40 protein-coding genes are annotated in these 54,488 nt (G+C 38.0%); 16 read left to right on the top strand and 24 right to left on the bottom strand.

Annotation, left to right across the window (positions count from 1 at the left end; translation table 11 throughout):
• Nucleotides 1-42: 42 nt before the first annotated feature.
• From ACMGDK_RS19445 to ACMGDK_RS19425, 5 genes are all read right to left on the bottom strand, one after another.
• Complete coding sequence (locus ACMGDK_RS19445) at nucleotides 43-1,629, bottom strand: DNA/RNA helicase domain-containing protein (protein ID WP_436809465.1); 1,587 nt, start codon at nucleotides 1,627-1,629, stop codon at nucleotides 43-45.
• Between the two features lie 8 nt (nucleotides 1,630-1,637).
• A complete protein-coding gene (locus ACMGDK_RS19440; RefSeq protein ID WP_436809464.1) occupies nucleotides 1,638-1,964 on the bottom strand; it encodes a nucleotide pyrophosphohydrolase in 327 nt (108 codons plus the stop codon).
• Nucleotides 1,965-2,157: 193 nt separating this feature from the next.
• On the bottom strand, nucleotides 2,158-2,880 hold the full coding sequence (locus ACMGDK_RS19435) for a siderophore-interacting protein (RefSeq protein ID WP_436809463.1): 723 nt from the start codon (nucleotides 2,878-2,880) through the stop codon (nucleotides 2,158-2,160).
• 81 nt (nucleotides 2,881-2,961) lie between these two features.
• Complete coding sequence (locus tag ACMGDK_RS19430) at nucleotides 2,962-3,834, bottom strand: helix-turn-helix domain-containing protein (protein WP_436809462.1); 873 nt, start codon at nucleotides 3,832-3,834, stop codon at nucleotides 2,962-2,964.
• Nucleotides 3,835-3,991: 157 nt separating this feature from the next.
• Nucleotides 3,992-4,627: a LysE family translocator gene (locus tag ACMGDK_RS19425; protein WP_436809461.1), complete on the bottom strand. Its 636-nt coding sequence runs from the start codon at nucleotides 4,625-4,627 to the stop codon at nucleotides 3,992-3,994.
• A 719-nt stretch (nucleotides 4,628-5,346) separates the two neighbouring features.
• On the opposite strand from ACMGDK_RS19425, the gene ACMGDK_RS19420 reads away from it, so the two are divergent.
• From ACMGDK_RS19420 to ACMGDK_RS19405, 4 genes are all read left to right on the top strand, one after another.
• The gene (locus ACMGDK_RS19420) at nucleotides 5,347-7,686 is read left to right on the top strand and encodes a TonB-dependent receptor (RefSeq protein WP_436809460.1); all 2,340 of its coding nucleotides are present in this window, start codon (nucleotides 5,347-5,349) and stop codon (nucleotides 7,684-7,686) included.
• Nucleotides 7,687-7,689: 3 nt separating this feature from the next.
• The gene (locus ACMGDK_RS19415; protein ID WP_436809459.1) at nucleotides 7,690-8,505 is read left to right on the top strand and encodes a DUF4249 domain-containing protein; all 816 of its coding nucleotides are present in this window, start codon (nucleotides 7,690-7,692) and stop codon (nucleotides 8,503-8,505) included.
• A gap of 409 nt (nucleotides 8,506-8,914) precedes the next feature.
• The gene (locus tag ACMGDK_RS19410; RefSeq protein WP_436809458.1) at nucleotides 8,915-9,574 is read left to right on the top strand and encodes a hypothetical protein; all 660 of its coding nucleotides are present in this window, start codon (nucleotides 8,915-8,917) and stop codon (nucleotides 9,572-9,574) included.
• Between the two features lie 359 nt (nucleotides 9,575-9,933).
• Nucleotides 9,934-10,950 carry a chymotrypsin family serine protease gene (locus ACMGDK_RS19405; protein WP_436809457.1) on the top strand — a complete coding sequence of 339 codons (1,017 nt, stop codon included), beginning with the start codon at nucleotides 9,934-9,936 and terminating at the stop codon, nucleotides 10,948-10,950.
• 114 nt (nucleotides 10,951-11,064) lie between these two features.
• Here the strand turns inward: ACMGDK_RS19405 and tssD are convergent, their stop codons facing one another.
• The 16 genes from tssD to glsA form a co-directional block, all read right to left on the bottom strand.
• A complete protein-coding gene (gene tssD, locus ACMGDK_RS19400) occupies nucleotides 11,065-11,472 on the bottom strand; it encodes a type VI secretion system tube protein TssD (protein ID WP_436809456.1) in 408 nt (135 codons plus the stop codon).
• A 365-nt stretch (nucleotides 11,473-11,837) separates the two neighbouring features.
• Nucleotides 11,838-12,980 carry a 1-acyl-sn-glycerol-3-phosphate acyltransferase gene (locus ACMGDK_RS19395; protein ID WP_436809455.1) on the bottom strand — a complete coding sequence of 381 codons (1,143 nt, stop codon included), beginning with the start codon at nucleotides 12,978-12,980 and terminating at the stop codon, nucleotides 11,838-11,840.
• 359 nt (nucleotides 12,981-13,339) lie between these two features.
• The gene (locus ACMGDK_RS19390) at nucleotides 13,340-13,885 is read right to left on the bottom strand and encodes a hypothetical protein (RefSeq protein ID WP_436809454.1); all 546 of its coding nucleotides are present in this window, start codon (nucleotides 13,883-13,885) and stop codon (nucleotides 13,340-13,342) included.
• Nucleotides 13,886-14,147: 262 nt separating this feature from the next.
• Nucleotides 14,148-15,173, bottom strand: coding sequence for a terpene synthase family protein (locus ACMGDK_RS19385; RefSeq protein WP_436809453.1), 1,026 nt, complete (start codon nucleotides 15,171-15,173; stop codon nucleotides 14,148-14,150).
• Between the two features lie 234 nt (nucleotides 15,174-15,407).
• Nucleotides 15,408-16,409 (bottom strand): terpene synthase family protein, encoded by a 1,002-nt coding sequence (locus tag ACMGDK_RS19380; RefSeq protein WP_436809452.1) that lies wholly within the window; start codon nucleotides 16,407-16,409, stop codon nucleotides 15,408-15,410.
• Between the two features lie 59 nt (nucleotides 16,410-16,468).
• Entirely contained in the window at nucleotides 16,469-17,467 is a 999-nt protein-coding gene (locus ACMGDK_RS19375) for a terpene synthase family protein (RefSeq protein ID WP_436809451.1), read from the bottom strand.
• Between the two features lie 696 nt (nucleotides 17,468-18,163).
• Nucleotides 18,164-18,502, bottom strand: a complete 339-nt coding sequence (locus ACMGDK_RS19370; RefSeq protein ID WP_436809450.1) for a hypothetical protein — start codon at nucleotides 18,500-18,502, stop codon at nucleotides 18,164-18,166.
• A 42-nt stretch (nucleotides 18,503-18,544) separates the two neighbouring features.
• A complete protein-coding gene (locus ACMGDK_RS19365) occupies nucleotides 18,545-19,078 on the bottom strand; it encodes a hypothetical protein (RefSeq protein WP_436809449.1) in 534 nt (177 codons plus the stop codon).
• Complete coding sequence (locus ACMGDK_RS19360) at nucleotides 19,075-20,328, bottom strand: condensation domain-containing protein (protein ID WP_436809448.1); 1,254 nt, start codon at nucleotides 20,326-20,328, stop codon at nucleotides 19,075-19,077. Before ACMGDK_RS19360 ends, ACMGDK_RS19365 begins: the two co-directional genes overlap by 4 nt.
• On the bottom strand, nucleotides 20,325-21,596 hold the full coding sequence (locus ACMGDK_RS19355; RefSeq protein WP_436809447.1) for a condensation domain-containing protein: 1,272 nt from the start codon (nucleotides 21,594-21,596) through the stop codon (nucleotides 20,325-20,327). The genes ACMGDK_RS19360 and ACMGDK_RS19355 overlap by 4 nt, the downstream gene beginning before the upstream one ends.
• 3 nt (nucleotides 21,597-21,599) lie before the next feature.
• Nucleotides 21,600-24,005 (bottom strand): glycosyltransferase, encoded by a 2,406-nt coding sequence (locus ACMGDK_RS19350; protein ID WP_436809446.1) that lies wholly within the window; start codon nucleotides 24,003-24,005, stop codon nucleotides 21,600-21,602.
• The gene (locus tag ACMGDK_RS19345; protein ID WP_436809445.1) at nucleotides 23,998-24,792 is read right to left on the bottom strand and encodes an alpha/beta fold hydrolase; all 795 of its coding nucleotides are present in this window, start codon (nucleotides 24,790-24,792) and stop codon (nucleotides 23,998-24,000) included. The genes ACMGDK_RS19350 and ACMGDK_RS19345 overlap by 8 nt, the downstream gene beginning before the upstream one ends.
• Nucleotides 24,783-25,082, bottom strand: coding sequence for an acyl carrier protein (locus tag ACMGDK_RS19340; protein ID WP_034728171.1), 300 nt, complete (start codon nucleotides 25,080-25,082; stop codon nucleotides 24,783-24,785). The genes ACMGDK_RS19345 and ACMGDK_RS19340 overlap by 10 nt, the downstream gene beginning before the upstream one ends.
• The gene (locus tag ACMGDK_RS19335) at nucleotides 25,070-29,302 is read right to left on the bottom strand and encodes a beta-ketoacyl synthase N-terminal-like domain-containing protein (RefSeq protein WP_436809444.1); all 4,233 of its coding nucleotides are present in this window, start codon (nucleotides 29,300-29,302) and stop codon (nucleotides 25,070-25,072) included. The genes ACMGDK_RS19340 and ACMGDK_RS19335 overlap by 13 nt, the downstream gene beginning before the upstream one ends.
• A gap of 19 nt (nucleotides 29,303-29,321) precedes the next feature.
• Nucleotides 29,322-36,320, bottom strand: coding sequence for an SDR family NAD(P)-dependent oxidoreductase (locus tag ACMGDK_RS19330; RefSeq protein WP_436809443.1), 6,999 nt, complete (start codon nucleotides 36,318-36,320; stop codon nucleotides 29,322-29,324).
• An 803-nt stretch (nucleotides 36,321-37,123) separates the two neighbouring features.
• A complete protein-coding gene (gene glsA / locus ACMGDK_RS19325; protein ID WP_436809442.1) occupies nucleotides 37,124-38,134 on the bottom strand; it encodes a glutaminase A in 1,011 nt (336 codons plus the stop codon).
• A gap of 234 nt (nucleotides 38,135-38,368) precedes the next feature.
• Here glsA and ACMGDK_RS19320 point away from each other — a divergent pair, with 234 nt between their 5' ends.
• The 5 genes from ACMGDK_RS19320 to ACMGDK_RS19300 all read left to right on the top strand — a co-directional run bounded on the left by ACMGDK_RS19320 (nucleotide 38,369) and on the right by ACMGDK_RS19300 (nucleotide 42,051).
• A complete protein-coding gene (locus tag ACMGDK_RS19320; RefSeq protein ID WP_436809441.1) occupies nucleotides 38,369-38,785 on the top strand; it encodes a hypothetical protein in 417 nt (138 codons plus the stop codon).
• A gap of 186 nt (nucleotides 38,786-38,971) precedes the next feature.
• Complete coding sequence (locus ACMGDK_RS19315) at nucleotides 38,972-39,985, top strand: NAD-dependent epimerase/dehydratase family protein (RefSeq protein ID WP_436809440.1); 1,014 nt, start codon at nucleotides 38,972-38,974, stop codon at nucleotides 39,983-39,985.
• A 35-nt stretch (nucleotides 39,986-40,020) separates the two neighbouring features.
• Nucleotides 40,021-40,596 (top strand): Crp/Fnr family transcriptional regulator, encoded by a 576-nt coding sequence (locus tag ACMGDK_RS19310; protein WP_436809439.1) that lies wholly within the window; start codon nucleotides 40,021-40,023, stop codon nucleotides 40,594-40,596.
• Nucleotides 40,597-40,694: 98 nt separating this feature from the next.
• On the top strand, nucleotides 40,695-41,393 hold the full coding sequence (locus ACMGDK_RS19305; protein ID WP_436809438.1) for a DUF1826 domain-containing protein: 699 nt from the start codon (nucleotides 40,695-40,697) through the stop codon (nucleotides 41,391-41,393).
• Between the two features lie 289 nt (nucleotides 41,394-41,682).
• Nucleotides 41,683-42,051, top strand: a complete 369-nt coding sequence (locus tag ACMGDK_RS19300; RefSeq protein WP_436809437.1) for a DoxX family protein — start codon at nucleotides 41,683-41,685, stop codon at nucleotides 42,049-42,051.
• Nucleotides 42,052-42,218: 167 nt separating this feature from the next.
• Here the strand turns inward: ACMGDK_RS19300 and ACMGDK_RS19295 are convergent, their stop codons facing one another.
• On the bottom strand, nucleotides 42,219-42,386 hold the full coding sequence (locus tag ACMGDK_RS19295) for a hypothetical protein (protein ID WP_436809436.1): 168 nt from the start codon (nucleotides 42,384-42,386) through the stop codon (nucleotides 42,219-42,221).
• 394 nt (nucleotides 42,387-42,780) lie between these two features.
• Between ACMGDK_RS19295 and ACMGDK_RS19290 the strand changes: the two genes are divergently transcribed.
• From ACMGDK_RS19290 to ACMGDK_RS19265, 6 genes are all read left to right on the top strand, one after another.
• Entirely contained in the window at nucleotides 42,781-45,654 is a 2,874-nt protein-coding gene (locus ACMGDK_RS19290; protein ID WP_436809435.1) for a ligand-binding sensor domain-containing protein, read from the top strand.
• Between the two features lie 112 nt (nucleotides 45,655-45,766).
• Entirely contained in the window at nucleotides 45,767-46,381 is a 615-nt protein-coding gene (locus ACMGDK_RS19285) for a response regulator (protein ID WP_436809434.1), read from the top strand.
• 1,326 nt (nucleotides 46,382-47,707) lie between these two features.
• Nucleotides 47,708-48,541 (top strand): phage tail-like protein, encoded by an 834-nt coding sequence (locus ACMGDK_RS19280; RefSeq protein WP_436809433.1) that lies wholly within the window; start codon nucleotides 47,708-47,710, stop codon nucleotides 48,539-48,541.
• Nucleotides 48,542-48,714: 173 nt separating this feature from the next.
• Complete coding sequence (locus ACMGDK_RS19275; protein WP_436809432.1) at nucleotides 48,715-49,110, top strand: phage tail-like protein; 396 nt, start codon at nucleotides 48,715-48,717, stop codon at nucleotides 49,108-49,110.
• A gap of 418 nt (nucleotides 49,111-49,528) precedes the next feature.
• Nucleotides 49,529-49,969 (top strand): transposase, encoded by a 441-nt coding sequence (locus ACMGDK_RS19270; RefSeq protein WP_436809431.1) that lies wholly within the window; start codon nucleotides 49,529-49,531, stop codon nucleotides 49,967-49,969.
• Between the two features lie 5 nt (nucleotides 49,970-49,974).
• Nucleotides 49,975-50,289, top strand: a complete 315-nt coding sequence (locus ACMGDK_RS19265) for a helix-turn-helix domain-containing protein (protein WP_436809430.1) — start codon at nucleotides 49,975-49,977, stop codon at nucleotides 50,287-50,289.
• Nucleotides 50,290-50,342: 53 nt separating this feature from the next.
• On the opposite strand, the gene ACMGDK_RS19260 is transcribed toward ACMGDK_RS19265, so the two are convergent.
• Nucleotides 50,343-50,954: a response regulator gene (locus tag ACMGDK_RS19260; RefSeq protein ID WP_436809429.1), complete on the bottom strand. Its 612-nt coding sequence runs from the start codon at nucleotides 50,952-50,954 to the stop codon at nucleotides 50,343-50,345.
• A 404-nt stretch (nucleotides 50,955-51,358) separates the two neighbouring features.
• Nucleotides 51,359-52,426 (bottom strand): hypothetical protein, encoded by a 1,068-nt coding sequence (locus ACMGDK_RS19255; RefSeq protein WP_436809428.1) that lies wholly within the window; start codon nucleotides 52,424-52,426, stop codon nucleotides 51,359-51,361.
• Nucleotides 52,427-53,586: 1,160 nt separating this feature from the next.
• Between ACMGDK_RS19255 and ACMGDK_RS19250 the strand changes: the two genes are divergently transcribed.
• Nucleotides 53,587-54,327: a hypothetical protein gene (locus tag ACMGDK_RS19250; RefSeq protein WP_436809427.1), complete on the top strand. Its 741-nt coding sequence runs from the start codon at nucleotides 53,587-53,589 to the stop codon at nucleotides 54,325-54,327.
• The last annotated feature ends 161 nt before the right edge of the window (nucleotides 54,328-54,488 follow it).

The raw sequence follows: 54,488 nt of genomic DNA, 5'->3' as shown, positions 1-54,488 counted from the left end.
TTTAAAAATTAATCTCTTATGAAACACTCCTTAAGTGAGAGCCTAAATCAGTACACTTTTTGCTGACGATTTACACTTAATAGAATTTTTACCATTTTTATCCTTATACCTATCTTTATATACTATAAACTTATTGTGTTCGAAATCATAATCTAATTCGGAACCGATGATTACCCCAGTATAATTCAAATCATAACCTTGTATTGTATGGATACATCCAACTTCATTGATTGCATTTTTTGAATTTACCCATTCCTTATCTTTACTATTCCATTTTAATTTATTTTCACCAATAATAATATCATATTGATCAGAATTATTTTTCGACACCCAACTCCAGGCAAATCCAGCAACTATTCTAGCTAAACCATGCTCATTATTTTTCTTTTTTATTCTGCTTATCATCTCCTCCAAGTTATCAAATATATAAAACTCGTAAGAGCTAATTTTATATTTCTCTGCAAGAAAAGTTGATGGTTCATCGAAAAGTTTATGAATAAATTTTATATATTTATTCCCGCCACGAACTCTAAGTTGACTTTTTAATCTTTCTGTTCGTGTAAAAGGAGCTTCTTCTAATTTTTTAAAACTTTCCCTCGGAATATCTGAGGGCTTTACAGATTGGTATTGGTCATAAAATATAATTGATTTCTTACTTTGCTTCTTTACCCAATCCAACTCTGATGAAGTATTTTTATCTAATCCGAGTCTCAAACAATTATCATCAAATCCACGATAATAAGAACCTAAATTAACTCTTCTTCTTAACCGGTGTCCTTCGTCTACAATTATAAGATCATATTCATTTTTTGACAATTCCGAAGGTCCTATCACCATTTTAGTAGACAGTCCATCTACACTTTTAAAAACATTTGAAATTGTCTTCCTAAATGAAGCCATTGGAATTACTAATGCTATTTTTAAATTCTTATAATTTTCTTTAACCTTTTCTAGTAGTGAGAATAGTTCTTTATCTTCTCCATCAAAGTCAGTATAATTAAAATCCTTAAGATCTGTTTTCAATAATTTAAAAAGAAAAATTGCCAATATAGATTTACCAGTTCCAGCGCCACCATGAATGAGACTAACTTCAGCATTCTCATCCAATAAACAATTTAAGATCATCTTCAGACCTTTTATTTGCTCTTTTGAAAGAGATTTATATGGTGAATATTTAAAAAGGTCAGAATTATTAATAACATTCAACTGTTGACGTGCTATTCCTCTATTAATAAGTTCACTCCAAATACTTTTAAATAATTCCCAATACACTTTTTTTTCATGATATTGATGATCTGTGATCCCCAGATTGCCATTCTTCAAAATATACTTTCCGTCTGCAGATATATACTTAATAAGATTAGCCTCAAGATCTAGTGTAGCAGATTTATGAAATAACTCGCTTAAAATAAGATTTATTGATGACAGATTTTTTTTATCCTCAGATTTTAGATGGGTATTTATCCTGGTCAGCACATCGGTTGTTTCACCTATATATACAGATTTTTCATGTTCATTTTTCAAAAGATAAACTATAGGCCAGGATAAATAATCTCTGTGATTATTATTTATTTTATCTCCTGCGAAATAATCAAAGTTATACTCTTCAGTAATTATAAAATTATTCATTTCCAAAATTACAGTTCATCATATTTATCAGCTCTTCCTTTTGCTTTATTTACAGGATATTTCTCATCATTCTTGTGAAGTTTTTTTAAAATAACAGAGTTTATATCAATATTATTTTTATGCGCAAGGAGAAGGCCATACATAAATACATCTGCTAGTTCCTCTTCCAGCTTATCTTTACTAAAATCTTCATCTTTTTTCCATAAAAATATTTCCAAAAGCTCAGAAGCCTCAATTGATAAGGCCAATGCCAAATCTTTTGAATTATGAAATTGCTCCCAATCGCGATCATCTCGAAATTTTAAAAGTTTTTGCAAAGTTTCAGTATCTATCATACATGTTGATTTAAGCCTGAGTTTCATTTTTACTATAAAAGTAATAAATCTACCAATAAAATCCTCTAAGAAAAATGGTTTCAATAAAAAATAATATATAATTACTCTAGAGATCAATGACACAGTAATTTTATCTCTGCTTAGTGTTTCTATCTTATAGAATGAACCCTAATTGAATGGCAAAATCATTCCATTACAACCCCCTCTTCCCCTCCATCCAATACGCCTGCGACCTGATACACTTCCCATCCACTCCTTTCGCCTTAAGAAACTTCCGGATGACAGACATGGTATTTCCGTTTCCTGTCAGATAAAAAACCGCTTCGTTATTGTAAACGGCTTGTTTTTCTTCTTTTAAAAAATCGTTTAAAGCTTCCATCATGTTCTGGATGTCGTTTTTAGGAGCATGATAGCCGTACAGTTCCAGTTTTTTCAACACCGAAGAATTTTCCAGTTCATGAAGGCATACAAATGCACCGCCGATCTCTTCCGATGCTTCCTTGATGGACAGAGAGCTTCCCAGCGAAGTTGCATCCCCTATGGAAAAATGGATTTCTGCATTGGGTTCAAAAAAACGTTTCCCTCTTGGCATCAGGATTTTTGTAGTTTCGCCTACTGAAAGACGGCTTGCAAAACGGCTTCCTACAGAATCCGTATCGTGAAGATGAAAGATCACATCGAAAGTTCCTTCGTTCTTATTAAAACTGAAGGGTGAATAATTTCGGTAATCCCTTTCGTTGACTCTTATTCCTATAGCATAAGCCGGTTCAAAAGGGACATCTTCCAGACCGGAAGCAAAACGGATGAGACGAAGATCTTTTGAAACAGCTTCTGTATGGATAACGGTGCATTCTTTAAATTTTGAGGACATGACATTTTCTAATGTATCATTCATCCATTTTGGTAGGCTTGGCATAAATAATTTTAATGCAAAGGAAGCTTCAAAATGAATGCAGACCGATAGCCGTATCAGGGTATTAGTTGGACAATTCGTGGGTTACTTCCTGTTCCGGTATTTGTCCCGGAATTCTGTCGGCGGGCAGCCTTCAACTTTAGAAAATAAGCGGGAAAAGTAGGCATGATCGCTGTAGCCCAGCTCATACGCAATTTCTTTTACACTAAGTTGAGTGAAGGATAAAAGTCTTTTGGCTTCTATCAAAACTTCCTGATGGATCCAGTGCTGGGCAGATTTACCCGTTACCTCACGAATAACCTCAGTCAGATAGCCGGGTGAAATATTCAAAAGCCCGGCATAGACTGATGGACTTTTCAGGGTTTTAAATTCTTTTCTTACCAGAATCCTGAACTTTCTGGTCAATTGAACGGCACGGCTTTCACTGGATGTTCCCGCATGATTTCCCCCTAAAAATATAAGGACATACAAGCCTGTAAAAGCACTGATTAATGACTGAACCACAAGAAATCCTTCTTTAGTAGCCAGCATTTCTTCCGTACAGGACATCTGAAGCATCCCGGCACAGGCATTGAGCTTTTCAACCCAGCTATCATCAGCAGGTACCGGCTGTACATCTACTAAAGTTTCTTCAAAAACCGATCTTGCAGCATCGGGTAACAGATCTGCTTTCACGGCAATAAACCATCCGGTGACCTTTTCCATTAAAATTCCCTGATGAACCTGTCCCGGCAGCAAAAAGAAAACAGCAGAATCCCGGGCTTCTATCATCTTAAAATCGACCATCATCCTGGCTCTTCCACTTTCCAGAAACGTAAAAATATAATGGCTGTCCCGGTGAATACCTTTATCGAAAAGATTGTCTTCCGTACTCATGGTCCTCTTTTCAATCCTTTCGATCAGAATACCATGCTGCGTAATGCTGTTTAAATCGTAGGTGGGAATGGACTGCTTCATTGAAAAATAGCTAATGATGAGAAATTATTCTGATTTATTTAAGCTTAAAGCATTATTTATCGCAAAGATAAACAAAGAAACATTTCTCTCTGTCTGTTTTAGGATAACAAAGGTATTTCATTCAGCAAAGTAAGACCATTCTATTTTATAATTCAGTTTATCTGGCTTTTGACAAGGCCATTTTTATAGCTAAATAAGTAAGTACACCCGCCATAAACCATTTCTGAATCTTCACCCAAAATGGATTATCGGAGAAAAATGCAGCCACCCTCGCAGCTGTAAGTACAATGATAAAATTAACGCTGAAGCTTACAAAAACCTGGACAATTCCCAGTTCAAAGCTTTGCAATAAAACAGAACCGTATTCAGGTTTAATAAATTGCGGGAAAAAAGACAGGTAAAATACGGCAACTTTCGGATTAAGTGCACTTGTGAGAAAGCCAACGGTAAAAAGCTTTTTGGAACCATCATGCGGGCTGTTTTTATCTACTTCAAATATATTTTTACTCTTTGGTTTTATTGCCTGGTACGCTAAATACAGAAGATAAACGGTTCCAAGTGTTTTCAGAACGGTATAAGCAACAGGAACTGCCAGTAATACCGCTGTAAGCCCGAATGATACCATGACAATATGAAACATAAAACCACATACTACTCCTGCCAGAGAAATCAGTCCGGATTTTTTTCCCTGTGTAATTGATTTTGAAATGAGGTAAATCATATTCGGGCCTGGACTTATCACTAAAACAAGGGCAGCCAGAACAAAGAATAAAAGTTCGTGAAGTGGAATCATTTTTTATGCAGTTTTATTTAACCTGAATTCGGGATAAGGATTAAATTTTAAACACAAAGATAAACAAAGCCGTTTCACTTATTGTAAGTAATACAGGGAAATGTATGGCCTTACTTTGCTGAATGAAATGCTTTTGTTTGCCTTTGCAATAAAAATACAATTGTTCAGGTATTTTCTTACTTCGAACGGATACGGAGAATAACCGAACAGATATATTGATTTCATTCACAGTCTGTTTAAGTGATACTCATTTTTTATCCTGCAATGATCATTTAACATTAAGATGACAATAAAATATAAGCCTGGTCGTGGTATTTTGCTATTTTTGTATTCCCGGAAGAGGGATTTTCTACCTTTTTCAGGATAACCACAACAAAAACTATGAACCGAAATCAAATGCTGCCTGTTGACTATGCAGGAAAAAAGACAATAAAGAGATCAATTCAGTCTCAAAAATGCCCCTCACATCTCTTCAAAATATTCAGGAAACAATCTACTGTAAAGATTGAGAAATTTTTATTCAGAATTTAGAAATGGTAGAATATTTTTTTTCAATTTCAGTAATATAGATTAAATTTTTACGTTTGACAGTAAACTATGAACCATTTTACCTAACATTAAAAGTTTCATCCATCTAATTCCTTTTCTGCAATAATTTAAAATCAATTACTTAAACGTACTATTTGACAGGATTTCTACTACATTAAAATTTAAACTCAATGCAAAAATTGTTTTTTAAAACTGCCGTCACCGCTGCTGTAGTCTGTTTCAGCTCCATGGCGCTGGCACAGCAGAAATACTCAGTAAGCGGTACTGTGAAAGATCACAAGAACGGAGAGCTGCTGATCGGGGTTATTGTAAAAGTAAGTGAAGATCCGTCTGTTTCTGTGGTTGCCAATGAATATGGCTTTTATTCACTGTCTCTTCCTGAAGGAAGTTATACGCTGATCGTTTCCTATCCGGGTTACCGTGATTTTGAACTGCCTGTAAAGGTTGAGCAGAACACAAAACTGGATCTGCCACTCGACCAGGAAGAAAAAGGAGATGAAAAAGTGGGAAAAATTGATGAAGTCGTTATTTCAGGGATTAAAAAGGATAAGAATCTTACTTCTGCCCAGATGGGAACTGAAACTTTAAGCATTAAAAATATAGAAAAGCTGCCGGTTTTATTTGGAGAGAAAGATGTCATGAAAACAATACAGCTTTTACCGGGAATTAAAAGCAACGGTGAAGGAAGCAGCGGATTCAGCGTAAGAGGTGGTGCTACGGATCAGAACCTGATCTTACTGGATGAAGCGCCTGTTTATAATGCGTCGCACTTATTAGGTTTCTTCAGCACCTTCAACAGTGATGCCCTGAAAGATGCCAGCATTATCAAAGGAAACAGCCCGGCTCAATACGGAGGCCGTCTTTCTTCCGTAATGGATGTTAAGATGAAGGACGGAAATAATAAAGACTATAATGTAAATGGAGGAATCGGGCTGATCAGCAGCAGATTGAGTGTAGAAGGCCCTATTCAGAAGGAAAAATCTTCATTCATCGTTTCCGGAAGAAGAACCTATGCCGACCTGTTTCTTAAGACGAGTGACGATTATAAGGACAGTAAGCTTTATTTCTACGATTTGAATTTGAAAGCCAATTATCAGATTAATGAGAACAACCGTCTTTATTTATCCGGATATTTCGGAAGAGATGTCCTGGGATTGGGCGATACATTCTCAACAGACTGGGGAAATACAACGGCAACGCTCCGTTGGAACAGCATCATCAGCAGTAAGCTGTTTTCCAATACTTCATTAATTTACAGCAATTACAATTATAAAATCAGCCTGAAAAGCAATGATAATACGTTTGGCCTGGATTCCCAGATCGAAGATTGGAACCTTAAGCAGGATTTCACGTGGTTTGCCGGTAATAAGCATTCGGTACGTTTCGGACTTCAGTCTATTCACCATACCATCACACCAAGCAGTGCTTCCGGTACGAGTGTAAGCAGCTTTCCGAGAAATCCTAGAAAATCATGGGAAAATGCAGTGTATATCAATGATGATTTTAAAGCCTCAGATAAATTGACTGTGAATTATGGTCTAAGACTCTCTACCTTCAGTATTTTGGGTGGTGACACCTATAATACTTATGATAATGGAGTGATTACAGACACCAGATTTCTGGAAAAGGGTAAATTCGGAAAGACCTACTTTAATCTTGAGCCGAGAATTACCGCCAATTATCGGATCAATGAGGTAAGCAGCATTAAGGCAGGATATTCCCGTAACACACAGAACCTGCATCTTCTGAGCAACAGCAGCAGCGGAAATCCTACAGACCAGTGGATCGGGAGCAGCTACAGCGTAAAGCCGGAAATAGCCGATCAGATCAGCGCAGGGTACAGCAGAAATTTCAATAACAACAATTATGAACTGAATGCTGAGATCTATTATAAATCCATGCAAAACCAGATCGACTTTAAAAACGGTGCGCAGATCACCTTTGATACGGCAGCTGATGTAGAAAGCGAATTGCTGTATGGTAAAGGAAGAGCCTATGGACTGGAACTGATCGCCAAGAAGAAAAGCGGAAGATTGACAGGATGGATTTCTTACACGTTGTCTAAAACAGAAAGAAAAATAAACGGAATCAATGATAATGACTGGTATAATGCCAGAATGGACAAAACCCATGATCTATCAATTGTAGCCACTTATGAACTGAATAAAAAATGGTCTCTATCCGGATTATTCCTTTACAGTACAGGGAATGCCGTTACCTTTCCTACTGCCAAATATGAGCTGAACGGGCAGACTATTTTTCAGTACAGCAGCAGAAATGCAGACCGTATGCCTGCTTACCACAGAATGGATTTGAGCGCTACCTATGAACCGGAATCTACCAAGCGTTTCAAAGGATCATGGTCATTCGGTATTTATAATCTCTACGGCCGTGAAAATGCATACACGATTACGTTTGAGGACAATCCGAACAACCCGGGAACAACCCGCGCTATGCAGACTTCCCTTTTCCGTTGGGTACCCAATATCACTTATAATTTTAAATTTTAGATCATGAAGAATATCATTTTTATCATATTATCGCTGTTTTTATTAACTTCCTGCGAGAAGGAGATCGATCTTGATCTGGATGACAAGAGCGGAAACATCGTCATAGAAGGCAATATAACAAATCAGCCGGGACCATATATTGTAAGAATCACAAAATCTGTAGCTTTTACACAAAACAATCAATATCCTGCGGTTACCGATGCACAGGTTGTTGTAACTGATAATACAGGCCAGACAGAAACTTTACAGTATGTAGGGGACGGGAAATATATGACCACAGCTTTTACCGGAGTGACCGGGAGAACTTATACCCTGAAAATACAGGCTGAAGGGAAACAGTATACAGCTCAAAGTACAATGCCCGAAGTTGTCAGCTTTGATGGTCTGACGCAGGATTCGTTTACGTTCGGAAGTGAAACCACCTATACGCTTTTACCTGTTTTTACTGATCCTGCGGTATTGGGAAACCGTTACCTTTTCAATTTTACGATCAATAACATGACGAAAAAGACGTTTGAGGTATTTTCAGATAATGTGAATAACGGAATGGTCAACCAAAGACCTTTATTTCTCCCGAATGAGGACAAAGATGATGATCCCAGCGACCACCAGGTAGTACCCGGAGATACCGTTTATGTAGAAATGCAGTCCATTGATCACAATATATTCACCTATTATTCTGCTCTTCTGCAGATTTCAGGGGACGGCGGGCCTGGCGGAGGCGTTACCCCTTCAAATCCCCCAAGTAATATTAACAATGGGGCTTTGGGCTATTTCTCAGCACATACGGTACAGAAAAAAAGTATTGTCATTCAATAAATTATAATCATCAAGCTATATAAAGGCTACTCCTAATGATTGGAGTAGCCTTTTTGTGACTACACCTACAAAATTTGATAAACGCAAGGATAGACAATGATTTTGTAAGCATCCTGTTGATTTTTAGTAAACAAAGCCGTTTCACTTATAAAAGCAATACAGTGAAATATATTGTCTTACTATATTTCCATTGGGTACCATAAAATTGGTTTCATATACTTTATCAGAATTCATGTTTACAGAATTAGTAAAAAATTCACAAATAACTAATAAACAAATCATTACTCTCAATAAGTATTTCTACTGAAGATAATATTTGGTTATTTACACTCTAAAATCCGTTTCTTTTTCTTCGTTCCTTTGAGTTGTTCAATAAGTAATACAAACACCAACCAAAAAAACAAAATCAATGGAAACAATTCAAATTACACAGACCGAAGTGGGTTTCAAAGATCCGTTCGAACGCGTTATTTCAACTTCAAAAGCAGGAGGAGAATCCAAAGAGTCTTATTCTATCGAAGTAGCAGGGGAAGGACAGCTTACAGGGCTTTCTTATACTGTACCGCCATTCACTCAGGGAAGAATCACAGCTTCTCTTCAGGTATCTGCCATGTCCAGCCAGGATGTGAAAAACCTGAATGACCTGGCCATGAGCATGCTGAGTGCCAGCTACAAAGAAGAAGTTAAAGAGTACGAAAAAACATCGGCAAGTGCCAATTTATCCGTCTGGACTTGGTTCTTCGGTGGCGGTGGCGCTTCTGCTTCTTATGAAAAAACAAAAGAATCTATGAAATCCAAAGGGCTTACGGAAGCTCAAATCACTACATTAATGGATGCTTTTCTTGAAAAGGCAAAGCAGATGTCTACTGTAAATATTGACTTTTATGTGAATAATTCGGCCAATGACTTTGCTGTTTCTGGTGACCTGTATCTGTATACGGTTTCAGGAACAATTAAGACTGAAAAAGGAACAGCACAATACCGTATGTTGGCTGATCAGGCTTCTGCAGGCGGACCTCCTCCTTCTGGTGGTGGTGCTCCTTCTTCGGGAACCATTAAACTGAACTAACACTACATTTTAGTGAAGATGATTAAAATTCGGAACGGTGATGCCGTTCCGAATTTTATACAATGACTATTTAACTGAATTCGGATAAGAAAATACTGAAAACAATTATATTCTTATTTCAAAGGCAAGCAAAGTAGATTTTTTGGCATGTTAATAAGGAAAACAAGAGTATTTCATTCAGCAGAGTAAGACTATATATTTCCCTGTATTGTTACCAATAAGTGAAACGGCTTTGTTTAACTTAAAAATCAACAGAATGCTTTTTAAAGCTTTGCTTATCCTTGCGTTTAATTTAATCCCTATCCCGAATTCAGGTTATTTATCTCTTTTATTTATCAATCCAATAAAACCATCAGATCATGAAACTAAGTAAAGAAGAACTGGCCCTGCACGATGAAATGGCCAAAAGACTGCCTGAACTCGTTGAAGAGTATTTTAAAAGACCCGAGATCACTTCTTTAGGTGTCTCTCTGAAAACAGTAAATGATAAACTGATCCCAAGCCTTAGTTATACTTTTGGGGTGAGAAAGAAACTGCCCTTAGCCCAGGTGAGCAATCCAATTCCGGCTGTCCTTTTTGGCTATCCTACAGATGTTGTGGAATTTGAAATTCAGCCTAACAATTTAGCGGCTCCGGATTCAGTTTTGACAGCAAGAAACGAAAAAACAGATCCGCTGATCGGCGGGGTAAGCATTTCAGCTAACGGGGAACTGATGCAGAACGGAAGGGAAGTCGCCGGAAACGGAACGTTAGGCGTCATGGTAAATAAAGCAGGAGACGACAACCCTTATTTGATAACGTGTGCCCATGTACTGGCAGGAACGACTACAGAACTGGATTCGGATGTGTGTCAGCAGTCTAAATGGGAAACAACCCTGAATTACTGTCACGACTGTGCATCCCTGAAGAGTTATTACCATGAAAATGTTACATTTAAACGTAATTCAGCAACTATCAGTGCATGGCTGGACTGTGCTATTGCAAGAAAGGGATGGTTCAGATACGCCACAATAGGAAAAGTATACGGTGTAGGAAATATCATCGGGGGATTTTATGATATCAACCCTAAACTTATTGGTGAGGAAGTGATGAAAAGCGGTATCGCAACTGAAGTAACCGCGGGGGAAGTAACAAGTATTACCACTTCGCTGAAAGCCAGAAACTTTAACGGTACAGAAGTGACAGCCAACAATATGATTATGGTAAAGGGTAACTCGGGATCTTTTTCTGCTTCAGGAGATTCAGGGTCTGCCGTTTTTACAACTAATGGTTCCCTGATGATTGGTGTGCTTACGGGCGCTGGGCTTACCAGCGGCTTAACTTCCGTTTCTGCGGCTGATGCTATTTTAAGCCAGTGGTCGGATTTGAGTTTTTAAATTCAAAAAAAAATCAGCCACAAACTTTTATTACAAACAAAAAAGACAGAATGGTATCCTAATTTTGTAGGTAACCATTCTGTCTGATTTTTTAAGTTCAAAGAAATTATATTCTTAAGAAGTAGGCCATTCTGCTTTGTAAGAAGAATTACCTAAGTCAATCTGCTCTGCACTTACGATGAAGCTGATGTACATACTGTTTTCATCTACTGCATTGAAATCTACTTCGTGCTGAATTACATATCCGTTCTCCCATTTCAGAGTAGTTAGTGTTCCTTCTTCATGAGATTTGTTGAACGTTACTTCTCCGCTTGTAGGCTTGTATTTTCCGTTCAGAAGACTTTCCAGAATATCAGATTTTTCTGTAGCTTCCACTGTGATTTTGATAAGCGCATTAGACGGGTCTGATGCCACTCTTCCTGATACGTCCGTAGAACGTGATACACTGTAGTGAAGTTTTAGCAGTTTCTGCCCTTCTCCACCATTAAATTTTAAGATTCCTCTTGAATTTCTTTCTGCCATGATTTGTAAATTAATGGTTAATATTTTGTGATCTGATGTTATTCTAATTCACCAAATATAGAAGTAGTTACGCTATAAAAAGGACATTTTATGATTTATCTGAAAAAGTGTAGTAGTAGTACGACTAACAATTGTTAGGTTTTTTATTGGTTATAACTCAAATATTTACGGTTTTAAAGGAATAGTTTCCTAATGATAGAAGTTATTAATTTTGGCGGTTCGCATCACAATTAATAGATCTACAATGTATTGCAGCCGATTATGATTGGCTAAAAGTACTACTAATTTTACTATAAGCAGTAAAAATCCATCCGGTCTTCTGGCTGAAAATCAGAGAATCTGGTTTTATAACGTTATTATAAAAATTATTCTGAAAGTTTCTGCTCGGACCTGATTTTATTCACCAAAGGATTCGCATACATGGTAAGAAAAAACTCTTTGGAAATGGCATCAGAAGGGTCTATACGCATTTCAAGTCTGCGCACAAACAGCTGTTTTTCCTGTTCTGTATATTGATCAGCATACGTATCGGTATTGTGAAGCAGGTCGTAAGCTATAAATTTGGTTGGCCAAAGCTTATAGTTCTGAATGATTGAATCATCAATGATCTGCGCAATTGCCTGCAGCTGCTTATTTTTATTTTCAGAACTGGCTGCAATATCATCCAGCTCCGTATCAAGAACGTTGCCTGCGTGCAGATGAATCCGTTTTTTCTGCCCTAAAACTCCACTGAGCATGGTCATAAAATCCTCATCTTTACCTTTAACGTACTCCTCATCTCTGTGCTTGGCCAAAAGCTGCGGCATTTTTAAGGAATCTGTAGGATCATATTCGTAGGAAATAGATACGGGAACGATTTTCAGTGTTTTAAAATAATCTGCCAACGGCATATTTTCTGCAGCCATGGCAAGCATTTTCAAAACGCCCTGCTGGGTAACATCGTTTCCGTCTTTTGTACGTCCTTCGCGCTGGGCAATCCAGACAGAACGGTTTTCTTTATGTAAAAGTTCCTTAATATATTCAGACATGATTTGGGAACTCTTCAGCTGCTCACGAAGCGGCAGCCCTCTCTGAACTAAAAAATTACGGTTCAGCCTTGCCAGGTCATGTAAAAAAGTTTTCTGCACAAGATTGTCGCCAATCGCTGAAGCTGTCATGATAAGGCCTTTTTCCAAAAGAACCAGGTTGATCAGTGAGGTATCTAAAACAATATCCCTGTGGTTCGAAATGAAAAGATACGGCGTCTGCTTATCCAGCTTATCGAATCCCGAAGTGGTAAGACCCTCAGAACTTTTCGCAAGAATCTGGCGAATGGTATGGGCAATAAAATTGTGCTGAAAATCACTTACAGAGTGGATATTTTTAAACTCTTCCCTCCAGATTTTTTTATCTGTATCAGGAAAAGTAAAACCCATCAGCGCGTTCATCATCGGATCACGGGCTATTCCAAGTAATGCTTCATTCACTTCACTGTCATCAAAAAACCGGATCTCATCGAACTTCGACATGCAATTATGTTAAAATTAAACTTTTTGCAAAAGAACAAAAATTTATCGAGGGTACGTTACAATGTTTGTTAAAGTATTATGATTTACGTTTAAGTTTAAAGAAATGCCCCATTCTGATCGTGATAGTCCGTTTTATCGGCCTAGGAAGCTGTAGCGTTAAAAAAAATAAAAATTGATCCGTTAAAAAATTCCCACTGTTTGAGTGCGGACAGAACATTGAACCGAAGAAGAAACATTCAATCCGCACGAGTTTTGGGAATTTTAGGAGCAAATTTTATTTTTTAGCGAAAGATTCCAAGCCTTGAATTTTTGGTTCATTTTGTTTCAAGACAAAAGAACAATTGATAAAAAATAATCAATTATTTTACTTTTTCTAGCAAATACAGCTTAGCTCCGGAAAAAGCCAGTTTAGGCATTAGATTTCCTTCCAGCACCATGGTTTTGTTGTTGACGTCAATTACTGAAATATAGTTATTGGAATTGTATTCTATATAATTTTCCTTTTCTTTGGTTAAAGGATTTTTTCCGAATTCCATAGAATATTTCACCCAATCTTCTTCTCCGGAGCTGCAGTGTACCGGTTTGAATTTGGATTTTTTAGCCTTAAAAATAATCTGATCAAAACTATCCGTACAATCTGATGTAAATGAGCTTTCCGGATTCTGATCTTTTGAAAAGTCTTCAAAAGAGCCTTTATAAACGCCTACTATTTTCCAGGTCCCGTCCAGACGGTCTCCATCTATTTTTCCTTTGGCTTTGCTTACCGCCCAGCTGATGCCGTTTACGGTTCCTTTTACAGCTTTGTAGCCTATGGTCACAGCTCCTGTCACTACTTTTGCAGCGGTTCTTACAACGCAGGAGTTTAGCACAAATACGGCTGAGACCATGAATATTATTTTTTTCATATCATCAAGTTGATTAAGAGTACGAAGATAAGATTTTAAAAATATGTTTATTTCGTAATGTAGATTTTAGCTTTAATGATCTACTGCTTGAAAAAAGTATATTTTTTCAAAATAAAAAAACAGCAAAAAATTTCATCTTTGCTGTTTTGTATTCTAAATTTTTAAAGCTTAATATTTAATGAATACCATCCTTATCCTGATGTACTGCGGCACGATAAATCCTTTAGGTTCATAGCTGAATTATAGGATAATACGTCCTAAACTAATCCTGGCGAATGTATTTTACGTCAAAATCTAACGGTTTCTCACCTTGTACACCGTATTTGGGAGTAATAAAACCTTCGGGCTCATAACGTTTTGTACCGGATATGTAATACCATTCATTAAGACAGGTTACCATCAGCTTGGTATGATATACATAATTCTCGGCTTCTTTTTGATAAGCGCCGAAATCGGGCAGACATTGGGAAATCTCCTGCAGCTCAGCTACAAAGTCGTCATGAAGCCTCATGGCCTTAGCCAAAGCTTCTTTGAAAGAAAGGTGCTCGGCATGATGAAATAAAAGTATAACGTTAAAATTGTCACTTTCACTTGCCATTTCTTTTCTTATAGAAGCAAAGTCGTTTTGTATCGCTATAATAATGGCATGGAGGAACAGTACCCTCTGAATTGCCGGATGTTGATAAATGTGTTCCGGAAGTGCAAATCCCACTGCGGGATCAATCATATTACCGTAGGCTATCTGACCTATTGAACGGCTCCTGATTAATAAGAAACGAGCCAGTGTGGGATAGGTTTTACTGATTTTAAAACGGGATTCTTCCATAATTCCATACGTTATAAATTCCCAGAAGCTTTTTGCCATTCTTTCTATCCAAAATTGAGGCATACCATTAGCAATCCATTCTTTTCTGGCCTGTTCCATCTGTCTGAATATACCGATTTCATCAGGACGGGCACTTTCTCCTGTCATTACTTCAAAAGCACGGTCTCTAAGCACTTCAATTTCTTCCAGCGGCATAATTTCTACGTAATCATCAAAGCACGTTTCATACAACAGAAACCGGCATATAGGCTTAAGCATATCTGCATTACTAGTGGTGGGTGACATGTAAGCGGATACCTTTACTAAATTTTGGTTAATATATCTTCTCATGCTCTCTGGTCCCAAATAAGCATAATCTTCTTCTATCCATTGTTTTTCTATCTCATCAAAAGCAAACATCAGAGGACTTGGGATATATGCCCAGGGATATTTAGGAATTGGGATTTGAAGTTCTTCTTTCATAAATTTAATTTTTATTTGTAGATTTTTTGATGTTACATCTGTTTGAATTTTTCTTTCAGATCTCTTACTTATAAAAAGTTCACTGCATTGTAGCGGTAGGAAATTCGATATATGATACTTATGCTATCCTAGCAAATGTGCATTTTTATTAAGTTTAAAAACATTTCCTCTTCCTTTCCATATCGGTTGCACCGGAATTATAATACCAATTCGGACCGCTTGCTATCAATTTAATTAAATGGCTTTCACATCATTACTAATTTCCGGCCAGGCAAAACCTACTCCTCCATGCTGGTATCTTTCAGTTTCCAGATAAAAAGAATTCACTCCCTGAAGTCCAACTCCTGCATAATAAACAAACTTGTCTATGTGCTCCTGATATTCACCGAACTCTCGATACTCAGCGTGTAAGGCAAGTACTTGGGCCAATTCCTCATTATGGATACGAAATGCCTCTGAGCAGGCATCCTCCAGTGAAAGATTATATTCCTGCTGCAATACAAAAACCAGGTTAAAAACTTCTGTACCCTTCGCCATTTCTTTTGGCAGCGAGTGAATGTCATTTTGCCATGCAACCACCAGGGTCATATGAGATATCATTTTCTGAACAACAATGTGCTCAAAAATATGTTCGGGAAGAACAAGACCTGATTCAATCTCGCCTAAGATGAGATAGGGGCGCATAAGAACGGAGTATTCGCGAATGGTTTTGAAAAGCGTGAGCGACGGTGGACGCTGTGCTATTTTATAAGGATATTCCAGTTCAATCCCATATCTGAAGGACTGATAAAAATAGTAAATAAAACGCTCAACCCATATATCAGGCATCAAAGCGCGGAATTCATCCCTTATTAACGCCATATGTTGATAGAGAGCATTTTCTTCCTCCTTTGGTTGGGCACCTTTGAGAATTTCTACACAACGAATCCGTAACTGTTGGATTTCCTCCAGGGACGAATGTTCTACCTGATCATCAAGAGCCACGTACTGAAGCATAAACCTGTTGCAAGGAATACTCTGTTCATAGGTTAAGTCCGGCCACATACGCGCGGTGCACATGTACAGTCTCATTTTTTTGTATGTTGTGCGTTGCTTTTCGGTCAGGAAAGTGTAGTCATTGTCAATCCATCCGTCCATATCTTTACCCATCTGTTCTGCATTTGGATTGATAAGGTCGGGCCAGGGATAATGGCCGCGTGGCAGATAATCTTTTGAATTATATTCTTCCGGTTTCATTTTGTTTTAAGTTTGTAGATTATAGAATAGTTATAAGTATATTCCTCTTTAAAGTCATTTTATATTTGGTTCAGTCTTTCTTTCAGCTCTCTGGCTTCCGGAAATTCCATGGCATTGTAACGGCCCAGTTTTGTGGATATATTCTTCCAGCCGCTCAGAACCATGCTCATATAGTGTACCCAATTCACTACAGCATCATGCCAGATACCGAAGTCAGGCAGAGAAGACTGTAAAGCCACAAATTCTTTCAGGTCTTCATTATGGAGACGCAGATCTTCCAGGCAAGCCTCTTCAAGCGAGATTTGACGTTCGTGCTGAATGACTTTCACAATATTGTAATAGATACTGTCCGTAGCTTCATCTTTCACGACTGACTGTACTTCGTTGAAATAAGTAACCAGATGACAGGCCAGAGTCTGCAGGCGGCGGATGACCGGATGCTCGTGTATCTCCTGTGGCAGAATAATTCCTGTTTCTACCTCTGTAAGCTGTAAAAAAGGAGACAGGCAGATAGAATCTTCCCTTAAAGCAATACATTCTTCTATGGTCGGAAACATTTTTTTCTCCTTGTATTGAAGTTCGGTTTCCAATCCGGTAAAATACCTGCTGATCATCTTTGTAAACCTGACGATTGATTCCTGAGGGATAAACTGCAACAGTTCCTGCCTTAATGAAGCCAGCATAGATCCCAATGGTATGGTAGATTCTGCAGCACTTATTTCACCCTTCAGAACTGCCACCGACTGGGCGTGTATATTCTTAATATTACCGGAGGCGCTTTCCTCATACAGATCGTCATTGTACAATGTCCACAGCATCAGTCTGCAAATCGGTTTGAATCGCTCAGGTGTTGCTGTAGGAAACCATTGAGCGGCAATATGGGCCGTTTTGGTTTTCTTATACTTTTTACGAAGATCGGGATTCTGCTCATACAGCCACAGATATTCCCCGTCGATCCACTGGTTCTCGGTAATCTCCTGCAACTGTTCCGCATTGGGATTTTTTAATGTAGGGAACGGGTAATTAAATTGTTTGTTTAGTAATTCAAGTGTGTTCATGGTTTATTGTTTTTTTAATTTCACATAGGGTCGCGTTATTTAATATGATGGGTTAAAATTGATAGATGCTCAACGGTACAGAAAAACGGAACAGCGGAAAATACAAAAGATATTCCGGGAAATTTTAATCCCAACCTATTCATAAAGAAGAGAAAAAATGGCACAGGATTGATATGAAGCAGTTCATTCGTTTCAAATTTCCACTTCTATTTTATATGTCTACAGAAATGAATATCAAGGTTAGCTGATTATCCAATTTTTAAGAAAAATTTTCATAGATTTTGGTTTTATGGTTAAAGTTTTTAGAGTATTAGTTTTGAGTAATGAAAATAAAAAAAAATATAATACGATTCAATTTTATTTCACACAAGTTTGATATTAAAAACCATATCATCCTGATAAGCAGTATTAAATAGCCTTTTTAAACAACAAAAATATTTAATTGGAGTACGAAAGACCAATATTTTTATTTTTTTTGGTCGTTTTTTCTCCCATTTATGAGCACGGGGCCGTCAGAATAATAAAAAATCTGTAATCTGATCATAAAATCTACTGATGATCAGTTTCCATTTGTTATCATTCAGACAATATCCTGTATTATGGTTTCAAATAAAGCATTAAATCATCATCTTATAAAAATGTAGATATAAACTGAAAATCAAATAATTTTTAACCTGATCTGGATGAGAGAAGTTTCTAAAAAATATCTATTTCAATCGCAATGTCTATTTCGTCAATCTTTATATTGCTGGTTAGGTCGGACTGAAATATTCCTTTTGCTGTAAAAGCTTTATTATAAGATGCTTCCGGTTGATCATTGTCTGAAGCTAATGTTACTTCACACGAAAAGAAACCTTCATCCACTGAAAAGGTTCTGTTGGGAACATCTACCCGGATATCTTCCGGATTGATCTCTACTTTCCAACGGTTGCAGGCATAGTCTTCCGGCTGTGTATTGTTTAATACAGCATTCCAGACATTATAATCCTTACTTAATTTTTCTACAATGTAATCTCTGATTTTATCAATTTCCATAGGTATAGTTTTTTAGGTTAAGTAAAAAATTAAAAGAATCTGTTACGAAGCCACCGCAGACCGGCATAAATACCTTCTCAACGTCCTCACCGGCAGATACACAAAAATGACAGAGAGAATCCCCGCCAGCACACCCACAAGCACCGCCATTGCCGTAGCATCCAGCTTATAATATTTTGAAAAACCATACTGTGCAAAAAGCAGTACAGACAATACCAGTAATCCGGTAATGAGTCCGTGCAAAATGCTCAGTTTCGCCATCAGTTTCTTTTTATTGAGCTGCTCATCTACGGTAAATTCGATTGCACCCTGCTCGGAAGCTATGATTACCCTGTTGATAATATCGATTGTAAGGACTACCGGTAGAAATATGGCCATGGGCAGGGTGAGCCGGGCCAGATTTTGGGTTCCGGAAAAGAAGTACGTGTAGCCTAATTCCTGAAAGCTGGCATAAGCAATAATGAAATTGAAGAATACATTCGGAAGGACATAATAAATCGTCCGCCTGATTAAAAAGCGTTTCAGGGTAGTTTTTTTGAGTTTTTTATGTGGCGGCGGCTTCAGTTTAAATTTCATAACGACGAGGTCAAAAGTTCAATGGCTTTATTTTTAATTTTCACAGCTTCTTCTTTGGGCAGAAAATGCTCATTGGACATAAACGTAAAATCCATTTGCTGGTTATACGTTGTTGCGACCAAAGTATTCGAATTCAGCCATGGAAAAGCAACAGTCGGACTGATGATGGTTTCCACTTTAAAATTTTTATAATCGCTTGGGATATTGATCCTTCCCATATTGGAAAGCGTTACATCATGTCCACCTTTACTGGATTTCATCATGGAAATCATACGTTCAGCGACCGGATGCATCTGCTCACCCATCCACAGAAGCTCTCTAGCCTCCATTTTTTCTATTTTTTCTACAAGATCTTTTTTGATCTGTCTGGCATTGTCCAGTAGATCTGTATTTCCTTTTTTTAATGACAATTCAACGGTCGGCGCAAAAGCAAATACATGATCCTGCCTGATCTCCGGAATAAAATGACGGACATCTACAGGACTGATCACCTTACCTTTTGCCTGCTTTCCCTGAATCTCCTGAAAAGCCTGCATAAATGAGGAACAAAGCAAAGCATGTACAGAAACACCATGAGCTTTGGACTTTTCCGTGATTTGTGCGGTTGTATCTGAATTCAGCTTCCAATGGACCACGTAATTTTTTCCAAGGTTCCTAATCTTACTTCTTCGTTGCATAAGAAAAAAGAGTCGGGCCATCATCAGGTAAAAACGGGCTTTGCGCTTCTTTTTTTTCATATTAAAATCCAAAGGCAGGAAATCATCTACGGAACTGAATACCTCATAAGGCTGCAGCTCCACAGCAGGATCATCCAGTAAAGCAAGAAGTTCCGTCATCATGGTGACAAGGGAAGTTCCGTCGCAGATACAGTGAGGCAGTACCCAGAGAATTTCCGATACATCCCGTCCTTTGATCCAAACCAATTGGGCCAGTGGCTTTTTTTCATCTTTAAACAACCGGAACCACTCAGTTTCCGATTCCTGCAGCCAGTCTTCATCAGTTTTCCGTTCAACAATACGGAGCGGAATCAGCTCCATTTCTTTTTCTTCTATAAAAAACGGATACTTTTCACTGCTGTTATCAATCCTCGTTCTGAGCAAAGGATGTTTCTGCTGAATTTTTTCCAAAGCAGCCTTAAAGTTTTCCTCAGGGATACTCCCTTTGATTTTTGCCGTAAATACACAATTGACAGGGGTTTCCGGATCAACGTACATAATCCGTTCCACCATCATTAAATTTCGCCTGATCATAATACTGCTATATGGTCTAATTGTAATTTCACCGTCTGAATTACCTCATCACGAATGGCTAAGGCTTCAGCATACGGTAAATATCCTTCGCTTCCTACAAATGAAAAATCCATTTCCCCTCTGAATGTTGATGTGACCATCGTCGTGGTATTGCCCAAAGGCCCAATCACAGAAGGACTGAAAATGGTATCCAGTGTAAATTCTTTGTATTGATGGGGAATCTGAATGCGTCCTAAATTGGAAAACATGCAGTCGTTGGAAGACTTGCCATGCTTCAACAGCTTCGTGAAATTTTTCAAAGCATCATGGGCAGACTCCATTACCATCATCGTAATGTAGGGGTTCAGTTTGGAGGTTTTCCGTTCTACAGACTCCTGCATCAGCCTTAAATTTTCTGAAAAGTTTATTTTCTGATTCGCTGAAACTACGATCATCAGCCCAAAAGCAAAAATATGATCCTCTTTGATCTGCTTTGCAAATCGTCTGATATCTACCGGACACGACACCTTATTGAAAGCCGCTGCCCCTCTCACTTTTTTAAATGCCTGAAGCACTGCTGCACTCAGAAAAGTATTAACTGTAACTTCCTGTGATTTACAGTAAGCAATTAGTTCCTGGCTCATTTCTTTGTCAAATTTCCAGTGAATCAGATAATCATTTTGCCGGTCAATGGCCTTTTTGTTGACAGGAATACATTTGATCGCTGTGGCTGCCAGTCTTCCGATCACTTTCGCTTTCAGTTTTTGTTTGCGGTTGGTTAAAATCTCAGAGGGAACCACATCATGAATGCCGAGTATGGGATTTTCCACCCCAATTTCTGCAGAAGGACGATCCAATAGCTGTAAAAATTCATACAGGAAAGCCATCGCAGAACCACCATCACACAAACAGTGATGAAAAGAAAAAAGCATATCTGAAACCTCTTCCCCTTTGATCCATACAAAACGGATCAGCGGTAATTCTCCGTAATTAAATAAGGTTTTCCACTCTCTTGCCGATTCTTCTTTCCAGTCGTCCTCTCCTTTTCGGGCTACCATCCGTATCGGGATGGGCAGACGTCTTTCCGGAACTTCAAACCAAGGGATATTGTTTTCATCATGGCTGATGACTGCTCTCAACCACGGATGCTTGCGCTGAATCTGGTTCAGCGCATGTTGAATATTTTCTTCTTGAAAGGTTCCGCGCAACCGGAACGGAATCACCGCATTGAAAGGTTCTGTTCCGTCACCCAGCAGCATGCGCTCACCAAATAACAATTTTCTTTTCATAAACTATACTGTAACTAATGTTGAACGATGTTGCTGTACAAAATCTTCAAGAAGCTCTACTGCACGGTCATTGCCGCCAGCATTCAGTAAGTTCGTCCGGACCTCCTTCGCTGCGTTTCTGTAGGCAGGATTTTCCAGCAGTTCAAAAACAGTTTCACGAAGGGCCTCAACACGTAATCGCTTGTATCGGATGCTGATTCCGCAACCGGCTTTTTCGATTAATTTAGCAATATGAAAATGATCGTAAGCAATAGGTGTAATCAACATCGGTAATCCATTAGTGAAGGTATCATTTACGGTATTAAAACCTCCGTGGCAGATCACCACATCCATATGAGGCATCAATGTGGATTGCGGGACAAAGCCGTTCACAATAAAATTAGAAGGCCATTCATCAAATATGTCCGGCGGTGTGGCTGCGATAACCGTAACAGGCTGATCTGCAAAAGCGGCAATCACTTTTTCAAAAAAAGCTTTCCGGATGTCTACCAACAAAGTCCCGAGTGATACAAATATTTTTGGGGTCGTAGATGCTTCCAGTTTTTTCCAGTCAAATGGAGCGGGATTCGGACGTCCTTTTACCGGACCTACAAATCTCATATGGGAAGGTACCGTTTCAAAATCTGCAAAAGCCTGTGACGTGAAGACCAGATTTAACTTATTGGAATGGATAAAAATCCCTTCATCATCAATTCCCACTTCTTTTTGAAGATCTTTGATCAGGTTTTGCTGCCATTCGAATATTTTTGGGGCATTATTCGCGGTATCACCCATTACATCGGGAGGAACAGGCGTAGTCGTTACACACGGAATATGATGCTTGTGGGCAAAAAGAGCTCCTCCGAAAGTGATACAGTCATTCACCAGAACATCAGGTTTCCAGCTTTCCATCAGGCGCTCCAATCCGGGCATCATCATTTTGGCAAACGGAACATAGGTTTCTTCCAGTGCGAGTTTCATGACTTCAGGTCCTGAACACGCTGGCCCGTCATCCTGCCTCTTTAAAATACGCTGTATATCCTCCTGAAACGGACTCAAATCTTCCTCAGGATAAAAATAACTTCCTCCTTCCGGAATATGTTTGTCGTCTAACGGTGTAATTCCAAACCATTTTACTTCGTGTCCACGGGCGATCAGGCTGGCTCCTACACTTAAGGTCGGGCTGATATGGCCAAAAAACGGCGGGATCACAAATAAAAATTTAGACCCTGGCTTTATGGTTTCCTCAGCAGGGATTAATGCTTTTTCAAGCAAACTGGCTGCAGTGGCTGTACCTCCGGCTTCGGTGAAAGACTCACGAACGGTTTCAGCAGCTTCTTTATACTCTGAATGATGCAAGATATTTTTCACAGCTTCGTTTAAATGATGGGATTTAAATCTGTTAAAATTAAGACGTTCTCCTGCTCCGGTTCGCACAACGCGTCCTGCTACATGAGACTGATCATACGCAATCGGGATCACAACCAATGGAAGACCGTTGGAAAGGGCTTCAGAGACGGTATTGTGACCACCGTGACAAACAACTCCATCCAGATAAGGCAAGAGATCCAGTTGCGGAACCTGATGATAGACCATAAAGTTCTCCGGCCATCTGTCAAAAAGTTGCGGATCAGAGACCAGTACAACCGTCAGGTCTTCATCTTTAAAGGCATCCACCACTTTTTGGAAGAACGCTTTTTTATGATCATGATCGAAAGTGGTTCCGATGCTTACCAGGATCTTTTTGTGGGTGCTGCTTTTCAGTCTGTCCCAATCAAATTCACAGGAGATGCGGCGTTCCGTAAGAACAGGTCCCGTGAACTGATAGTTTTCCGGCAGATCCATTTCACCAAAGAAATATTTTGAAGTTAAAACAAGCGTCAACAGATCAGAAGAAGCTAATGAACGGTTTTCCGTTACTCCCAGTTCTTTCTGCAGCTCAATGATTTTGTTGACTTCCCATTCGTGTACTTTAGGCAACTCGTCCATCATTTTAATGGCGGCCGGAGCCGTAACGGATGTGCTGTAAGGAAGATTCAGTTTTTTAGCAGCAATAGCGGCAGCAAATAACTGATGATCTCCAATCACCAAATCGGGTTGATACTGTTTCAGCAGGGTAACTATTCCATTGTAGCAATGTCTGTTTAAAGGAATCAATACGTCATCGTAAAGAAACTTAATACTGTCGATACCGTACACTACTTTTTTAGAAATAATATCGAGATAGCTTTCACTTTCTCTTTTCTCCTCGTCGGTCTGGTCATATTGAATGAGTAAAAGTTCTCCCCCGACAGGAAGTTTTGTACTTAAATTTTTGTCAAGACTGATCCAGGCCACTTCATGTCCTCTTTGCAGTAATTCTGCGCCGATGCTTAAGGTTGGATTGACATGGCCTGTCAATGGTGGAACAACAAATACAAATTTAGCCATGATTTTGTGTTAATGCGTTAGATAATGATTGAGATAAAAAATGAACCATCGATTCTGCGATCTGAACAGGTTCCTGTATCGGGACATTGTGATCACCGGGAATCAGTTGCAGCTCAGATGAAATGATCTGCGTTTTCAGCCATTCTCCTGTAGGTTTACAGTTCGATTCGGATCCGTAAAGCAAAAGTGTGGGCGTATCCAGTTCTGAGAAATTAGCTTCCCCAAGAAAATGTTTTTCCCTGATCATATCTGCTTTGATACTGGTTTTTTCAAACAGGAATTCATACATACGGTGGTTTTTCTCCATCTGCCTTTTGCCCATCTGCCCTTTTGTAGTGTCCGTAAAATTGGCCACATAATGTTCGAGGAATTCTTTGCTGTATTCATCGATGATGTTACGGGCCTTTTCGTCCTGCGGATCCGGTGCTTCTATAACGACCAGCTGACTGACACGTTCCGGCGCTTTCAATGCCGTTTTCAAAGCGATAAGACCTCCGAAACTGTATCCGGCCAGGTGTACTTTTTTAAGGTTTAAAACATCCATCAAAGCCAGTACATCAGATGACATACTTTCCAGATCGTAGCCGTCTGTAAAACGCTCGCTCATGCCGTGGCTTTTCAAATCATACATCACCACGTGGAAATGCTTGGCCAGAATCGGGGCAATATTAAAATAATAAATGGAGAGATTGCTGAACATCCCGTGGATAAGCACAACCGTCTGTTCAGCCCCTTTGTTGAGTTCCTGAATATGAACCTGTTTATGGTTTACATTGATTATTGGCATTCGTAGATATAATTGATGATCATACGGAGGTCAAGGTTGATCAGTTCGTCTAAGTCCATAGAAGACAGCCATCCCGTGAAATCAATCTGGTCCCCGAAATGCGCTTTGATCTTCTCGGAAAAAGAAACGATTTCTATACTGTCCATTTCCAGGTCTTTCGTGAATGAACTGTCCGGAGTGATATCCATTTCCTCTACAAATTCGGCACCTATCACTTCTGTAATAAAACCTTTTAAAAGTGTGAACAATTCTTCGTGATTCAATTTTAATGTGTTGTTTATAGTGTCCATCCGATAATATATTTTTTATGTTTAATAGTTTTTATTTCAGTTTGGTTGATCCATAAATGGTCCCCTTCGATATGTGTGATTTCAAAGGCTTTTGGGTTTCCTTTCAGTCCGGTTCCCAGAAACTTTCCGTACGCTTCTTTAGCTACCCAGAATTTGGTGGTCCATTCCGCCTGATCTCTGTCTTTTAACAAGGTTAATTCATGATTGGTAAATACCATGTCGTAAAATCCGGAGCTTCTTTCCTCTACGATCTCCATATCAATACCCACCGGGACGCCCTGACGGGCAATACCAACGGCATGCTTTTCTTTATGAGCTAAAGAAATATGGATATCTTCTGTGACATCACCGATCAGATAAGGTTTTCCCACTTCATCCTTTCCTATTTCAAAAGTGATGGGGAAACAAGGGTGGTTTTTCTTTTCACGAAGAAGGCTTCGTACCGCATCTTTCACGGCTACACGGCTTACCATCCATTCTTTCCGCTTGTTGGGAAACAATTGCTGATGATATTGTTTTTCCGTCTGGTTGAAATATCTTTTAAGAATAAAATCCCACGAAGCCACTCTCGTGTACGCCTGATGAAAGAAAAATACTTCAGGAGCTATTTCCTCCGAAAGACGGTTATGCAAAGGCGACATGGAGACATTCCACAGCGGTTCATCGATTTCCAGTCGGCGGTTTTGCCAGCCTGTAATCGCGCACCATACTTTTCCGTCTCTTTTCAGGATGATATCGGCAATGGCAAATTCTTCATTGAGTTCGGTAAGGATGCAGATACATTCAAAAAGGCCGTCCTGATCCTCCATATCTCCGAAGAATTCAATATCTCTTATTTTCACAGGGAAAGCAATACGGTCTTTGGTCAGGGTAAGCTGCAGCCACAATCCGAATAACTGTCCGGCATTATCAAGCAAAGAACCTTTTCCACCGTTTCCTTTGATTTTTCCTACAATTCCCTTCGTTCCTACTGCTGAAATCTCAGTAATTCCCTGGTAAAGTTCTCCGTGGAACATATGTTTGTCATAGATCTCTTCAGGTGTTCTTTCAATAGGCAGAAGGTCCCCGATTGCCAGGTTAAAGGAAGGAACAGCAGGTGCAGATGAAGCCAGTAGGACTTCGGCATTCGCAAAGTTCTCGATATCAAGGTAAGCATGGTTATTGGCACGCCATTCTCCGTTGACTGTTTTTTCAAAAGGTTTGGCAACATTCATCCATTGAAATACACTTACATTCATGATTTTATGAACGCGGGTTCCGGGTATTTCGGCCTGTGCTATTTCTGCTAACTGCTCAAAGATCATGGTCATCGGGATCACAGGCTCCATATCAGAAACGTTCGTCCAACCTTTCGGCTGTCTCAATAAACTGTGATCGATGAGGTAAGGGTGCGTATCTAGAGTGACATACAGAAGTTTCGAAAAATTCTTGCTGACGGGTGCTCTAGAAACCACAGGTCTTGGAACTGTAATTTCCGGACGGTTTTGAAACAGCGTCAGTACTTCTTCCTGCATCCGGATCATATCGGTGATATTTTCCTGGAAAGCCTGAACCAGAGGATGACCGGTCTTAGCTACCGCTGCTGAAACCGTATTTTGTTTTGACATCTCAAAAGACTGCGCCAGATTTTGAATTTCTTTAAAATCACGGATGATCGGCGATCCCAGCTGTAACTTGATTCCCTTTCCTGATGATTTTTTAGATTGATTCTGTACTTCTAAAAAGTCCAATGCTACTGTTTTACCTTCCACAAATAATGCGGCTACCACACGCTGCAGCTGAGCCAGGGCAGATCTTGTAGCCACGCTGGAAGCAATCGTACTGAATGGTTTTCCTTTCAAAGTATCATCAATAAATCCAATAAGTCCTCCGGTACCAATCTGAATAAAGAATTTTGCGCCTTCTTCATACAGTTTATCCGTCAGTTCACGGAAACGGACCGGCTGCACCAAATGCTCAGCACTTAGTTTTCTGATCGCATCCTGATCGGCAGGATACGGCTCTAAAGTCGTTGCAGACCACAACGGGATTTTCGTCTGTTGAAACTGCGCTTTTTCCATTCCTGCTAAAATCACATCCAGTTTATCAGCGATAAACGGTGAGTGAAAACCGGACTGGAACGGCAGAATCTGATGAAAGATCTGTTTTGATTTTAATAATGGAACCAGCTCATCCAGAGCAGCATTACTGCCACAAAGGATCACCTGATTAGGACAATTGTCATTGGATATATAAAGATTGGGAATGGCGTCGATAAAAGGCTTGACTGCATCAATCCCTGCTCCGATCGCAATGAATCTGGAATCTTTTAATTCAAAGGTTTCCGGATTCAAAACATCAATCAAAGCTTTAACAGAATTCACTTCTGCCAATTCTGAGGAATATCCTGCCAGCCATTCTCCCAGGCTGTGTCCCGCATTCATATCCGGAACAATTCCCAGTTTTTTCAGGGCATTATCAAGGATGCTGCATTTGTTGAAAATCCCCAATGCATCGCTTAATAAACCTTCCCCTTCTGTTTCGATAGGCTCAGTTAATCCAAAATAACGGCTCACACTATCAACTTCTCCTTTCGCAAGGCCATCCAGCCCCGGAAATACGAAGGCGATTTTACCTCCATCTTTCAGTAAAGGTGTGTTGGTGTACCAGATATCCTGTTTATTGCGCCATGGATTATCTTTAGCAACAATTTTAGTCGCTTTTTCTATTCTTTCAGGCGTCGGGTCGAATAAAGCAATCCGGTAATCCCCTTCTCCTACTCTGTTTTCGTTGTTTTTTAAAGCTGAAAGCAATTCTTCATGGGTAGGTCTTGCCAATACTAAAACACGGTCTTTTTTCGGCATATCATAGCCTTCCAAAACAACGTGTGCATTGATCCCTCCAAATCCGAAGGCATTGACTGCCGCTACTTTCGGCAAGCCTGTTTTTGACCAGCTTTTCGGTTCCTGTACCGGAGCAAAACGGGTCTGCTCCATATCTGCAATTGGATTTTCGCAATATAATGTAGGCGGTAACGTATCATGATGAAGCGCCAGACAGGTCTTGATTAAACCTGCGATCCCTGCAGCCGGCATGGCATGTCCGATATTGGATTTAACGGATCCTATTCCTGCAGCCTGCGTTGTTTCTTCTTTAGTAAAAAACTGAGCCAGGGTCTGAAGTTCTGTTTTATCTCCAAGCGGTGTTCCTGTCCCGTGGGCTTCCAGATAACCGATTTGTTTTTCATCCAGATCCGCATTGATCCAGGCCTGTTGTAAAGCTTTAAGCTGACCTTTAACGGACGGGCTCATCACGCTGGTTCCATTCCCATCGCTGCTTACTCCAACGCCTTTAATCACGGCGTAGATTTTATCCTGATCGCGGACTGCATCTTCCAATCGTTTTAAAACGACGAAACCACAGCCCTCACCAATTAATAATCCGTCTGCATCCATACTGAACGGCTTGATCTGCTGTTGATGAGACAGAGCTCCCAACTGGGCAAAAATACTCCAGAAAGCAGCATTCTGTCCGGTATGCACACCGCCCGCGATGACCATATCACAACGGCCACGGTTGAGTTCCTGAACGGCGTGATCTACTGCAATCAAAGCACTGGCACAGGCAGCATCTACTGTGAATGCAGCGCCTCCCAGATTGAACCTGTTCGCCACTAAAGAGGCAACCAGATTGGGAATTAATCCCATGGCTGTATCTGCTGCGAAACGGCCTTTCCGCTCCTGGAAAGCATGCTTCACCTTTTCAATATCTGCTGAAGATACCTGAGGCAGCAATTCCTGCAACAGCGAAGAAATCTGCTCTCCGGTGCGCACGATTTCAATGGCACGCGTTGCTCCGGGACCCGTATAGTTTCCTTTACCGATGATGATTCCGGTTTTCTCAAGAGATATTCCCTTTTGAAATACGCCGGCATCTTCCAGAGCTTTCTGCACCAGATCAAGGGTTAATAAATGATCCGGCTCAGTGCCTTCTACTGCTAACGGAAGAATTCCAAAAGCCGTCGGATCAAATTCATAATCTGAAATAAACCCACCGCGTTGACAATAAAATCTGTCGACAGGACTGGTCTTATCACTGAAGTGTACAGGATCAATCCGATCAGCCGGAGCCGATTGGGTAGAATCTACCTTATTGACAATATTCTGCCAAAAAGTATGGGCATCCTGTGCCCCGGGAAAGACACAGGATAAGCCAATAACAGCAACATCTGTTTTTTTCATAGTTATCGTATACAGAGGTTTACCAGTTGTTTCCTGACATGATCAATACCTGACTTTCGGTTCCATATTTGATCTCGTTAAGAAAAATTTCTTTGCCCTGATCCAATGGAATTAAAGAGATTCCGCGACGTTCATATTCTGTTTCCAGCGTTGACGAAACCATTCCGGCTCCTTTCCATGGGCCCCAGTTGATGGAGATTACTTTTCCTTTTAATTTTTTGTTTAAAGCTTTCGCATAATCATCCAGTACAGAATTGGCCGCAGCATAATCTGTCTGCCCTTTGTTCCCGTATACTGAAGCGATGCTTGAGAAGAGCACCACAAACTGACAGTCAGCTCGAAGTTGTTCTGCCAATACACGAAGCGGTTTTACTTTGGTATCAAAGACACGTTCAAATGAGCTGGAGGTTTTCTGTCTGAACAGTTTGTCTTCCAAAAGACCTGCTCCATGAATAACACCGTCTAAACGGGCGTATTTATCGTAAATATTGTTGATCAAATCTGATAATCCTTCCTCGTCACAAAGATCTAAAGACTGATAGACCACTGTACTTCCCAGCTGTTCCATATCACGGATGGTACGCAGAATCTGATTATTTTTGAAAATTCTTACGGTCTCTTTTTCTATTTCAGCAGGAGAAGTAAAGTTCCCGGTTTTAATAAGATAGCCTCTTATTTCTTCCTTGGTTTTCATAGCTTCCACTTCTTTTAATCCTATCACATCTCTCGGATCTGCCGACCTTCCTACAAGAATATAAGTACACGGATACGCTCCCGACATATGCTTCACCAGTTCAGAAGTGATTCCCTGTCCGCCTCCAAGCACTAAGACTACAGATTCCTGATCCAGCTGGATATGCGCTTCTTCAAGGCTTGTTGATAATGGAGAAGGGATGATCTCTATTTTATGCCTTTGGTCGTGTTTGTAAACCACTTCGGAAGGTTTATCTGTGGTTAATATTTCTTTTAAAGCAATCTCTGTAATCTGATCAACTTCCTGTGGCGTACTCAAACTGATCAGCCTGCAAGAGGTTTGTTCAAATTCTCTCGCTAAACTTTTGAAAAGTCCCGGATAACCTTTGTAATGGCGTAAAAGACGGGTATCAGTCAGTTCCTGAATATGAGCAGGAATGTCTGAAATCAGATATACCCATTTGGCTTTATCAAGATCCAGTTTCTTAATCTGATCTACATGATCAATGATGCTGTGCTTTACGGTTGAGGAGAACAGATCCAGAATGATCAGTCCATCAAAATCTTTAAGATCTCTTTCGGTATCCACCAATTCTGCAATGGCGCCATATTTTTCAAGGGTATTTTTGATTGCCATCGTCTGCGGACTGTTGTCCTGAGTGATGGCAAAACGTTTTCCCTTTATGATTTCTGTATTCTGTTCCGTAGAAACATCGGTTGGAGTCAGGTCAAAACGAAGACGTGACAATAAATTCTGAACAGGTTCAGCATCAGCATCGGTGTTTCCACTCATTTCGCTGATCCATGAGGCCAGTCCTTTTAATGTTTTAATGGCCGCCAGTTTTTCCATCAGATCATCCGCCTGGTCCATATCCTGACCGAAACCGATTTTGGTTTTAAGGTCTCCGATAATTTCCATACGCTTAATAGAGTCGATGCTCAGGTCTGCTTCTAAGTCAAGATCCAATCCCAGCATTTCTTTCGGATAACCTGTTTTTTCACTAACGATATCCAGAATTATATTTTGAAGCTCTTCAAGAGAGAATGCAGATTTACTTTCTACTTCTGTTGCCGGTGTTACTGTAGTTCCGTTTTTTTCAGGAGCAGCTGCCGGAGTTCCTGTTAATTCCGTCAACCAGGAAACCAGACCGCTTAGCGTTTTGATGGATGCTAATTTTTCCATGACCGTATCTTCATCGGCATTACCTGATGTAAGCGTTCCCAGTTCACTTCGAAGCGTTCCAATGATTTCTACTCTTTTGATAGAGTCAATACTCAAATCAGCTTCCAGGTCCATTTCCATGCCCAACATTTCTTGAGGATACCCTGTTTTATCGCTTACAACCTGTAGTAACAGGGTTTTAATATCTTTTACCGGAGCCTGTTTTACCGCAACGGCAACAGGTTTTTCTACATGGACCGGCTGTGCAGGAATCGTCACCAGACGATCATTCACAGGTGCTTGTACCGGCGCAGCATAAACAGGTGCAGGGCTGACTTGTGGATTCTGTCCCAGGAAGGAAAGCATCACATCACGCTGTGCCTGGATCAGCTGTTTCATGGTATTTAAATATTCCTGAAGCATACGTTCAGCGGCAGGCTGAGATTCGGCTACAGGGGCTGGTTGGTTATTCGTAAAATTGTTCATGGGAATAGGATTTAATATCGGTAATGCACCATTAGCCGGCAGATTACCTGTGGTTGGATGTGCCGTCTGTCCGTTCACACGCCAGATGGCTGGATTTTTCTTATACAGTTCAGGCTGGTCTATCTGAATCAGTTTAGCATTACGGCCATCGAAAAGTTTTTCAATGCTGAAGCTTCGGCCTGTTCCCAGATATTGCGCCAGCATGGAAAGAAGATGGCTCAGTTTATTTCGGTTGCTGTCTTCTACATACAGGATCAGCTGATCTTTCTCCAGGCAGGATTTAGTCAGTCCGGAAAGGACTTTTCCAGGGCCTACTTCGATGAATATTCTGGCTCCGTCTGCATACATCGCCTGAATTTCTTCTACAAATCTTACCGGCTGTACCAAATGATCCGTCAGTCTTTCTTTGATTTCCGATGGCGCTACAGGATAGATTTCTGCAGTCGTATTCGACCAAACCGGGATCTGCATTTCATGGAAAGGAATGTCTTTTAAAACCTCATCATATAAGCCTTTGGATTTGGCCAATAACGGGCTGTGGAATGCACAGGCTACTTCTAATTTCTTTGCAGAAATGCGTTCCTGTTTTAAGGTTTCCATTAATTTATTGATGGCCGGCGTACTTCCTGCCACTACACATTGGGTCGGAGCATTATAATTAACCGGATAACAGCCTTCTGTTTTGTCTAATACCGGCTGTAACTGTTCTCTTGTCGCGCTTACCGCAATCATTGTACCCGGATCTCCGCCTTCTACCGAATCTAAAATAGCGTGAGCTCTTTGAATACTTAGATCAACCAGTTTTTCTTCTTCAAAGACTCCGGCAAAACATAAAGCAGGCAGTTCGCCATAACTGTGACCTGCCACCATATCCGGAACGATGTCCAGTGATTTCAGGAATTTAGCTAAAGCCAGGTCAACAATTCCTAATATAGGCTGCGCCAGGCGGGTATCTTTAATGGTTTCTTTCTGTTGTTTTAAAGCAGCTTCATCAAAGGTTGTTGAAGGGAAAACTACTTTCTCCAGTTCAGGATATCCTTCAATCAGGTTACGCATGGCCGGAAAAGCGACGAACAGATCGCGGGCCATATTGATTCTCTGACTGCCCTGCCCCGGGAACAGGAAGGCTACTTTACCATCACGTTTGTTCACCGTGAAGGTATCTTTACTTTCAATGCCGGATAATGCCAGTTCGATGTTCATCATCAAATGTTCGGTGGTATCAGCAACAATGGTTAACTGAATTGGTTTTTCTGAGCCTACTGCTAAGCTGTAAGACATATCTTTTAATGGAATATCCCCGTTAACCTCTAATAAAGATTTGATCTGTGACAATGGAATTTTCGCATCCTCATACGTATCCCCACGGAATACAAACAATTCTGACGGCCACGATTGCAATACAGCAGAATCGTCTTCCTTAGGATGATTCGCAATGACCGTATGGAAGTTAGTTCCTCCAAATCCAAAAGCACTGATTCCTGCATAACGGTTTTTCTCTCCCCATAATCCACTTTCTGCATAAAAAGCAAATGGACTTGTTTCGGCATTATAATAAGCATTAGGCTGCTGTAAATGAAGCGTTGGAGGTTTTACGCCGTGGTATACCGCCAGTGAAGCTTTGATCAGTCCGGCTAATCCTGCCGCACATTTGGTATGCCCGATCTGCGTTTTCACGGAGCCTAAATGAGTTTGTCCCGGTATCGCTCCTGAGCGACTGAATAAATTCGTCAGTGCGCTAAGTTCGGTTTTATCTCCTACTACAGTTCCGGTTCCATGGGCTTCCACTAAACCAACTGCAGCAGGACTAATCCCTGCTTGGGAATAAGCACGTTCCAATGCGCGTACCTGTCCTATTTTTCTCGGGGCTGTAAGACCTAACGCTTTTCCGTCACTGGATCCTCCTACTCCTTTGATGACAGAATAGATACGGTCGCCATCGCGAACTGCATCTTCATATCTTTTTAAGACAAGGATTGCCACTCCTTCTCCAAGGGCAATTCCGTCAGCCTCCCCATCAAATGTTGCACATCTTCCTTTTCTGGAAAGTGCATGCGTACTGGAAAACATCAGATAATCATTGATTCCGTTGTGTAAATCAGCTCCTCCGGCAAGCACCATATCGGATTTTCCTAATATCAGTTCCTGACAGGCCAGGTCAATAGCTGCTAAAGAAGAAGCACACGCCGCATCTACAGTGAAGTTTCTTCCGCCAAGATCCAGGCGGTTCGTAATCCTACCTGCGATCACATTCGCCAAAATACCAGGGAATGAATCTTCTGTGGTATGTGGAAATGCCTGTTGCACTTCTTCATGAAGTTCTCCGAAAACCTGTTTATAATATCCTCTGAAACTATAGCTGTTGGCCAGATCATTGCCGCCTTCAGCTCCTATAATGACAGAAATATTTTCCCTGTTGATATGTTTTTTGCCATAGCCCGCATCTTCCATTGCACGTTTAGCCACCAATAAAGTCAGTAGCTGTGTTGGCTCAATGGCTGCCAAGGATTGCGGAGGAATTCCGAAAGCTAAAGGATCGAAATCAATTTTCGGAATGAATCCCCCCCATTTTGAGTGGGATACATCCGGTCCGTCTGAATCCGGATGGTAATACAATTCTTTATTCCAGCGTTCATCAGGAACTTCTGTAACGCTATCCCTTCCCAAGATGATGTTTCGCCAGTATTCTTCAAGGTTTTTAGCTCCCGGGAAAATACATTCCATCCCAACAATCGCTATGTCCAGGGGTTTTTCTTTTGATACCGGCTGTTCCGGCAAAGCAGCCTCTTCAATATATTTATAATTATCAATACTTACGTTCTGATGCAGTGATGCAAGTGAAATCACTCGGTTTTGCATCGTGGCCACCTGACCGATCATGTACATTCCAAGATCCAGTTGCTGGTTTTTAGGAACATTAATCAATTTGTCGCCCTGACGATCGATTCCTTTTGCAGCAATCCTAAGCCGGCCTACATTTAGTTTTTCAAGCTGTTCCCAAACTTCTTTTTTATCCATTCCGGCTGCCAGAAGTTTGATTTTCTCGGTGCTGAAATGTTTAGCAAAAGCTGTATTTAAGCAACGTGTTTCATGTCCCGGTGCTGTTTCCAGTAAAACCGTGTCTTTTGCCTGCATAGCCTGCACCTGGAATTCTTCCTGAATAGCTCCGGTACGTACAGCTTCTTCCGTATACAGATAGGCTGTTCCGATCAGTACTCCAACCTTTACGCCTCTGGCTGCTAACGGAGCTGCCATGATAGAAACGAATGCTGTTGAAAATGCATTGTGAATTCCGCCTGCAAAAAATACGCTGATATTTTCAGGATGTTCTTCTTTTAAAATACGTTCAATCTGCTTTTCCCAAAGAACCATGCTTGAAAGTGGGCCTACGTGACCACCGCACTCACGGCCTTCAAAAATGAAGTTGGTAGCTCCTTCTTTCAAGAAAATATCTAATAACGCAGGTGAAGGTACATGCAAAAAGGTTGTTATTCCCGCCTTTTCAAATACCTTAGCCTGAGCAGGTCTTCCTCCGGCAATAAGAACGACGGAAGGTTTAGCTTCCAGAATATAAGAAGTCTGTTCTTCTCTCAATTCCTGAGGGGCAAATCCAAGAATACCTACTCCCCAGGTTTTTTCACCGGCAAGTTTTTTGGTTTCCATCACCAAAGACTTTGCCTGTTCGCCTTTCAATAATGATAAAGCAACAAAAGGCAAAGCTCCTGCATCTGCTACTGCATTGGCAAACAGCGGAACATCACTGACACGGGTCATTGGTCCCTGAGCAATAGGATAACGTAAGCCAAGCTGTTTAGCCATTATATTATTCTCGCTAATCACTTTAAGGGCTTTTGCCTGTTTCAGATGACCGTACATCGATTCTCTGAACCCAAAAATCATTCTTTTCAGATTTTTGAAATCTTCGTACAGATCTGTTGCTAACGAAATATCCTGGCCCATAGGAATGTAACTTTTACTCAGATCAAAGCCGGTAAAATATTCTCTAAGCTCTTGAGCGCTGATATTTTCTTTTAACACAGGTGAGTTTGGCCTTACCAGTACCCGATGATTGGCTATTATTTTGGTTTCGGTACCGTTCAGTTTTGAGCAAAGATCTTTGAGCTCTCCGGGAACAGAACTCTCCGGGAACAGAGCAAGCTGACTATCCAGTACAACGCCGGCTGCTCCTAATGATTTCGCAGCAGCAGATGTATGAATCCCTACTCCTCCATGTACCCAAACGGGAATAGAATTAATTTCTTTGATGACACGCTGAAATAATACAAATGTGGACTCATAACCTACCAGGCCACCTGCCTCATTTCCTTTTATAATGATACCTTCGGCACCTGACTGTTCGGCCAGCCTGGCTTCATCTAAACTGGTTACCTGATAAATAACGGGAAGATCCGGTATAACGTTCATTAAAACACCGGACGGAAGGATGGCCAACCTGACGTTTTCCGGGATCTGAAGGGATATAAATTTGTCATTCGGCAGATAGATACCATAAGAAGGTATACCTGTCTTGTTCATTTGATTCAGTGCTTCCTGAGCGGCTTTTGAATCATGTCCTAGGCTTAAGACCGGAAACGCACCTGCCTCATGCAATTTCAGCATAAGATTAACATCCGGCTTTTCAAAAGGCGTTACACCAATAATGGTTAAGTTTTTCATTGCATTCATGGTATTGAGATAATAACTGGGAAATTATATAACACAACTCATAACCTTTCGGTATAAAGAGCATTTATCAATTATTAGGGAATAAAAATAATAAATTTATATTACATTTTTAACCATAAATAAAATTTAATAATAAATTATTAATAAAAAATTATTATTAACTTAAATACTATTAAAAAATGCAGATTATATTTCTATTATCAAAAAACAGACGGTACAGCCTATAAGATTCAATTATAAATGTTTATCATTAATAATTTAAAGCAAATATAGAATAAAAAAAATAAAATAAATCAATAATAAGAGAATTATTTTTTCTATGTTACAAAAATATAACACATAAAAAAAGCCTATGAAATCAACAAAAAAACAGCCTCACCAACATGTTAAAATTGATAGACATATTTGAAATTAAAAATAATTATTGATAAAAATTCAGGTAATTTATAATTTAAAAAATAATCCAAACAGAAATTAATTCAATGAAAATAAACAGGTTAGACAAATTTTAATCATTTTATAAATCCTGTGTCCGGTAATTTCTTTTCTGAATTCATAATTTTCAGCTTAACTTATGCTTTGAAATCTTCAACTGACTAATCTTTTCCGAAGGTTTGGTTCACTGTATTTTATCATTGGGTTCATCAATGATTAATAATTCTTACCTCTTGGTATAGCCACTATCTTGCAATTTAAATTACAAGCATTAAAAGACCGCAAAATTCTTCAGTTAGCCATGTTGAAATAGTCCGAAACAAGACTCAAAAAAGAATTTGATGTTTATAAAATCAGCTTTAAAACAAGCTCAGGTCATACTGTTTTACTAGGTCTAAAATCATATGATAACCGGCTGAGGAATTTCCATGCTGATCTAAAGCGGGACTGAAAACACCGATTCCCATTTTCCCGGGAACACTTACCGTAATTCCGCCTCCAACACCGGATTTGCTTGGCAAACCTACGGTTCTTGCATATTCTCCGCTGAATTCATACATCCCGGCAATGAGCATTTGTGACTGTACCAATCTTGCCAGCTCTTCATTTTTGTAGGTAGAATCGCCATCAAACCGAACGCACTGATTAGCAAAGAAATAACCTATTTTAGCTAAATCTTCAGCTGTCAGTTCAATAGAACACTGTTTGAAATAATTGTCCAGCTGATCCTCATTTCCTAAAATGAGTCCGTTGTTTTTCATCAGATAAAACATCCCACGGTTACGGTGCCCGGTAGATTTTTCGGATTCGTAAACGGATGTATTGTAGTCAATTGTATTATTTTTGGTTATATACCTTACCAAATCCAAAATTTTAAGAAATGGTTTTTCACCTTCTCCTGAAATTAATGAAGTGGTAAGAATCGCTCCGGCATTCATCATGGGATTCAACGGCTTACCTGTGGTTTCAAGATTGGAAAAGTGGTTGAAAGGCTTATCGGTTCCGAAATAACCCATTTTATTAAAGACATCTGCTTCCCCTTTTTCACTGACTGCGATCATCAGGGCGATGATTTTAGAAATACTCTGCATGGTAAATTTCTTATGAATATCACCAACATTAAATACCTTCCCATTTTTTTCTACTACTGAAAAAGCAATTGCTCTGGCATCCATTTTACCCAGTTCAGGAATATAATCAGCCACTTTTCCCTGTGTATAATAGGTTCGGTTTTTTTCCAGGATGCTGCTTAAGGTTTTTTCCGAAATTGTGGAAACATCTGCTGTTTTCTGGGCATACATCACCGTGTTCAAAGAAAGAAAGGCTGCAATACAGATTCTTTTTGCAGAAAGTAAAAAACTATTATTCATAAAGGTATTTCCGGCTAACAACTTATCCTCAGCCCTGAAAAACAAAGATAAAGCATTTCCTGCTCTGCCAGCAAATCTGCCGGAAAATATCAGTTCACAATTTTGTTCTTCTAAGCTAAGTATTTCTACCCAAAGCCGTAATTGGTCATTTGTACTCTAAAATGACTGCTTTCTTCTTTGTTACTTTGAAATACAGAATAATTAATAAAAAATAACTCACAAAATAAATTTAATATGGAAACTACAAACACTAGCTTCAATGCCAACTCTTCCGGCCAGCTTCAATTGGGTGGAGGCGCACAATTCTGGGTTTATCTTTCACCTCAGAATAATACCGCTAAAATGATTTCTACATGGCGTGTCACATTCTCACAGGGTAACTGGAGCGATTCTATTTCCAGCGACAACCCGACGAAACAAATTCAGACTCCCAATCTTTCGGGTATTTTTGAGATTAAAGTGGAATTATTAAGCGGTTCTACCGGTACATGGCGCCAAATTCCGCCTCAGGCAGGAAGTTACAATGAGATAGGCTGTAATTCTAACTGTGCTTCTATGGTAGGTATTGTTGCTGACAGCACTAACCCTCCTCCAGGAGCTATAAATGCTCACTTCTGGACCACATGGGATGCTATATGTAAAGCAGGATAAAATGATCTTCATCGCATTAAGCTGCCTGATATTCATTTAAGGACATCAGATACAAAATCAGATAAAGCCGTCTCAGTGCTGAGATGGCTTTATATTTATTACCGAAATCGTCTGAACATTATCTAACAAAAGTCAAGTGCATTAGCAAACGGTTATAGGAAATTTGTGTCATTAAAATAAGCAATTATGACACAGAAAAATCTGGCTTTAGTTTCCGGGGCCAACGGACATTTAGGAAATAACCTGGTAAGGTTCCTGATTAAAAAAGGGGTTCCTGTAAGAGCCAGCGTAAGAAATATTAATAATAAAGCGCCATTTGCAGGTTTGGACTGTGAGGTGGTACAGGCAGATATCACCGACAAATCGTCTTTTATAAAAGCTTTACAGGGAGTGGAAACATTTTATGCAGTAGGAGCATCTTTCAAGCTGTGGGCACAGGATCCGAAAACAGAAATTTATGATGTGAATATTCAGGGAACAAAAAATACTATTGAAGCCGCAGCAGAAGCAGGCGTAAAACGTATTGTTTATGTAAGTTCTATAGCGGCATTAGATTATACAAAACTCCCTACCAAAGAAAGTTACGGCTACAATCCTGACCGCAGGGACATGTATTACAACTCTAAAAATGACGGTGAAAAGCTGGCATTTGAACTGGCCAGAAAACTGGGAATAGAAATAGTATCCGTGATGCCTTCAGCAATGATCGGAAGTGAGGCTTTTTTACCATTGAATGTTTCTTACGGAGTTTTAAAGCTTATTCTCAACAAAGAAATTCCGGTAGATACTAAAATCACCCTGAACTGGATTGATGTAAAAGATGTAGCGGAAGGCTGCTATCTGGCTGCACAGAACGGCCGGAACGGAGAGCGCTATATTCTTGCCAATGAGAAGTGTATGACCATTACAGACACTACTATCCTGGCCAATACACTATTTCCTGAGTTGAAGATCAAAATACCCGATTCGGTACCTAAATCGATTTTATTTATTATTGCCGGGATCATGGAAATTACTGCTAAAATACAGAAAAAGCCGCCTGTTCTGACCCGTAAGGATATTGCTATGTTTTCGGGTTTACAGCAAGATTTTGATATTACAAAAGCAAGAAAAGAATTGGGATTCAACCCCAAAAGTCCGGAACAGGCAGTAAAGGAAGCATTACTTTATTTAATGGAGCATAAGGAGCTGTTGAAATAGTTGTTGTAAATTTGAATATATAACTACTATAAGGTATGATGCAGCAGAAATTAATCGATTTTATCCAATCCGGACATGTTCTTTCTCAAATGGATAAGGATTTGATTTTCCAATATTTTGAACCGGTACTTTTTCCTAAAAACCGCATTATTGAAGAAGCGGGAAAAGTACCGGAATACCTTTATTATATTGTATCGGGTTATTTACGCCTGTTCCATTATAACGAAAATGGAGATGAGGTGACAACGCATATCAACTGCCCGCCGGGATTTTTTACTTCTTATTTTAATTTCATAAATGAAGCAAAATCTAATGAAAATGTTGAATGCATCACTGAATGTGAGCTCTTACGAATCACCAAGGCGGATCTCGGTTCCCTAACTTCAAAAAGCGAAGCTATGAAAGACTTCAGCATAGAAGTTTTCCAAAAGTCTATTGTCTATAATGAGACCCGATCTACCGAGCTGGCCACTCTTTCCGGAGAAAAACGCTACAGGAAACTTATTGAAAATTATCCGGGAATCCTGCATAATGTTCCTATTACTTATATTGCTTCTTTCCTTGGAATGAAGCCGGAAAGCCTGAGCCGTATCCGCCGGAAGCTGCTATGAAAATAGTTCCTGACATTAAAATCCAAATAATATCTGATGGTAACCTTCATTATCTTCCAGCCTAATCCTTATTTTTGCAGAGTATTAAGCAACTTCTTATGAATCTAAAATTTTCTGATCACAAACAAATTGGAGTCGTTTCTACTTTTTCTGAACTTGTAAATACCAATTTTCAGGAAACGATGAATGCCGTTTGCTGGAACAGAAATTTAGCCGGCGATTTTAAAGAAATTGTGTCAAAACTTCAATTAAAGGAGAATATTACGGAAGTTTCCATCGAGGATCTTTTAGCACTACAGTTATCAGAAGAAGGTAATGCTGCAAGGGAAATTATCTTAGGCGATTTACGGCAATTAACTGATTTCGGAGCCTCCCCTTCACTCAATTTACTCAAAAGGTATGAGCGAGATGAGGAGTTCGATTTCATATCAACAGACGTATATTCGTATCATGTGGACCGTTCTCCTGTTGGCACCCAGACTTTTTTATGTACCTACCATGGTGCTGCAAGTGATATCTTACCCAATGATCAGGCTACACAGAAAATCCTGATTCCTGAAATCCGGAAAAAGCTTAAAGAATTACATGACGGCCCGGAAGCAGAATTTGAAATGTTCCTGAAAGACTGTTTTTTCGATCTGCATTATCAGCCCAAACCCAATGCCCAACCCATAAATCTAGGATCAGGGCATCTTTGGAAATTGGCGGTAGACCATCCGGGGCAGCAAGTCCTGCCTTGTATTCATAGAGCTCCTGTTAAAAATGATGGTGAATGTAGGCTGCTTTTGATTTGTTAAATGAAGATTGTATTTGCCAAACTTCCCGATACAGAACTCCCCATTGTACAAGCCTTTTGACGCAATAATCATTTTACTATCTTTGCATACATTATCACAGATAAGTTCATAAATGGAAGAAGTTAAGCTTTGGTTAGACCAACCGAGAAAAGATTAGAAAGCCTTAAGAAAAAGAGATTTTGTTTAAAACAAAATCTTTTGATGAGCAACCTTGATTTTTTCGAGGTCATTTTTCATACTCATCCATTAACGTTTTTATAGCTTATTTTTTAATTCATAAAGAACAAAAATGAATACAATTTTGTGGATAATACAGGGACTTCTCTCTGCATTTTTTATTATGCCTGGTTATGGGAAAATTACTGGCAGCAAAGAAAAACACGTCGCAGATGGACATCTGAAATCAACTAGTTCTATAATACCAATTCGAATATTAGGAGTTCTTGAATTGTCAGGCTGTATCGGCATTATAGTTTCGTGGTTTACAGGTATTGCGCCAATTTTAACACCTATGGCAGCAGCATCCTTTTGTTTAATTATGGTAGCAGGTATATTTGTTCATTGCAAAAAACAGGAGTACAAAATGCTCCCAATGTTAATCATAATTTTTATGTTGTCTGCAATGGTTGCATATTTTAGGTTCGCTGCATTAGCATAACAATAGAAAAGTATAAAGCAGTTAACGGGTTGACTAAGAAATTTAATTGTTATCTTAATCAACAGTAAATGAATCAGTTTTAAATAGAAATAAAAAGGCAGCAAATAAGCTACTTTTTCCATTTTATATTAATCAGCCGGAAACTACCCTGCTGATGGCACCAAATATTATATCATAGTTTTGCAGAAGGTATTTCCCATGGTTCTCACAAGATTAGAATCCGCACAGCGTTCAAAAACATGATGTGCTATAGCTATTGTACTTTTTGTATCAGTTCCGTTGGCCAGTGTGATCTGCGTAATGATTTCTCCAGTGGCCGGATTGTAGAACTGCATAGTCTCAGTGTCATTAGACGTTATCAACTCGCTGATTTGTTCATGATTTTCATTATATAAATTTATAGGTCAAAGATGGGAAGATCTTGTGTTATCGTATTGAGTTTGGTTGTAGCCAAACTGACATAAACAAAAAATTTATACTATAAACAGATTCTTCTCCCATTAAGCATTAACTGTTTATATTTTGTAAAAGCACTCTTAAAAATTACTCTATAACTTAAAATAAGTTATTGGAGCATTTACTTTACAAGGCTTGAAAGATTATGAAACGTCAAGGAAATTAATATTGACGAAATCACTTAACATTGCTAATTGTCCCGCTGTATGTAGAACTTATTCTACAGCATCATATACTATAATAGATTATTTTTGTAGAATTACTAATTGTACTATGAGAATATCTCTATTGGCTATTTTTTTGTTACTCTGTGAGCAAGCATATGGGCAATATGTTTCTTCATGGTATAATATGGATAATGGTCTTCCACAGAATAGTGTTAAGGACATTGTTAAGGATAAATACGGTTTTATATGGTTATCTACAGACAGTGGAATAGTAAGGTATGACGGTTTAAGTTTTACCACATATAACAAATTACCAGTAACAGATCTGCATTTTGGAAATTTTTACGGTGATATTTCAACCGATAATATTATTATTTATAATAATTATGAAGAGAATAAAATTCTTATAAAAAACAGAGTGGTTAATGTTATTAAAAAAAGTAAATCAGACAGAACATATAGAAAAGAGAACAATAATTTCCTAAAAAGAATAACGAAAAATGAAATTGGAATAGAATATTATTCCAATACTAAATATTATATAAAAACCGCATCAGGAAAATATACTTTCTACAACAATGAGATTGTTTACACAGACGGTGAAAATAAAAACAAGAAAATCCCAATTCTCATTTCCGGTTTGTTTAATGTATTTCTCAATAAAGAAACTCTCTTCATTACGGATCCTAAAAACAGAAAAACCTACCGCATTTACAAAGGGAATCTAACCACCTTTAAAAAAGCGACACTTTTTAATGACCCTGATTCAAAAATATACTGGCAGCAGCTTACCAATCAGACTTTTCTCATCAATAATAATAATATTTATCTTGTTCAAAATTATAAAAATGAGCTGCAGCTTAAACTACTTGCTGCATATGAAAATTTTGGAGATCAGCTTTTTAATATCATATTTTATGATCGTGAATTTAATACATTGTATTTAGGGAGTGTAACTAAAGGGTTAAACATACTTCAACTAAACCAATTTTACACTGCTAAAAAGAAAATTCCTTTTGTTGATGACTCAAGTAACGCGTCCCTACCATTTGGCAAAAATACCATTATTGACCCACATGGCTATGAAGTCAATAAATATGGACTTGTAAAGCAGCATCAATTTGGTGTTAATGACAAACATTTTATGTTTTATGACCAGTCAGGAAATATTGTTTACGTGAACGATAATTCAATAATCAGAAGATATAAATCCAGCGAATATAGGACCATGGATACAATTCGTTTTCCTGGACTGAAAGGCTTTTTTAAGAGTTCAAACCTCTATGCTATCTCCACAACAGATCTCACCTATTCCTACTTACATTTGTTTGAAAATCAAGAATTAAAAAAAATAAACACAAGTTTTCGGTTTATCGGATATGTGAATTCTTTTTTTAAATATACTGATGATGAATTATTAGTTGGCTGCACCAACGGATTATATATAGTGTGTTTAAAAAATAAAAAAATAACTCACGTAGCTAAAGGAATTAACGTGAAAAATATTGTCAGAACAGCTGATGGACGGATATGGATAACAACAAATAAGGATGGCTTGTTTTTGCTCAAAAATAAGAAACTTATCAAAATGCCATTGGATCAGAATTCCTATTTAAGTTCAGCACATTACATTGTTGATGACCAATATGGATATTATTGGATATCTTCGAATAACGGATTATTTAGGGTTTCTAAAAAGCAACTTTTGCAGTACGCTACCAATAATAAGGTCCCGGTGTTTTATTATCGTTTCACTAAAAGTGACGGTCTGTTAACTAATGAATTTAATGGAGGGTCTATGCCCGAGGCATACTCTTTAAAAAATGGAGAGTTTGTTTTTCCCTCAATAGAAGGATTTGTATTTTTTAATCCAAAAGATATCCATGCGTATTATCCGGACAGAAACAACATATACGTTGAAAGAATAAGAATTAATGATGCTGATATAACTTACTTCAAGAGCCATTTTGTTTTGGAAAATGATTATAAATATGCTGATGTTTTTATTGATATTCCTTACTATTCCGGTTTTTATAACGTACGAATTGAGGCAAAGGTTCAAAATGAAGACACCGACTGGAAGCCAATTAATATTAAAAATGAAAGGAAATATACAATCAGTAATCTTGGGCCCGGTACCTATACTTTACAATTAAGGGTGTTGGTTACTCCGTGTGGAGAATACGAGTACAGATCAATATCTTTTGAAATAAAACCACTTTTTTATCAGACCAGTATCTTTAAAGTAGGTGTAGTTATTTTATTGTTATTCATAGTAACAGGTGTTATCCATACCAGAACTAAGTTTTTACAGATAAAAAATATTGCGCTGAAAAGAAAAGTATCCAGTATAAAGATAGAGCTAAAGGAAAGTGTACAGAATCTGGAAACCGTAAAAAATGATATGCAGAAAGAATCTGAATATCAAAAAAAGTTCGTAGAAGCTATTAGCCATGATATTACAACTCCTGTAAAATTTATTGCTATGCTTTCTCAACAATTAACCGAAGTGCATGATGTTAATCTTCAGAAAGAATATTTTGATAGCATTCATCAATCGTCGGAAGAATTATATAATTTCACCATGCACCTTAAAGAATACAGTGATTTACACAGAATCAATAATATATATGAAAAAAAAGAATATGTAATTAAAGAAGTATTTATAATTAAAACAAAGCTATTTCAAGAAATAGCCAAATCAAAAAAGAATTCTTTCAGTATTGAGGTTGAAGACGGAATATATTGTCATGTCAATAAGAATATTATGACTTGTATTATCCATAATCTGATTGATAATGCCGTAAAATATACATCTGATGGCATAATAAGGCTAATAGCCGCAACTGGAGATGGGGAAATTAAAATAGAAATATGTGATACTGGTCAGGGAATGTCGCAGGAGCTGATAAGTTATTATAATAAGTTATATCAAATGTCAGATGAAAATGATGTTATAAAATTTAAAATTACGGATTAGGTCTGCATATGGTCATTCACCTTATAAAGAAAATAAAAGCTCAAATATTATTTTGTGAAAACTATCCTCAGGGAACCACCATTAAAATAAATATTCCTAAAAATTAAAACAGATGGAAAAGAGAATTTTAGTAGCAGATGACCATTTTGTAGTAAGAGCGGGAGTAGCAGCTGTACTAAGATCAGTATATCCAAATCTTACGATAGATTTAGCGGAAAATTACGGCCGTGTAAAAGAATCCCTCGTAACTCATCATTATGATCTCTTGCTATTAGATATAGATATGCCCGGAACAAAATATACCGACATGATATCAGAGCTTAAAAGTATCCAAAAAGATCTTAAGATTTTAATATTTTCCGCTTATGATCATAATATTGCGTTGCAATACATTCGTAAAGGAGCAGAGGGTTATTTGAATAAGCTCGGAACAGAAGATGACATAAAAAATTCCGTAAAAACTATTTTAGAAACCGGATATTTTTATCCTCCTGAACTTGTTCCTTTTATCATAAAGAATTTTGATGAGGGACACACTATTAAAAAACTTTCTTTACGCGAATATCAGGTATTTGAACTGTTAGCCAAAGGAAATGGAAATTTAGAAATTGCCAACTTTTTGGATCTGCAAATAAATACAATAAGCACTTTTAAAAAGAGAATTTTCCAAAAGCTAAAAGTTAAAAATATAGTAGAACTGATAGAAATATATCAAAACTTACATTAACTGCTTTTAAACCTCTCTGGGAGACTATTTAAATATCATAATTCTTAGAGTGTTAGTAGTGAAAAATAAAAGATAAGTGATCATGTAATTTCAATTTGAAATGATCTGGTTGATTAAATATAATTAAAACCAGCAAGGTATGAGGTTTGTAATTGAAACATAGAATGGGCCCGATTCAAGACAACAATAGATTAAGTACATGCTTAAGAAAAGGGCACCAATAAAAAATGGTATTTCTTAAGAATTATCAACTACTTTACTAATCCTCAACTTACATTCGTGCCGGAGCATATTAACCTTATTTCTAAATAATTCCTGACCTATAGCCAGAGCAGACTTTCGATGGTAGTAAGCTTCCTTCGAGTCGGATTGCTATTCGCCCTGGATCTGTTGCTATTAGTAACTTTATCAAATAGAATTATTTCTACAAACATGCAGAGATACTCGCACAGCTTATATTTCAGTAAGCTAAATAAACCAAATACCTTTACCACGGAATAATTATTATTGGATTCCCTACAATAATAATATTGAGAACGTTTCTAAAAGCACAAATTAAAAATGATTTAAACCGAAACTCTTTGCCTAAGGTCAAAGAGTTTTGTTTTTTGAAGTCACAAGTAATAAATATTTCTAAAAATTTCAAAACCATTGTAAAAAACACATAATAAATTATGAAAATTTCTACCCGAATACTCCCAGATACTGTAAGCCAAAATTCTAAACCATCAATTGTGATAATTCAGGACGAAGCTATTGCTACAATCCGACTAACCCATGCCTAAGAATCAGTATTTACTATAAGACTCAAGCTTAACCAAAGTTGGATTTAAAGGTCCGCTATAGTATGTAATATTTAGAATAAATTCTACAACCAGCAAGACAAAATCGCACAGCTAATTTTAAAGAAAACGATATACAATAAATAATTTTGTAAGCGTAAGAAGAATCCAAATCTCTATCAATGCGTAGATAGAACAGAGAGTAACTTATTTAAACTTTTAATTAATAATTAAAATAAATCTATTCTTCTAAATAAAACGTTAATGATGAACTAAAAGTGACTTATAGAATTGAATCCTGTATCAATCGAAGTCTATATCTGCATTAAAGCACCGGCCGAAATATATAGTACGTCTCAGACAACTTTAACATTTTTCTCGCATAAAATGGAATTTAGTTCCCACAATGAAATACACACAGATATAATCAACTCTCCAAACAAAGGGAAAGTATAAATAAAACATTACAATAATGAAAAACAGAAACCTATTTTTTACATTTTGCATGCTCGTATCGGGACTTTTCACCGGTTTTAAAACACAAGTGTGTACAGTAGACGTCAATGGACAGACTTTTGCAGCAGGTGGCGCATCACCTAACCCCGCGGGAACCCCGTATACATTTACACAACCTGCAACAAACTATGGATTCGTATTAGACATTTATACTCTGGATAACTCGTTTAATATGGAAATTAACGGAACTTCGTTAGCTACCAGCGAAATTGAATTTGCCAACGGTAATGGCCTAGTCCCGAATATACGTTTTTCAGATGGCTCCGGATGGCAGGACGGGACAATTTCTGCAATCTGGAATATTATAGGCAGTGCTGCTACAACACCCGCCGTTCGAATTGTCATAAGCCCTGCCGGTGCCATTACAATGTTCGGGAGTAAAGTTTCCGGTGGTCCACTATTTCCACTAACTCTTTTTAATGGAAATACGCTTAATGCAATTAACTGGCATGCGTCAGGCACTAATTCAATAAAGGTGACGCAAAGTGTTGTTGGACCTACACATATATCCGGCTATGGCAGTGGTAAGAATACAAGACCATGTCATTGTATAAAACCCGGAGCTACAGGTACCCCCAATAGTTTCACCAAGATGGGTATTATGACTAAAGCAACACGGACACTGGTAAACTGGCCGGAAGTAGTACCTAATGGACATATCGCATTAGATTCTGCTAATAAGGGTTTAGTAATTACCCACATGACCACGGCACAAAGGGATGCCTTAATAGCAATAGATGGTATGCTTATTTATAATACGGACTTAAAGTGTGTACAACTTTACAGAGGAACATCGCCGGGAATAAACACAACCCGTACGGGCTGGAATTGTATTGCAAGGGGATGTAATGAAAATAGATGATAAAATCTAATATTGTTATTCAAAAAAATTATAATAGATTAATAAGAAAATTTAAAATAAAAATGAAAAAAATAATCACAATAATCATTATTCTCATAGCTATTTTTGCAGGCAGTGAATACCAAGCTCAGGTAGCTATCGGTAAACAAACTTTAACTAATCAGAGTGTTCTTTTGGAATTTAATACTGACCCTAAAGGTATATTGTTGCCGTCGGTAGTATCTGCACCAGGAGCAGCCGGAGGGACATTTATATTCAATACCACCACCAAATCCGTGCAGGTATTCCAAGATGTAAGCTGGACGGATCTCACAGACACTAATCAGGGAATAGCCCATTCTTTTTCCAATGCGGGATCAGACATTGGTTCTGGAGTAATTATCGGGTCCAGTACAACCTCCAAGCCAGGAGCTTTAGTTCTTGAATCGACTACGAAAGCGTTGGTATTGCCCCAAGTCGCCAATCCAAATACTACAATAAGAGGAGCAATTGCCGGGACAATGGTGTATGACACTGTGTCTGACGCTTTGGCAGTCTACGATGGAGTAAACTGGAGTTATTGGAGATAAATTTTACAGAAAAACTGCACTACAAACTAGTCTAGTAACTGATTTAGTTAGGATCATTTCCTTTTTAAATTAGGCAATATCGCCGAGTTTGACCTCATCTTTAAAAGAGTGAAAATATAACGTACTATTCCATGAGGGTTTAAATTAGAAAATAGTCTTTTAGCCTCCTTTTTGTTTTATCAATCTATAAATACAATAAGGAGGATTTTTAATAGTAGTATATAATAATTTCGAGGTTTAACAAGGATAACCCAAATTTGAACGGATTATAATTAGTGACAGGAGTAAAATATAAACATATTTTCTGCAAGCTCACTCAAGAATCCATTTCACTGTTTCTAGATGGTGAATTCATGATAATACGCAGTCATTATAAAAATAATAATATAAAATTTGTACTTAAGATTTAGCAGAACATATGACCATAGTAACTAATTTTAAGAAGATTCACATTGGGTTATTAATCCGTCAAAAAGTAGAAGAAGCTGAGATAGAAATCCTTCGTATTTGTAATTTTCTACAATGCAGAGAAGAAGAGGTGGAAAATATGTATCTCAGCCAATCCTTAGATTCAGAAATTTTACTGAGATGGTCTAAACTACTAAAATATGATTTTTTCAGGATCTATACCCAACACCTAATATTATATACCCCTCCCCTGAAGAATTCCAAAAAAATGGCAACAGTAAAAGTCAAAACTCTGATGCCTCAGTTTAGAAAAAATATTTATACAAAGGAAATAATAGACTTTATATTAGAAATAATAGATAAAGGAGAGAAAACAAAGCAACAGGTAATTAATGAATATAAAATCCCAAGAGTAACTTTGAATACCTGGATGAAAAAATATCAAAAATAAATTTCATGCCTAATTACAAACAAATATATACCGATATTATTAATCGTAAATACCCTGAAAAGTGGGATCGATGTGCAACTATTTTATCAAAAACAGAGCTTACAACCTTGGATATTATAAAACTCAATGAAATTATTTTTAGTTATTCGGACAGAGAAACGACTATGTTCAATCAACAACATAAGTCTTATGATGAAAAAACGATCATAAATATGTTGATCTATCAACAAAAAAATGAATGGAATAATACCCAATTGGCCAATTACTTTAAATTAAGTAGAAATTCCGTAGCTAAATGGAAAAAAATTTATAAGGTATAGGGATAATTTCACCTGTATTGTAATAATCTAAAGGATAAATAATCAGACATTATTTAATGTAAGTTTTGGTATATTTCTATCAACTCTACTATATTTTTAACTTTTAGCTTTTGGAAAATTCTTTTCTTAAAAGTACTTATTGTACTTAATTGTAGGTCTAAAAGATGGGCAATCTCAGATGTACCATTTCCTTTAGCTAACAGTTCAAAAACCAAATATTCACGAGGAGTAAGCTTTTCATTACGATTTCCATCTGCATTTTTGAAAACAAAAGGAATGAGTTCAGGTGGATAATAATATCCCGTTTCTAAAATCGTTTTTACGGAATTTTTTATGTCATCTTCTGTTCCGAGCTTATTCAAATAGCCTTCTGCTCCTTTACGGATATACTGCAACGCAATATTATGATCGTAAACAGTAAATATTAAAATCTTAAGATCTTTTTGAATGCTTTTAAGCTCTGATATCATGTCGGTATATTTTGTTCCGGGCATACCAATATCTAGAATTATAAGATCATAGAGAAAGTTTTGAACAGATTCTTGTACACGTCCGTAATTTTCTGCTGAATCTATTATAAGATCTGGATATACCGATCTTAAAATAGCTGCTACTCCGGTTCTTACCACAAAATGGTCATCTGCTATTAAAATTCTTTTCATCATATTCATTTCTTACTCGCAAAATAATCGTTACTTTTTAGATGTGTCATACTTTCTCTGGTACTAGGCTGCCAAAGAAAAATTATTATCTAAAAAAATTGAGGAAGCAACGGCCTTAAGGCGGTCAGATATATCTAAGGTTGGAAATCATGCAAAATTTCTATAAGTATAATCAGCCTGCTAATTATCATTATGCAAGGCAAGTTTAAACATTTTCTTTTTTGCTCTTTTACACAAATATTTATGATAAACGGATAAAACCAGATCTGTAACATTATGTAGATCTTTGATGTAATCCTCACAGATAAACTATCTTTATATCCTATAACTTACAGTCTGCATCAAAACTTATCAAAAAAACAGCCTGCTATCCTCTATAGCAGAGTGTTTAGAGGTGGGTCTTTACTTTAATATCTTATAAGAGTTATCTGATAACCTTTCATTACATTTCCATTATTGGTAACATTTATCGTTCCAGCTGAAGGCATCGTTAAAGTGTAATTTAAAGCACTGCTATTTCCCCCATCCTGACAACCCGCCTTACCTGTCCAAGTAGTTGCAATACTAGTTCTACTGATTTGATTAAAAGTCGGTGACTTAGAAATAGTACCAGTTGCTAAAATCCCTCCTAATCCATTAATTGCATAATTTCCGTTAGCAGAATTATTTACTATATAATATTCTGCAATTACTGCATCACCGCAAGCATCCCAAATAGTAACAACAGCTTTATAAAGACCTGTATCTGGTATGCCCGTAATTAATGGTGCTGTACTACCACTCATGACATTATTAACAGTAGACGAGATAACCGCTCCAAAAGTAGCTGATGGTGAAGCTTTGACTAATACTCCATTGGAATCAGCATAAACGGGAGTTACCGCATTGGTACCTGCTACAATATCCATTACTCTTACTCTCGTATGCCCTGCTACATCTAATAGCTCTGTTGGTGACAAAGTCCCTATTCCTACATTTCCAGCTGATGTGATCCTAAAACGTTCCAGATACCCACCCCCCAGAGAGTTCCCCATAAAAAAGTCTTCAGCTGTATTTGTACGTATGCTGCCTATTCCCCAAGCGGCACCTCCTGATGTAGGGCCATTATTAGAAAAACCTAATAGTGAATAATTACCAACAGCCAACGGTGAGGTATTCCTTAAAGTCATTATTGCGTATTGGTGAGTGCTTGCCGGTGCATCTATTAAAGTAAACCTGTTCAAATTAGCCGTACTGGCAACTACATGTAACTTATTTGAAGGAGTGGTAATACCTACTCCCATATCACCTGTTCTTGCTATAACGACATCATTAGCCTGTTCGGTAGCAGATGGAATCCCTGTAGCCGGATTATCCTTAGCACCATCAACATGAAATGTACCTTGCGGATTTGAGGTACTTATACCAATCTGGGCAGTGGCAAATGAAATAAAACCTGAAACTATAAGCATCAGTGTCGAAACATTTTTTTTCATAATTGTTGTTTTTTCAAATTGTTGTTTTTTTTAATAAAATATCCTTGTTATAATTATTTACTCATCACAATAGCTTCCATTATTTTCATTTTTAATCCTCAAATGAATCTTAAGTGTGACTAAGCTCTCTTCTTCAATAGAGAAGAAGAGCCTTAGTCAAAAAAGAAAATCAAAAATTTTGTGCCTTTAGAAGCGATATTAAAATTATTACCGTAGGGATGCGGTAATAATTATATAAGCAAAGGTATTTCGTTCACGTAATATGCTGAAATTTAACACGTGCAATTATCTCTTACAAAATGTAGAAATATATCGATAAAATAATTTCTAAATTTTCTTGTTCAGAATTTTATAGGAAAATCTGCTCACCCTCATACAGTTGTTATGAAGTTTAATCATGGCGTTATTAATGATGCACTTGAGGGTGCGTGAATCATCACCTATCCGTTATTTACAATTTTTACTTTCCGATACAAAAAGTGAAATATCTTGACTGTCAATAGTTTAATTCACCACGAGGGGTAAATAGGGTATGCTTTTTTTTCCAACTATTAATAACTAAAACGAAGTTACAAAAATTTTAAAAACAAACCAATTATAACTGAATAGTAAATAATTCACTTTTCCATTTGTACCTAAAACTTGACATCATAATTTCAGGGGCAAAGAAAAGCCAAAATGACGAAATTTTTGCTAAAATGTAGCGAATATTCCCCCAAAAATCGTGGGTTATTTATTTAAATATCTTTCGTTAGGAAATAGAATTTTGAAAATAAATTGTCAAATTGCAAAACTACCGATTCCCTATTTTGGTTTTTTCTATCTTAATTCAGCATTTTGTATATATGAAAAGCCAGCAACGGAGCAGCTATTTGAAAGCCTGAGGGGAATTTATAAGTAATTTCACTACAGGTATCTAAAATGAAACTCGAAGGCGTCTGTTGGCTTTCTTAGACATATAAATTGTTCAATCAGCACTAATTATTTGTAGTTTAGATAAATTTGGTTATCATTAAACTTAGTCAGTAAATTTATTCGGATTTAGTACTCAGTCAGAAATTAATTCATTTTAAGATCCAAATAATAGAATATTTTATCGCGCAATTTTTGCTTGTTTTTTTCATACCTTAGGAATTTAATGGTATACTAACAACCTCTAAATGAAAAGGATCATTCTAAATATTTTAAGTAATATCAAACCTAAAATCAGCGTTGGAGCAATCTTTAGCTTTATAATAATATTAGTTGCAATATGCATGTTTATTCTTTCCTCCATGGCATTTATTGCAACACAACGGAATCTCTTAGACAATGATTTCGAATTTTCACCTGAAGGTATTAGCTTCTACATTAGTCAATTTGCTCATTACAATGGATTGTTTGCTGCAACTATATCACTCATAGTTGCTTATTACGGTATCGAAAGGCTTAAGGCAGCAGAAAGAGCCAATATTGATAAGATTAAGCTTGACCGATATTCTGATTGGAAGATCATTACCGATACTAGAATTGATATTGTAAAAGATGAAAACCCCTTGTTCAGAAGAGAGTTTATTAATATTAGATATAAACTTTTTGAAGATCTATATCCAGCTTTTTCAATTGAAAATAAAAAGCAATTACAAATTCTTTTTAATAAATATTTTGCGGCTTTAATCCCGGCATTTGAATCAAATAATAAAAACCAACAAAGATTAGGTGGAATATATTCATCTTTAGATCATTCGTATTTTGGTCAGAATTTTCTTTTTGTTTTTCTTGGAAGTATCACCGGAGAAAAGTATGATAAAGCGGGGGATGATCTTTTAGAAATGTATAATGATAATCTACAAGAAGATAGAATTGTAAATTCTCTCGCATATCAAAGTGCTTTAGATCGTTACTATAAATCAAATCAATAATTTATCGTTATTTCGCAAAAAAGTTAATTGATCATGAAAGATTACGCTGACGATCCAATGATCAACTACTTCGTCGGAGGCTATTGTAAATCGTCAGCAAAAAGTGTACTGATTTAGGCTCTCACTTAAGGAGTGTTTCATAAGAGATTAATTTTTAAATT

The sequence above is a fragment of the Chryseobacterium hilariae genome, assembly GCF_051400735.1.
Classification (GTDB): domain Bacteria; phylum Bacteroidota; class Bacteroidia; order Flavobacteriales; family Weeksellaceae; genus Chryseobacterium.
This window is presented reverse-complemented; position numbering and strand designations above follow the sequence as displayed.

Bases quoted from the DNA above. Each gene is read 5' to 3' on its own strand.
- ACMGDK_RS19445 (WP_436809465.1), bottom strand. From the start codon at position 1,629: ATGAATAATTTTATAATTACTGAAGAGTATAACTTTGATTATTTCGCA.
- ACMGDK_RS19440 (WP_436809464.1), bottom strand. From the start codon at position 1,964: ATGATAGATACTGAAACTTTGCAAAAACTTTTAAAATTTCGAGATGAT.
- ACMGDK_RS19435 (WP_436809463.1), bottom strand. From the start codon at position 2,880: ATGCCAAGCCTACCAAAATGGATGAATGATACATTAGAAAATGTCATG.
- ACMGDK_RS19430 (WP_436809462.1), bottom strand. From the start codon at position 3,834: ATGAAGCAGTCCATTCCCACCTACGATTTAAACAGCATTACGCAGCAT.
- ACMGDK_RS19425 (WP_436809461.1), bottom strand. From the start codon at position 4,627: ATGATTCCACTTCACGAACTTTTATTCTTTGTTCTGGCTGCCCTTGTT.
- ACMGDK_RS19420 (WP_436809460.1), top strand. From the start codon at position 5,347: ATGCAAAAATTGTTTTTTAAAACTGCCGTCACCGCTGCTGTAGTCTGT.
- ACMGDK_RS19415 (WP_436809459.1), top strand. From the start codon at position 7,690: ATGAAGAATATCATTTTTATCATATTATCGCTGTTTTTATTAACTTCC.
- ACMGDK_RS19410 (WP_436809458.1), top strand. From the start codon at position 8,915: ATGGAAACAATTCAAATTACACAGACCGAAGTGGGTTTCAAAGATCCG.
- ACMGDK_RS19405 (WP_436809457.1), top strand. From the start codon at position 9,934: ATGAAACTAAGTAAAGAAGAACTGGCCCTGCACGATGAAATGGCCAAA.
- tssD (WP_436809456.1), bottom strand. From the start codon at position 11,472: ATGGCAGAAAGAAATTCAAGAGGAATCTTAAAATTTAATGGTGGAGAA.
- ACMGDK_RS19395 (WP_436809455.1), bottom strand. From the start codon at position 12,980: ATGTCGAAGTTCGATGAGATCCGGTTTTTTGATGACAGTGAAGTGAAT.
- ACMGDK_RS19390 (WP_436809454.1), bottom strand. From the start codon at position 13,885: ATGAAAAAAATAATATTCATGGTCTCAGCCGTATTTGTGCTAAACTCC.
- ACMGDK_RS19385 (WP_436809453.1), bottom strand. From the start codon at position 15,173: ATGAAAGAAGAACTTCAAATCCCAATTCCTAAATATCCCTGGGCATAT.
- ACMGDK_RS19380 (WP_436809452.1), bottom strand. From the start codon at position 16,409: ATGAAACCGGAAGAATATAATTCAAAAGATTATCTGCCACGCGGCCAT.
- ACMGDK_RS19375 (WP_436809451.1), bottom strand. From the start codon at position 17,467: ATGAACACACTTGAATTACTAAACAAACAATTTAATTACCCGTTCCCT.
- ACMGDK_RS19370 (WP_436809450.1), bottom strand. From the start codon at position 18,502: ATGGAAATTGATAAAATCAGAGATTACATTGTAGAAAAATTAAGTAAG.
- ACMGDK_RS19365 (WP_436809449.1), bottom strand. From the start codon at position 19,078: ATGAAATTTAAACTGAAGCCGCCGCCACATAAAAAACTCAAAAAAACT.
- ACMGDK_RS19360 (WP_436809448.1), bottom strand. From the start codon at position 20,328: ATGATCAGGCGAAATTTAATGATGGTGGAACGGATTATGTACGTTGAT.
- ACMGDK_RS19355 (WP_436809447.1), bottom strand. From the start codon at position 21,596: ATGAAAAGAAAATTGTTATTTGGTGAGCGCATGCTGCTGGGTGACGGA.
- ACMGDK_RS19350 (WP_436809446.1), bottom strand. From the start codon at position 24,005: ATGGCTAAATTTGTATTTGTTGTTCCACCATTGACAGGCCATGTCAAT.
- ACMGDK_RS19345 (WP_436809445.1), bottom strand. From the start codon at position 24,792: ATGCCAATAATCAATGTAAACCATAAACAGGTTCATATTCAGGAACTC.
- ACMGDK_RS19340 (WP_034728171.1), bottom strand. From the start codon at position 25,082: ATGGACACTATAAACAACACATTAAAATTGAATCACGAAGAATTGTTC.
- ACMGDK_RS19335 (WP_436809444.1), bottom strand. From the start codon at position 29,302: ATGAAAAAAACAGATGTTGCTGTTATTGGCTTATCCTGTGTCTTTCCC.
- ACMGDK_RS19330 (WP_436809443.1), bottom strand. From the start codon at position 36,320: ATGAAAAACTTAACCATTATTGGTGTAACGCCTTTTGAAAAGCCGGAT.
- glsA (WP_436809442.1), bottom strand. From the start codon at position 38,134: ATGAATAATAGTTTTTTACTTTCTGCAAAAAGAATCTGTATTGCAGCC.
- ACMGDK_RS19320 (WP_436809441.1), top strand. From the start codon at position 38,369: ATGGAAACTACAAACACTAGCTTCAATGCCAACTCTTCCGGCCAGCTT.
- ACMGDK_RS19315 (WP_436809440.1), top strand. From the start codon at position 38,972: ATGACACAGAAAAATCTGGCTTTAGTTTCCGGGGCCAACGGACATTTA.
- ACMGDK_RS19310 (WP_436809439.1), top strand. From the start codon at position 40,021: ATGATGCAGCAGAAATTAATCGATTTTATCCAATCCGGACATGTTCTT.
- ACMGDK_RS19305 (WP_436809438.1), top strand. From the start codon at position 40,695: ATGAATCTAAAATTTTCTGATCACAAACAAATTGGAGTCGTTTCTACT.
- ACMGDK_RS19300 (WP_436809437.1), top strand. From the start codon at position 41,683: ATGAATACAATTTTGTGGATAATACAGGGACTTCTCTCTGCATTTTTT.
- ACMGDK_RS19295 (WP_436809436.1), bottom strand. From the start codon at position 42,386: ATGCAGTTCTACAATCCGGCCACTGGAGAAATCATTACGCAGATCACA.
- ACMGDK_RS19290 (WP_436809435.1), top strand. From the start codon at position 42,781: ATGAGAATATCTCTATTGGCTATTTTTTTGTTACTCTGTGAGCAAGCA.
- ACMGDK_RS19285 (WP_436809434.1), top strand. From the start codon at position 45,767: ATGGAAAAGAGAATTTTAGTAGCAGATGACCATTTTGTAGTAAGAGCG.
- ACMGDK_RS19270 (WP_436809431.1), top strand. From the start codon at position 49,529: ATGACCATAGTAACTAATTTTAAGAAGATTCACATTGGGTTATTAATC.
- ACMGDK_RS19265 (WP_436809430.1), top strand. From the start codon at position 49,975: ATGCCTAATTACAAACAAATATATACCGATATTATTAATCGTAAATAC.
- ACMGDK_RS19260 (WP_436809429.1), bottom strand. From the start codon at position 50,954: ATGATGAAAAGAATTTTAATAGCAGATGACCATTTTGTGGTAAGAACC.
- ACMGDK_RS19255 (WP_436809428.1), bottom strand. From the start codon at position 52,426: ATGAAAAAAAATGTTTCGACACTGATGCTTATAGTTTCAGGTTTTATT.
- ACMGDK_RS19250 (WP_436809427.1), top strand. From the start codon at position 53,587: ATGAAAAGGATCATTCTAAATATTTTAAGTAATATCAAACCTAAAATC.